Below are 57,671 nucleotides of genomic sequence, written 5' to 3' on the forward strand. Positions count from 1 at the left end.
GTTATCCAGCTCATCACGCAACGACAGCATCAAGCGCAGCATGTCGCGCGCCGTTGCCGGCACGGTCGCGCTCATCTCCTGGTCCTCCAGAATATCTGCCAGCATGGCAACATGCGACGGTCCCTTGGGCGCAACCCAGCCCTACTCTGCCAGATGCCCGCGAATGGCGTTGATCAGCTGGGTACGCTGCCTGACAACGAGATCGCGCGTGCGGAACACCATGGCGGCCGCCTGCTGCTGCTCGCTCTTGACCGCCACAAAGCGCATGTTCGGTCGCTGGGCGGCTTCGCAAATGGCTTCGGCATCCAGCGCATCGTTCTTGTGCCGCTTCACGAACGGCTTGACATAGGCCGGAGGAACAAGCCGCACCTCGTGGCCGATCTGCGCAAGCTCGCGGCCCCAGTGGTGCGCGCCTCCGCACGCCTCGAGCGCTACGACGCAGCGTGGCTGTTCTGCGAAAAAGTCGAGCAGCTTGGTCCTGCGGATCTTCTTGCTGAAGAGCACATTGCCGCGCTCATCAGCACCATGCGCGTGAAAAACATTCTTTGCGATATCAAGACCAATGGTAGTAAGTTGTGACACGGACGCCTCCTTTAGATGGTGTTCAACACCTCCATCATGGCACATAAATGCCGCCGGGGGGCGTCCACCCCATCACGACAGGACGTTTTATCATGGTCGGATGGGTGTGCATAAGCGCAATCGCCTTAACTGAGTCGATATCGGCTTTGTCTGTGTCTGAAAGCTTTTTGAATGTCGTGCCTGCCTTGTTCAGCAGCTTTTCCCAACCGACTTGGTTTACCCACCGTTCAAGCGTCGCGATTTCTACGCCACTCTTTTTATAATCGTGAAATTGATAATCGATCCCGCGGCCGTCGAGATATTTTCGCGCCTTTTTGACGGTATCACAATTGGGGATGCCAAAAAAAGTGATGGTCATTTGTAATGCTCCCGCCTGTCACCAAAATCGCGCACCCGTTTGCGCCAGCTTCTATAGCTTCCCGGTTTTAAATGTGTTCGCATAAGCGCCTTGATCTGGTCCGGCGATATCCCATGCTGCTTTTGGATATCCGAAAAACCGATATGATCGGAAAGCGCCATTTCGATAATCTCGCTCACCTGACTTTGTGTAAGGGTAGGCGGCTGTGGCATTAGACGGCCCAATGATAAATATTGTTACGTACGGCCCCGCATAGGCTGTTCTCACTGACTTGTGTTGTGATAGGTTCCATATGGCGATGTTGCCCTAATCTGTCGCCGGTGCAATATCGAAGTGCATGACGTCCTCGCGGATACCGAGCTTGGTATATAGCGCGACCGCCGGTTCATCACCATAATCTGCCTGTACATAGATAACCCAGCTTCCGCGCTGCCGGGCTATCTCCTGGAGACGCGAGATCAGCGCTGTCGCAACACCTGTTCGACGGTGAGTGTCCGCAACAGCCAAATCATAGATATAAATTTCCGAACGCGCCTGTTCGAACTTAGGGAGTTCATAGGCGACGAGGCCACCAACAACGTTTAAACCGTCACGCGCCACCATGATGATATTTGTCGGGCTTTCCAACTGCTCCTGTAGATAGGCATCCGTCGGAGGCGCAGATATATAATATTCGGGGTCTTCAAAAGCTTCCGCAAAGAGCGCGTTCAGAGCGCGCATGGAAGCAACATCTTCACGGCCGAGTTGTTCTATTCCCATTCGATCGTGCCGGGGGGCTTGGATGTATAGTCATAGACAACGCGGTTGATGCCCTTGACTTCGTTGATAATCCGTGTGGAAACGCGGCTCAGGAAGGCGCTGTCAAAAGGATAGATGTCGGCGGTCATGCCGTCGGTGCTGGTCACGGCGCGCAAGGCGCAGACATTGTCGTAAGTCCGACCGTCGCCCATGACGCCCACCGTACGGACGGGCAATAATACAGCAAAGGCCTGCCATATCGCATCATATAGACCGGCGTTGCGGATCTCTTCCAGATAGACCGCGTCCGCCTTGCGGAGGATATCGCACCGTTCCTTGGTCACTTCGCCCGGAATGCGGATCGCAAGACCGGGGCCGGGGAAGGGATGGCGGCCGACAAACTGGTCGTTAAGGCCAAGCTCGCGGCCAAGTTCGCGAACCTCGTCTTTGAACAATTCGCGCAGCGGTTCGACCAGCTTCATGTTCATGCGTGCCGGCAGTCCGCCGACATTATGGTGACTCTTGATAGTAACCGAAGGTCCGCCAGTGAACGAAACGCTCTCGATCACATCGGGATAGAGTGTTCCTTGTGCGAGGAAATCAGCACCGCCGATTTTGCCGGCTTCTTCTTCGAAGACATTGATGAACTCCGCCCCGATGAACTTTCGCTTCTGTTCGGGGTCGGTGACGCCCGCAAGCCCGACCATGAACCGTTCCTCTGCGTCAACGACTACCAGCGGGATATTATAATGGTCCCGGAACAGCGTTTCGACCTGCGTTCGTTCGTTCGTTCGAAGAAGGCCATGGTCAACAAAAACGCAGGTCAGCTGCTCACCAATGGCTTCGTGGATCAGGATCGCTGCAACCGACGAATCGACGCCGCCGGACAGGCCGCAAATGACGCGGCCGGATCCCACTTGCGCGCGGATCTCGGCAATCTTGGTAGCGCGGAATTCAGCCATCGTCCAATCACCGGCCAGCCCGCAGATGTGATGCACGAAATTGGAGATCAGCTTGGCGCCATCCGGTGTGTGCACCACCTCGGGATGGAACTGGATGCCGTAATAGCGCCGTGCTTCGTCCGCGATGAAGGCGTAAGGAGCGCCATCGCTGGTTGCGACGACTTCGAAACCGGGGGCAAGGCTTGTTACCTTGTCGCCATGGCTTATCCACACCTGATGCTTTTCGCCCTGTGCCCAAAGGCCGTCGAACAAGGCGCAGGATTTTTCAACCTCGATAAAGGCGCGGCCAAATTCGCCGCCTTCGCCGCCCGTCACCTGTCCGCCCAGCTGTGTCATCATGGTCTGCTGGCCATAGCAAATACCCAACATCGGAAGGCCGCTATCGAACACACATTGGGGTGCACGGGGTGAGCCGGCTTCGGTTGTGGAAGCAGGGCCGCCCGACAAGATGATGCCCTTGGGCTGCATCCGCTCAAAAGCCGCTTGCGCCGCGTTAAAGGGTGCGATTTCGCTGTATACCCCAGCCTCGCGCACGCGGCGGGCAATGAGCTGGGTCACTTGCGATCCGAAATCGATGATGAGGATGGAATCTGATGGCTGAATCGACATGACCAGCCGATAGGCATAACCGCCGCCGCTGTCCATATCGGCGCAGCGGCGGCGGCAAACTATTTGTGGGTCCTGACCCTAGTCGAGCAGGCTATCGCTCCGCGTTCTGGCCACAATGCGCTCGGGCTCGGGCGCCGGTGCTTGTTGATGCACCCAGTCGGCGACTTTCTTCCCGTGCCGCGTTACCGCGCCCATGTTGAAAAAGTGCATGCCGCCCAGCACGAGCACGGCCAGCCCGACATACCATCCCAGAAAACGCATCAGTTCGGGGGCGTCCTTGACCGTTCCCGCGCCGCTCAAGGCAAGTGCGATGAAACCGAAGTTCACGAGGTAGAAGCCGACGACCAGTAAATGGTTCACAGAAGTCGCCAACTCCGCATCATGCCCGAAGCATCGGATCAGATAGATTTTACCGTTGGTGCTCAGCGTCCATGCGACCCAGATCGTCATACTGATCGCGAGGATGAGGTAGAGGCTATACGCTAATAAGGTCATGACATGTTCCTTTCACTTTTGAAAATAACTTTCTTTTATTTCTGTAAAAATCGAAACTATGAGATATACGAAGGCTCAGGTGGCATGTGCTTTCTCCTGTTGGGATTAGTCCTTTGATCCGGGAATGAAGCGGGCGACTTTTGCGCCCAGCTTCATAAGTGAAATCAGCGTGGATTTTTTAAGGCCACGGACCTGTTCGTACCATCCGGTCAAGGTTGCGATGAATTCATGCATGTGTCCGATACGCTCGCGGACATGGGCGGGGAGGTCCTTGTTTGCCGCCATGCGGTCTTTTAGCTCGCCGAGCTTTGCGATGGTCGGATCAATCTCCCGCCTTTTGCGTTCGGCGGTGATGGCCATAAAGAGGTCCCATAATTCGGTCTCTGCGGTAAAATGGTCCCGCCGGTCGCCGGGAATATGGGTCCGGCGCACAATGCCATAGCCTTGCAACTCTTTGAGGGCCGTCGACACATTGGATCGAGCCAGGTCAAGCGCCTCGCAAATTGCCTCGGCATCCAGTGGCTGGTCGCTTAAATAGAGCAGGGCGTGAACCTGGGCAACGGAGCGGTTTGCGCCCCAGTGTGTTCCCATTTCACCCCAATGCAGGATGAACTCAAGAGCTTCCGGATATTTTTCAACGCCCATGGCGACTCGTCCTTTTCGTTATTTCTGTATTTACAGAAATTAGAATAATTGTCAACTCCGGGTTTTGCCTTTGCGGCACGTGCGCAGGTTGTCCTATACTAAGCTGGTGAAAAAGCCCGACTCTCGCCGACAGGAGATTATCCAGCGCCTCACGGACCATGTCCTTGCCGAAGGGCTGTGGGCATCAAGTTTGCGACCGTTGGCGAAGGCCGCCGGTACCAGCGACCGGATGCTGCTTTATTATTTTGCGGACAAGGCGGCAATCATCACGGCCGTATTGGAGGAAATCTCGGCGCGGTTGGTCATGAAATTGGGGGAACGTGCTGCGCCTGATCTTTTGCCGGTGGATGTACTACGCAAGAAATTTGCCGAAATCCTCTTTGTGGACGAGCTGTGGCCATATATGCGTATCTGGCTGGAGCTCGCCTCGCGTGCGGCGATGGGCGACCCGTACTTCCGCGCCGTTGGCGAACAGATCGGCAGGGGTTTTTATGAATGGGGCAAGGCCCAACTCCAGTCCGAAAGCGAAGAACAACGCGACGTGGACGCGGCGCGTTTGCTCGTCACGATTGAAGGCATGTTACTTCTGAAAAGCCTTGGACTGGACGACATCAACGCCAAAGCTGTGTGAAATCAGGCCGCGGCCCGTTTTTCTCCGAGCAAGATTACCTTTGCATCTCCATTCGCCTGATAGCTTGCAACCAGCAAATAGCTGCACAAATAAGGTGCGCCGCCTGCGAACACGCAGAAGCCGAGCGCGATGCCAGCCGGAGAGAAATGGTGCCGCCACATCATCCAAACCGCGCCAAGCGTCAGGAGAGAGAAAAAATCCAAATTGAACTGCCCGGGCCATTCCATCTTGGCAATATCGCCGAAGAAGATGGGCAATAAGCCCATGCCATGTTCAGACACGACCATGACAGTATAGACGCCAACAACGGCGACGATCGTCAAAAGCAACAGGCGAAACAGCGTCATCTTACAGCTTCCTTATTCATTAAAAAACCGAGCAGAAGCGCAATGCCCGCACCCCATAAGATAATAGCGGCGCAATTGGTCACCTGCGGCAGATGTCCGCCATATATCAAGGGAAACCACGCCACGACGATGCCGTCGATCAGCAGCGCGGTCGTTGTCGCAACGGCAATTCCCAACGCCATCTGGTTATCGCGCAGGGACACAAACCATTTGGTGACAAGAATGAAAGGGAAAGTCCCGGGAATAACCAAAGCATAGGTTATTGCGCGCATCCCACCTTCCAAAGCACCCCTTGGCGCGACAATGCGAAGGAGGACAGCGGCGAGAAACCAGAGCAACGTACCCGCGACGACCAGCAACAGGGTCTGTCGCGACGTCAATCCGATACGATTGGGCTGGCTATGAATCACAAGAGGCATCCTTCCATCGATGGGATGCCGTTTAACAAAATGTAGCGAGTGCTACAACAATTTTCTATGCGGCCAACTCGATCCAGGTTGGCGCGTGATCGCTCGCCTTTTCACGGCCACGATGGTCCTTGTCGACCCCGCATGCCGTCAGCCGGTCGGCAAGTATCGGGCTTAGCAACAGATGGTCGATCCGGAATCCGTGGTCGCGCTGCCACGCGCCGGCCTGAAAATCCCAAAAGGTCCAGACGCCACCTTGCGGATAGTGCGTTGCCAGCGCATCCGTCCAGCCTTCGGCCAACAACGTCCGATACGCCGCTATACTTTCGGGCTGGCGCAGGGCATCGTCCAGCATGGCAGAAGCGGACCAGACATCCTTGGGCGTTGGAATGACATTATAATCACCTGCAAGAACTGCCGGTATTTCCGACGCCATCAGTTCCGCTGCACGCTCGCGCAGGCGTTGCATCCATTTCAGTTTATAGTCGAACTTCGGGCCTGGTTGCGGATTACCGTTCGGTAAATAGATGCTGGCAACCCGAATACCAAAGACGTCGGCCTCAAGATAACGGGCATGCTCATCGTCTAGGTCGCCGGGCAATGTCCGCTGCGCTTCAACAGGCTGTGCGTTGCGGGCGAGGATGGCAACGCCGTTAAAGGATTTCTGTCCATGCCAGATAGCCCCGTAGCCAGCACGTTCAAATTCGGCGACAGGAAAGCCGTCATCTTGCGACTTCACCTCTTGCAAACAGGCTATGTCGGGTTTGGTTTCATCCAGCCACTCGAGCAAACGCGGTAGCCGGGCTTTGACACCGTTAATGTTATAAGTTGCGATACGCATAGCCCGTTTTAGCGCAGTTGGGTCAAGACGCCAGAGCACATCTGGGTTCAGATGAAATTTGTCGAAGTGAAAGCTGGGCTAAACCGAAAAGCGGGAACCGCAGCCGCAGCCAGCCTGCGCTTGGGGATTAGTCACCTGAAAAGACTTGCCGCCAAGGGATTCGACAAAGTCGATGGCAGAGCCGCGCACCAGATCCAAGCTGACGGGATCCACCACCAGCGATGCGCCTGAACCATCGGTGCGAATATCATCGGCCGCAACGCTTTCGGCCAGGCCGAAGCGATATTGAAATCCGGAACAGCCTCCGCCTTCGACCGACAAGCGCAATATCGGCGGCTTACCCAGTTTGACAGCAATCTCGGCAACCCGCCGGGCGGCGTTATCGGTCATGGATATGGTGGGATTTTCAGACATACACCCTATGTAGGCCGTGCTGCGGATAAAGAAAAGGGGCGGCAGAGTTTCCTTTGCCAGCCCCTAGATTACACCCTCTCCCAAAGGTGATGCGTTTAACCGGTAAGCTTACTCGTCTTCAGCTGGACCGCCTAAGGCTTTGCTATCAGCAGTTTTACCGGCAAGCAAGATATTTGATTCAGCGGTCAAAGGCGAAAGAAAGGCTGTCGGATTGATTGCCTCGCCTGCAATACGGACTTCATAATGCAAATGACTGCCTGTGGAGCGACCCGTGGAGCCCATATAACCCAGAATATCACCCTTGCGGACAGACTGTCCGGAAACCACGTTCATAGCGGATAGGTGCCCATAACGTGTTTGTACCGCGTTGCCGTGATTGATCTCAACATATTTACCATAACCACCCAGCCATTGCGCGCGGCCAACAAAGCCATCGGCTGTTGCGTAAATAGGCGTGCCAACCGGGCCGGGAATATCAATTCCCTTATGATTGCGGCTTGCGCCACGAGTCGGTGCATTGCGATATCCAAAGCCGCTCGAAAATTTCATAACTTCGACAGGATTAATCGACGGAACTGCGACCTGTACTTTGGTTGCGGCGGTGCCGACAATACGGCCCCAGCTATCATTAAGGGCGCGAAATTCCGGATCGGACGTACCCAATGCTGTTTGATTTGATTTCAAATCTTCAGGTTTGACACGAAAACTGTCGGAAGCAGCAGCGGAGTTGGCATATGCTGGGGTAATTGAAACGGCGGCAACCATTAAGGCAAGCGCAGAAACAAGCTTGATTATCAGTGATTGGCCACCGGCCAAAGCGCTGCATACCATAATGTTTACTTACCTTTTGTTGCGACCCGCGCCAAGCGCAGCCCCGAAGTTTTACAAAGGCAGTTTTTCTGCCCACCCCTTATGTGACCAACTGGTGACCGAGAGTTTCAGGCATTGCAACCTACGCGTAATAATCGCGGGACAGACCGGCGCTCAAACGCGCCGAGTCGTTGAACGGGGGCTTAACGGACCCATGAAAGTGACGGTTTACCAGCACTTTCCAGTAATCTTTTGGTAAGATTCTGTGCTCGGAACAACCCGCCTCAAACCATTTTGTTCCGGCAAAAACGTGAGAAATCTCGTCATTATAGATGCGATGAAGGATTTTTGCGGACGCCGAATCGCCTGCCGCCTCGAATCGGGCGATCGTTCCGGGCGTCACATCCAGTCCGCGCGCTTCCAATACCATCGGTACCACGGCAAGCCGTGCAAGCGCGTCGTGGCGCGTCTCGTAAGCGGATTCCCAAAGTCCATCATGCGCCGGATGCGCGCCGTAAAAGCTACCTAGTTGGCGTAGCCTGCGGTCGAGCACGACAAAGTGCATCGCTTCGTCTGCGCCGACTTTCATCCAGTCATCCGCAAATGCCGTGGGAAATTGGTGGCCGAAGCGTCCGACAAGATCAAAGGCCAGATCAATGGCCACAAATTCAATGTGGGCGAGGGCATGGAGCAGCGCGATGCGGTTGGCGAGCGTGCCTCCTTTGCGCCGCCTGGGCATCTGTCCGGGGGGCAAGAGTTCCGGATTTTCGGGGCGCGCGGGCGAATCGGGCATGGCCACACCAAAACTATGCGCTAACCGTCCCAACCTCCAGTTGCGAGCAGCTGCCCGGGCAGCCATCACCTTGGCATGGGGGGCAGCGGTCGACAGCACGGTTTGGCACGCGTGACCGAGCGTTTCGGGCACGGCCTTTGTCGTCACCCCAACGCCTTTGTGGCAGCCAGAACGTCCGCAGCATGATCCTTGACCTTAACCTTGCGCCAGACCTGTTTCACCTTGCCGTCTATTCCGACGAGATAGGTTGACCGATCAATGCCCATATAGCTTTTGCCGTACATCGACTTTTCAACCCATGCTCCCATCTGTTCGGTGGCGTCACTCGTTTCGTCGGAGAGCAGCGTGACTTTGAGGTCATATTTCCCGGCAAATTTGCCGAGCTTTGCCGGCTTGTCTTTCGACATGCCGTAAATCGGGCACCCAAGCGCAGCGAACTCTGGGGCCAGTGCGGTAAAATCCTTTGCTTCGTTGGTGCATCCCGGCGTGTCGGCCTTGGGATAGAAATACAGCACCATTGGTCCCTTGAGGGTCGCCAAGTTCAGGGCGCTCCCTTCACTGTCAAGCACCGTCACATCAGGCAAAGTTTCATTTACATCCGTCATTTTCGATATCCTCTAAAAATCCCGTAAGCCAAATAGGCGCTCCCATTGCGCCATTACAATCCCGCGATAATCCCTAATTGCGGCGCTTAACGCGTCCCAATTTGCGTAGCCGAGGCTTTTGGCGATCAGCACTTGTGCTGCGGGCGGCGGGGTATCGCAATCCGGCGCAATCAGCCTCACCATCACGAGCAAACGCCCCAACAGTGCATAAGCGTCCGCAAAATCATTCGGCAGATGCCCGCCGGTTACCAGCATTTGGATGGCAGTACCCAGTTGCGGGACCTGACCGGCGTGCTGCGTAAGTTGAAGGTCGTGAATGATAAACTCCATGTCGACCAGTCCACCGGGCAGCAACTTCATGTCCAGATCGCCTTTGGGCGTCTTGTGGGTCGCCATCTCTTTTCGCATGTCCGCGATTTCGGACTTGGTCTTATCCGCATCACGCGCCGTGTTCAGCACTTGGGCGATAATGGCCTGCACTTCGGCGCAAGCGGCATCAGAACCATAGAGAAGCCGGGCGCGGGTCAATGCCATATGCTCCCATGTCCATGCATTTTCATTCTGATATTGGCCAAAGCTCTTCACTGAAGAGCAGAGCAAGCCATCGGCACCCGACGGCCGGAGCCGCGTGTCCACTTCATAAAGTGCGCCGGATGCGGTCGGGACACTGAGCGATGCAATGACGCGTTGGGCGAGCCGGTTATAATATTGGGTCGCCCCCAAGGGCCGCGCGCCATCAGATTCAGCGAGATGATCGCCGGTAAAGAGCAGAATGAGATCAAGGTCGGACGCATGGGTCAAAGCCTCGCCGCCCAGCCTTCCTAGCGCCAGAACGACCAGTTCGCTGTCTGGTACTTTTCCATGGGCTTTTTCAAATTCGGTCACGGTTGCTTTTGTCAAAATTTGTAATGCCGCTTCGGCCAAATGGGCGTAGCTGCGCGCTATATCGAGCGCATCGTTGCGCCCTTCGATCAATTGAACGCCCAGCGCAAACCTTTTTTCACCCACATAATCGCGTACAATATCCAATGTCGATTGATAGTCGGCCTGACCAATCCGCATGTGCATCATGTCCAGAAGTTGCAGTACATCGCCCGGCAAATCCATGGCGCTGGTATCGATCAAGGCGTCCAGATAGCGGCTTTGTCGCCCCAGATCGTCGGCAAGCGTGGGGGCATAGCTCAAAATGTCAGCCACCAGTTGCATCAATCCGGGCCGCGCCTCCAGCAAGCGGAACACGTTGATCGCGCTGGGCATCGCCTCGATCATATTGTCAAAACGGGCAATCGCCCTGTCCGAATCGGGTGCATCGGCGATCGCTTTCAGCAAGGCCGGAAGTACGGCCTCAAACGCATCACGAGCCGACGGGCTGCGAATGGCGCGGATATTGCCGCTGCGCCAGCGGGCCATGCGCTGCATTACCGCCGCAGGATCGGTATAGCCCAAGTCGCTTAACTGCTCCTCAAGCGGCAGGCCGTCTTCTGCCATGCGCGGCCCGTCGCCGCCGCTTGCGTCAACCATCCGGTCATAGATGGCGGCCACCGATTCGGAGATGGGACGGATCGTCTCGATAAAGGCTTCGGCATTGGCCAGCCCGTGCAGCCGCGCGACTGCATCGGCGGTTTCGGGATTGTCGGGTATGCTGTGCGTTTGGCGATCGCTGTGCATTTGCAAGCGATGTTCGGCGGTCCGCAACTGCTCATAAGCCGCGCTCAATGTGCGCGCTTCTTCGGGCTTGATCCAGCCTGCAACAGCCAGCGCCGCCAAGGCTTCGCGAGTATCGGGATTGCGCAGGGCGACGTCGCGACCGCCGTGGATAAGCTGGTGTGCCTGGGCGAAAAATTCACATTCCCTTATGCCGCCATGGCCGCGCTTCAGATCATAGCCGAGGCCGATTTTCTGTCCCTTGGCATAATGGTCACGGATCTGCGCGGTCATCGCGGTGATGTTTTTGAGCTGCCCGAAATCGAGCGATTTGCGCCAGATGAACGGCTGAATGGCGTTCAGGAAATAATGGCCGAGCGCCCGGTCGCCGGCACATACGCGCGATCGTATGAAGGCGGCCTGCTCCCATGCCAGCGCGCTCGATTCATAATAGCTGATCGCCGCTTCGACCGGCAAGACGATGGGGCTGACCTCCGGCGAGGGACGCAGGCGCATGTCGACGCGAAAGACATAGCCATCGGCATCAAGCGCCGACAACAGCTCGATGATGCGCCGTCCGTAACGGACAGCCGCCTCGGCCACATCGTCGCGTTCTCGGTGGTGTAGGGTCTGCGGGTCGAAGAGGAAAATGGGATCGATGTCGGACGAATAGTTCAGCTCGCGTCCGCCATGCTTACCAAGGCCAATAACCGCAAAGCCCTGGTTAGGTGCGCCCGGAACTCGTTCTTCAATCGCGGTGGCAATGGCTTGGTCGAGCGCATGGTCGGCAAAATCCGAGAGTATCCGGGTGACGCGGGTCAGGTCCCACATGCCGGCGAGGTCGGCAAGTGCTGTGACCAATGCCACACCTTGCCGTTGGCGGCGCAATGCGGCGCCCATGCTGTCGCCCGTGCGGTTGAGCGCACTTTCCAGCGCGGCATCAAGGTCGCCAGTGCGGATCAATGCCATCAGATCGGGATTGCGGTCCATCAACCCGGCGAGGAACGGGCTGTTCGCCGATGCGCGGTCAATGGCGTTCGCGACCGCTGTCATTGCTTCAGATAGTCTCGGCGGAAATCGGCGGCAAAGGCCGCAAAGCGGTCTTCCGCAATCGCCGCGCGCATATCGGCCATCAGCATCTGGTAATAATGCAGATTATGCTGCGTCATCAGCATCGCGCCCAGAATCTCGCCGGAACGGATCAAGTGGTGCACATAGGCGCGCGTCCATGTGGCGCAGACGGGGCAGGTGCATCGATCGTCGATCGGGCCTTGGTCTTCGGCGAATTTGGCGTTGCGGATGTTGATCGGCCCTGAATGCGTGAACGCCTGACCATTGCGACCACTGCGCGTTGGCAGTACGCAATCAAACATGTCTATCCCTCGTTCTACCGCGCCGACCAGATCATCGGGTTTGCCAACACCCATCAAATAGCGCGGCCGGTCGGCTGGCAATTGATCAGCGGCATAGTCAAGGCAACCGAACATCGCCTCCTGCCCTTCGCCGACCGCGAGGCCGCCCACGGCATAGCCGTCAAAGCCGATATCGATGAGGGCGTCGGCAGACCGTTTGCGTAATTCTTCGTCTAACGACCCTTGCTGGATACCGAACAACGCCGCCTGTTCCGCATGCGCGCCGCCTGCGTCAAAGGCATCGCGGGACCGCTTGGCCCAACGCATCGACAATTCCATGGATTTAATCGCTTCGTCGCGGCTGACACCGTTGGCGGGGCATTCGTCAAAGGCCATAACGATGTCCGACCCCAGCAAGCGCTGGATTTCCATCGACCGTTCGGGCGACAGCATATGCTTCGACCCGTCGAGATAGCTGGAAAAAGAAACGCCTTCCTCGGTGATTTTGCGCAGGGCCGACAGGCTCATCACCTGATAGCCGCCGCTGTCGGTCAGGATCGGCCGGTCCCAGCCGGAAAATTTGTGCAGCCCGCCCAGACGCGCCACCCGCTCGGCCCCCGGGCGCAGCATCAGATGATAGGTGTTGCCCAGGATGATGTCGGCCCCCGTCGCGCGGACTTCGGCGGGACGCATGGCCTTGACGGTCGCGGCGGTGCCCACGGGCATAAAAGCAGGCGTGCGGATTTCGCCGCGCATCATCTGGATGGTTCCAGTGCGGGCCTTGCCGCTGGTGGCGGAAATCGAAAACTGGAATCGGCTTTTCATCGCCGTCGCTTTAGCAGGGTTGATTGCAGAGGGAAGGGCATCCGGGGTCGACGGCAAACCAACTTGTTTTGATTTAGGCCTTTTCGCGCCCGCATTGCTTCTCCATATAGGGGGCATGACTTATACCGATCCCCGTTCCTATCTCTATCAACCCGGTCTGCTTGACCCTGACGCCGCCCAACGCCTGACGCGGGGAGCATTGAAGGCCTGCGATGATGGGGAGCTCTATTTGCAATATAGCGCGACCGAAAGCTTCGGCTTTGACGATGGCCGCCTGAAAATGGCCGATTATTCGACGGGTTCGGGCTTCGGCCTGCGGGGTGTCTCGGGCGAGATGACAGGCTTCAGCCATGCCAATGATATGAGTGAGGCGGCCATTCGCCGCGCCGGCGAAACATTGAAGTTGTTGGACCCTGCAAAGGATCAGCCCGCCGCCCCGCCACGCAAGAATAACCGGCATCTGTACACGGACGGCAACCCGCTCGAACTCGTACCCTTTGCCCAGAAGGTCGCATTGTGCCAGAAAATCGATGCGGCGGCGCGCGCCCGCGACCCGCGTGTTGCGCAGGTGAGCGTCAGCCTTTCGGGTAGCTGGACCGTGGTGGAAATCGTGCGCGCCGATGGCTTTGTCGCAACCGATGTGCGGCCGCTGGTGCGGTTGAATGTCTCCATCGTGGCGCAGGACGGCGACCGGCGGGAAAGCGGTAATTACGGCTTTGGCGGCCGCTATCTTTACGACAAGCTGTTTGAGGACCATGAATGGGAACATGCGATTGATGAGGCTCTCGCCCAGGCATTGACCAATTTACGCTCGGTCGCGGCGCCCGCGGGTGAGATGACCGTTTTGCTCGGGCCAGGCTGGCCCGGCGTGTTGTTGCATGAGGCTGTAGGCCATGGTCTGGAAGGCGATTTCAACCGCAAAGGCTCCTCGGTCTTTTCCGGTAAGATCGGTCAACGCGTTGCCGCGCCCGGCGTGACGGTTGTCGATGACGGCACCATGCTGAACCGGCGTGGGTCGCTGTCGATTGATGACGAAGGTACACCGACGCAGGAAAATGTGTTGATCGAAGACGGAATATTGCGCGCTTATATGCAGGACCGGATGAACGCGCGTCTGATGGGTGTTGAGCCGACCGGCAATGGTCGCCGCGAAAGCTATGCCCATGCGCCGATGCCGCGCATGACCAACACATTTATGCGGGGCGGTAATGATGACCCTGCAGAACTTTTGAGCCGGGTCAAAAGCGGTATCTTCGCCAAAAGCTTCGGCGGCGGGCAGGTCGATATCGTGTCGGGCAAATTCGTCTTCAGTTGCACCGAAGCCTATCTGGTCAAGGACGGAAAGCTTGGCGATCCCATCAAAGGCGCAACACTGATCGGTGACGGTTTCACCGCGCTGAACAATGTCACCGGAATCGGCAATGATATGGCCCTCGACGAAGGTGTGGGCATCTGCGGCAAGGCTGGCCAAAGCGTGCCTGCCGGGGTCGGACAGCCTACGACTCTCGTAAGTGCCCTTACTGTAGGTGGAACCGCAGGGTAATATACTTGCGTCGTTCCTCGACATGCATATAGTCAGCACATAAATAGAATCGGGTCGCATGTAAGGCCGGAGGCGCTGCTCTCCGGAATCCCAGGGAGTGGAAACATGCGTTCATTATCGAGATTTGCGTCATTGGCGGCTATAACTGCCATGATCGTAACGGTCCCCGGTTCAGCTCAAAAAACGACTGGCCCCAAAGCGCAATACAGCATGGATGTGTCCACCATGTCCGGTATGGGCATGGGGGCGATGATGGGCGGCGGCCTGGGAAGCATGCTTGGCGGTGGAGGCGGTGACAATTACATGCTCGACCTTAGGCTCTCTTCGGCCACACCAGCACCGCAGCAACCTGAAAAGGGCGACCATTTTTTTCTTCCTGCTGCCAAAATGGGGAAATCTGTTCCTTTATTGGGCGATGCTCCGGGGAAGCCCGCAAAACCTGACCGGGACTATGACCCCCGCGCGATGGAAAAGCCCAAAGGGCGTTTGCTGATGTTCTGGGGATGTTTCACAAAGGCACCAAAGGGTCAGCCCTTCATCATCGATTTTGCGAAAATGCCGACCGCGCAAATGCCCGCTAATATGCCTGCGCAGATGCGTGGTTTTCAAGCCGCGGCCGCAGCGCGCGACGCGAATGCTGCGTGGTGGCCCAATGGCCAGAATGGCAAGCAGCCAAAGTCCGGGTCCTCGCTGCGCGGCGAACATCGGATTGCAAGCATGTTCACGCCGGAAATAAAGTTCGCGGTCATCAACGACTATATGGCGTCACTCAAAGTCAATACTTCCGAACAAATGGGCGCGATCTTTCTCAAATGGAACAGCGTCCCGACCGCGACTGGCTATGTCGCTTGGGCGATGGGCGGAATGGAACGCGCTGGGCAGGGTGGCGATCTGGTGATGTGGACCTCTGCCAACAGCCGGGACGGCAACGTAGGCATGGAGTGGCTCGCGCCCGCCGAAGTGCAGCGACAGATTGTCTCCAAGAATATCCTCCCCCCGACCCAAACGAACTGCTCCATTCCGGCAGAGGCAAAAGCTGCGGCCGGTGGCATGATGTTCGGCAGTATGAACGCCTTTGGACCCGAGGAAAATTTTTCCTTCCCGCCAAAACCAGCCGACCCCAAAGCGGTGTGGAATATCGACTGGACGGCAAAGGTCCGTTTCCGTGCCTTTTCGAGTTTCATGACTGGCATGGGAGCAATGGGCGGGGCCAGCGGTGATTCGGGCGAACCGGGACGCAAGCCCAAGTCGTGTAAAGGTCCTTTGGGAATCCCGATACCTGGCTCCTCCTGTTAGGTTGCACTCCGCCGGTTATTCGGTAAGAACCTCCGAATGGCCGACTTTACCGAAACCCTGACCGCGAAACATATGGAGATGATCGGCAAACAACCGATCTTCTTTACCGCAACCGCTGCCGACGATGGACGGATCAATCTGTCCCCCAAGGGCTATGACAGCTTCCGTGTGCTGTCACCTTCACGCGTCGCCTATCTGGATCTGGGTGGGTCGGGGAACGAGACGCACGCCCACCTGTTGGCAGATGGCCGGATTACAATCATGTTCTGCGATTTTGATCGTCCTGCACTTATACTGCGCATTTACGGCCGTGGCCGACCGGTCCTGCCACAGGATGGCGAATGGGAAGCGCTGGCGTCACATTTCACGATCTTGCCGGGAACAAGGCAGATCTTCGTAATCGATGTCGAAAGCGTTCAAAGCAGTTGCGGTTGGGGCGTGCCATTCATGACGCTCGAGCGCGAACGCGATACGTTGACCAAATACCACGCCCAGGCCGATGCCGACGCCTGGCTTTCGAAAACCAAGGGCCGGACGAAAAGCATCGACGGTTTGCCGACCCGCTCGACCGACCGCTATTTCGGACCGGCGAACTAGACCGGCGCATGTCCCTAGTCGAACTGGCCCGTTATCCCAACGGCATAGAGGCTGAAATCGCCCGTACCTTGCTTGAATCCCACGGGCTGCATGCGGTGACATTCGATTCCGGAATGAACATTGCCGACAGCGCTGCGTTCGCCATTCCTGTCCGGCTGATGGTGCTGGATGAAGACCGGGACGAGGCGGAGCAGATCCTGCGCGAGGTCGGCGGCGCATGAGTCATGCGATCAAGGTTGCGACCTATAATATCCGCAAGGCCGTCGGCCTCGACCAGCGCCGCGACCCTGCGCGCATTATAAGCGTCCTGAATGAAATCGATGCCGACATTATCACCTTGCAAGAGGTCGACCGCCGCTTCGGCGCGCGTGTCAGCGCTCTTCCGCTTGCTATGCTGGAGGCGGAAACGCCCTGGACACCGGTTCCCTTACACTTCCGGCCTGCGGCGATTGGCTGGCACGGAAACGCCATATTGGTGCGTAAAGGTATCGAAGTGCGGCGTGCAGAACCCATTGAAATGCCGACGCTCGAACCCCGTGGTGCGGTGATGGCGGAACTTTCGGTGGCGGGACATGCGTTGCGGGTGATCGGGGTGCATCTGGACCTGTCCGGGCTGTGGCGGCGCAAGCAAATCCGGGCTTTGCTTGCGGCGATTGATGCCTGCCCCCGGATTATGCCGACGGTTATGATGGGGGATTTCAACCAATGGTCGGACAGCGGCGCGCTCAGCGAACTCGCCTTTCACCATCATCGGCTCGTCCAGACACCGAAAAGTTTCCACACCGCGCGTCCGGTTGCGCGGCTTGACCGGATCATCGTCAGCCATGAAATCCGTGTCACGGGGGCCGATTGCCATATTTCACCCTTGGCGAAACAGGCGTCCGACCATCTGCCTATTTGGGCGGCAATCGCGATAGGTTGAGACTGCTTAATATTTAGGCAGACAAAAGACGCTGCTCAATATTTAAGCAAGTATTAACTTGTTCCCGATTTGATTCCATCGGACTCAGCACGCAAAACTAAGGGATTCCCGGACTCCGCGATTCTGGCACGGCGTTTGCATATTGCACTGCACAACCAACGGGGGTGTGCATGAAATATATTATTGCAGTGATAAAGCCACACAAGCTTGATCCGGTGCGCGAAGCGCTGACCGCGCTGGGTGTGTCGGGCATGACAGTGACCGAGGTGAAAGGCTTTGGCCGTCAAAAGGGCCAGACCGAAATCTACCGCGGCGCGGAATATGAAACCAACATGGTGCCAAAGGTTAAAATCGAGATTGCCTGCGCCAGCGATCAGGCGCCTGCGATTATCGAAGCTATCCAGCATGCCGCAGAAACCGGGGCTATCGGCGACGGAAAAATATTCGAGTTCGAGCTTGCCGGTGCGTTACGCATCCGCACAGGTGACACTAACGAAACCGCGCTCTGACGCGAAAATATTAAGCTAGGGGAACACAAAAATGTCCAAAACACTCAAATTCATAGGTGCGGCGGGGGCGACATTGTTCGCTGCTTTGCCTGCCTTTGCACAAGAGGCTGCCGAAGCGGTGGCCGAAGGTGCAACCGCGGCCGCGGCCGTTGTCACCGAAGGGCCAATCAAGGCCCCTACGGTTGAGCAAATGGCGACCATGGTCGACAAAGGCGACACCACATGGATGCTGATAAGCTCCGCGCTGGTCCTGCTGATGTCTATTCCGGCACTGGCACTTTTTTACGGCGGCTTGGTCCGCACCAAGAATATGCTGAGCCTGCTGATGCAGGTTTTCATGATCGTTTCAGTCGCAGCCCTTGTGTGGGTAACTTACGGATATAGTCTTGCCTTCACCAGCGGTGGGCCGTTTATCGGAGGCTTGTCCAAGGCGTTTCTCGCAGGTGTGAGCACGACGACCTATGCGGCGACGTTCAGCAACAATGTGTACATTCCGGAATATGCCTTCGTCATATTCCAGATGACCTTTGCCTGCATCACGCCCGCTTTGATCGTCGGCGCATTTGCCGAGCGGATCAAGTTCACGCCGTTGATGATCTTCACGGTTTTGTGGTTGACGTTCGCTTATTTCCCGATCGCGCACATGGTGTGGTATTGGGCCGGCCCAGACTTCCTCGTCGACGCACCGACTGACATGGGCTTCCTCTGGGGCAAAGCAGCGCTCGACTTTGCAGGGGGCACCGTTGTCCACATCAATGCGGGTATCGCTGGCCTCGTCGGCTGTCTGATCATTGGCAAGCGTGTGGGCTTTGGCAAAGAAGCCACCCCGCCGCACAGCCTGACCATGACAATGATCGGCGCGTCGCTTCTGTGGGTGGGCTGGTTCGGCTTCAACGCCGGTTCAAACCTTGAATCGAACGGTATTGCAGCGCTTGCCTTCATGAATACCTTTGTCGCCACCGCCGCAGCGGCTGTCGCCTGGTGCATCATCGAACAACTACACCACGGCAAGCCTTCGCTTCTCGGCGCGGTAACAGGTGCAGTTGCAGGTCTTGTTGCCATCACCCCAGCCAGCGGATTTGCGGCACCCATGACGTCGATACTGCTCGGCTTCGTCGCATCGGCTGTCTGCTATCTCTTCGTCGCGGTGGTGAAGAACAAGCTGAAATATGACGACACGCTCGACGTCTTCGGCGTACACGGAATTGGCGGCATCATCGGCGCCATCGGGACTGCTATCGTCGCTGATCCGGCGCTCGGCGGTCAGGGCTGGATCGACTACACCGTATTCCCGGCCGTTCCCGGTGAATATGTGATGGCTGACCAGCTCGTCTCACAATTGTGGGCTGTTGGCACCACGGTCGTGTGGACCGGCGTCGTATCGGCGGTTCTCTTCTACGGTCTCAAAATCACTCTGGGCCTTCGCCCGAGCGAAGAGTCCGAACGTGAAGGCCTGGACCTCACAGAACATGGTGAGCGCGCCTATAATTATTGAGTTTCCAAGCTTGGCGGCGGGGCGTTCTTTCCTCTCCTTTTACGCTCCGCCTCCTCCCGATGTTCCTCCCGCGAACATCCGACTAAAGGCCCGAACCAATAATGGTTCGGGCCATTTTTTGGTTGTTGCAAAAATGTTACTATTTATGGAAAATGACGCGCGCGAGATTAAAGAGTGTAACAAATTCCATTCAATCGGCGCATTAAAAAAATAGAACAGAGGTTGTTGTGCCATCTGTCACGCTAGGGAGTGAACCATGAATAATTTTACCTGCCGCAAAGCAGCCCGCGTTAGCGCGTCTGTAACAGCGCTGGCTGCGCTGATTGTTAGCAATACAGTGTTTGCACAAGACGCCGATAGCCCGGCTGATGAAAATATTATTATCGTGACCGCAACGAAGCGCGATGCAAATCTGCAAGACGTACCGTTTTCGATCAATGCACAGACCGCAGATGATATCCAAAAAACCGGAGCGACCACGCTCGAAGACCTCTCGCGTAATGTCGCAGGTCTCATTATCCAAAATCTGGGACCGGGGCAGAGCCAGGTTTCAATTCGTGGCGTTTCGGCGGGACAGATTGTCCGCGACCAGCCTGGAGTCAAAGAACAGGTTGGCGTTTATCTTGATGAATCTGTGATTTCACTTTCTTTGTTTACGCCAGACCTTGACCTTTTTGACCTCAACCGCGTCGAGACATTAAGGGGACCGCAAGGCACCCTATTTGGTTCAGGATCGGTTGGCGGCACGGTGCGCTACATTACCAATCAACCCAAATTAGGCACGACCGAAGGGGCCATTGAGGGCAATGTTAATCTTGTCGATGGGAATGATTTTGGCGGACACTTAAAAGGCGCGGTAAATGTTCCAATCGGCGACAAGGCGGCCTTCCGTGCGGTGGGATATTATACGCAATATGGCGGCTTTATCGATGCCAGACGTGAAGGTGGCGGCGTCGATCAAGATGTCAATGACGGCGAACGTTATGGTGGCCGAATTGCACTGACTCTTGAACCGAGTGACAATTTTTCGATTACACCGAGGGTCATATATCAAAAAATTTCAACCAACGGATTTAACCGTCAGGAAGTTTTCAATCTCTATGCAAACCCCTTTACCACAACACGACCTGCCGTAATCTTCAATGAGCGGGAACAGCATCTGTTGTTACGTGAAGGCTTTGAAGACGAAACACTTATCGCGGATAGTACAATCAAGATCGGCTTTGGTGGCGTCGATTTGACTTCGGTTAGCAGTTATACTGACCGCGATATTTTGGTCAGTCGCGACGCAAGTGCATTAACCGGCAGTGTTTCGGTCGACTTGGGCTTCCCTACCGCGGGTGTTTTGTTACCGTCAAATCTGCGTGATACGACAAAAGTCCAGTCCTTTACGCAAGAACTGAGATTGAGTTCGAATGGTGATGGGCCATTTCAATGGGTCTTGGGTGGATTTTATTCCAACACCGATCGTGACTATGCACAACGCTTGCCTACACCGGGATATGACGCGTTTACCGATGCGCGATTTGGTGCCGGCACGTCAGTCGCAGTTGCGAACGGCTTTCCGCTAAACTCTCCTTACAATGCCGACATCGTTTATGACATTGAACAAAAAGCCATATTCGGCGAAGCAAGCTACGCTTTTGGTGATAAATTCACATTGACGGCAGGCGGTCGTTATTATGATTTCTCCGAGGACCGGATATTCAAATCGGGTGGTCTGTTTTCAAATGGCGACAACCAACCGGCAAGCACAAAGTCAGACGGTTTCACACCGCGCCTGCTGGCAAGTTTCAAGGCAACAGATGGCATAACGATCAATGCTCAAGCGTCGAAGGGTTTCCGTCTCGGGGGAGTTAACGACCCGCTCAATATTCCACTTTGTTCCGGCGGTGCGGGCGGTGTTGACGCTTTAACATTTGGCAATCGGCCACGTTATGATGATGAAACGCTGTGGAATTATGAACTGGGCGTAAAAACACAAAGCCGGGGTATTACCTTTAATGCAGCTGCATTTTATACAGATATCAATAATTTGCAGGTGACGGCGGATGCCGGAAGCTGTTCGTCGCGGGTTGTGTTTAATGTACCCAAAGCGCATTCGCAGGGTCTGGAATTTGAATTAAGCGCTAGCCCCGCCGATGGCTTTGACGTCGGAATTTCGGGAAGCCTCGTTAGCGCCAAATTCGACTCTTCGGTAACCTCGACGGCGGGCGTCGTAATTGCGGGAATCCGCGATGGAAATCGTCTGCCAACGGTACCCAAGTTTCAGATTTCAGCAAATGCGAGCTATAATTTCCCGGTAAGCGCTTCGGCTGAAGCTTATATCGCGACTTCAATCCAGCATGTTGGAAACCGTATTACACAACCCAGTGACCAAGAAGATAACCCGCGTAGTTTTGTCTCCGGCCTTGCCTTCGCAGGGGCTCCGGGAACCAATACCACGACCCTTAACCTTGTTCTGCCGAGCTATGAACTGGTCAATTTAAGTGCGGGTGTCGATTTTGAAAATGGCTTGTCGATAATCGGATATGTCAACAATCTGTTCGATGAAAACGCCCTATTGTCATTCGACAGGGAACGCGGAGGTAGAGCGCGCCTCGGTTTTACGACGAACAGTCCGCGTACATTCGGGGTCACGGTGCGCAAAACATTCTAATGCGTGATTGAACGAAAAATATAAATGGCGGCTCACCTGGTGGGCCGCCTTTTTATTAGGTATGAAGTCGCGCTATCGATTAAAGATTACGCTACCTTGGAAGCGTTTCCAAGAATAAGCGGGTCGGCAGATTTGCCGACATCTACTGTTGTCCGGTTGATACTTGGCGCACCACCCGAAGATTTGTGCTTGAACTTGCCCTCAATCTGGCCACCAGGCGCAATCGTCAAATTCGTATATACCACGTCGCCCGTGATGCGGGCCTTGGCTTCGATGACCAGATCAATGGCTTCAATTGACCCTTCGACATGGCCGGATAATCTGGCGGACTCGGCAATAATTTTGCCCGAAATTACACTGCTTTCGCCTTGGACCAAATTGCCACAAGTGACATCACCCTGGATCCTGCCATCAATGTGCAAGTCCACGCGCGCGTTCAGATTTCCGACAATCTCAACGTCCGATGCAATGATTGAAAATGTGTGGCTAGAATTGGTACGCATACCGTCAACCTGCCTTTGGGTTTGCGATTGCGCGGCTTCCGGCGACGGTTTGGACTTCGAGAACATCGGGATTTGCCTCCAAAAACTTCCGTGGATTTATTGCTTGGTTGTTTAGGCGGACCTCAAAGTGCAAATGGCTTCCGGTCGACCGACCGGTGCTGCCCATGCGCCCTATTTGAAAGCCGCGGTCAATCTGCTGACCAATTGAAACATCCATTCGGGACAGATGCGCGTAACGCGTTACCAAACCATTAGCGTGCGTGATTTCGATGCAATTACCATAACCACCCTGCGAACCGGAAAAAGTCACTTTACCGTCGGCGGCTGCCAAAATTGGCGTGCCAGCCGGACCTTTGAAATCCAGCCCGTTATGCATAGCGGCCGCTCCGGTGAAAGGATCACTGCGATAGCCAAAGCCGCTGGACATGAGCATGACCGCAGCAGGAATAGTGGTAGGTATGGCCGCCAATGCGCGTTCCATCGCATCCATGCGTCCAAGCGATGCGGCCAATCTCGTAAATCTCGGGTCACGCACGTGACGCGACGATTTACCGAAAAAGGATTCAAACGGGCCACCTTGAGATGTACTTGCTTCACGGGCTAATATATTCGGGTTCAGGCCGAATTTCCGGATCGCCGCTTCGGCTTTTTGGGTGCGTGCCAGCGCCACTTTTGTCATCATTTCGGCAAAACGTATCTGTCGCGCTTCGATGCGCGCCAGACCAGCAGCTTCAGGAACAAGGGCACTTATCTTTTTAACCGTTTGGTCATCGGCGCTGTCTTCAGATGCTCGTCGTGTTTGCGTTGGCAAGTCCCCCAGATATTGGTCGCTCAGGCTTTCGAGCATCTTCTGCCGTTGCTCAAGGTCTTGCGTGACCTCATCAATCGAGCCGCGATAATTTGCCACACGTTCTTCGGCTGATTCTATTCTGGCTTCTTTTTGGTCAAGCGCCATGCGTTCGATAGAAACGCTCAATTGGCTAAATGCCATGCCTAGCGTTACGATCAGCCATAGGCCGACCACCGTTGCCGCTGACGCTGCAACACGCCGCTGCAACTGCGCGCTTATCTTTAAAAACCGGACTTGGCCATTGGCCCGCATGAAAAACTCGCGGTCAATAAACCATCCAGCGATCTGGCTTTTCCAGCCAGTTAATCTGGTCTGTAGTGACACGACCCACCCCATTTTTTTTATTTGTGAAGTGCCGGTAGCAGCTGGGCTCGGCTCAAGCGAATCGGCGAAGACAGAGTCGTGACGAATCGGGCGACTCACAAGGTGAGCCGTGTAAATCCCCATTATGAAAGCAATAAAAGACGACCGAAATAATTTGGCGACTCAGCCCAAAATATTTTTATCAATAAAAACATTGATTTAAGATCTGAACGATTCGCTAGACCGAAAAAGGCGCAAATTCACCTATGGCCCTTCCCCTTTTCCAGCCGCTTCTTTACGAGCTTTAGTTTATGACCGACACTGTTCGACATTGCGAAAATCTGATCGCAGACATGACGACAAAGGCCCGTTCTGCGGCAAGCATCTTGGCGCGTGCTACCGATGATCAAAAATCATTAGCTCTGAAATATGCCGCGCAGGCAGTGCGAAATGATATGGCTGGTATTTTGGCGGCCAACGCGCTGGACATGGAGGCCAGTGTCAAAGCTGGCCTCTCCGATGCATTACTTGACCGTCTGAAATTGGATGAAAAACGCATCACCGCAATGGCCGATGCGATGGATAAGGTCTCGACACTTGCCGATCCAGTCGGGGAAATCATTGATACCCACACGCAACCCAATGCTTTGGTAATGCAACGCGTCCGTATTCCGGTTGGCGTGCTGGGGATTATCTATGAAAGTCGCCCTAATGTCACCGCTGATGCCGCGTCGCTTGCGCTGCGCTCGGGCAATGCAGTTATTTTACGCGGCGGCAGTGAGGCTGTGCACAGCAATCGGGCCATCCATCACGCGATGGTGACCGGCATATCGCAAGCCGGTCTGCCTCCGGAATCTGTGCAGTCGGTCCCCACTCAGGACCGGATGGCGGTCGGTGCCATGCTGCGCGCACAAGGTGCCATTGATATGATTATACCGCGTGGCGGTAAATCTTTGGTCGCCCGCGTTCAAGATGAAGCCCGGGTACCCGTGCTGGCTCATTTGCATGGGCTTTGCCACACATATGTACATAACCTAGCCGATCCCGAAATGGCGAAAGCAATCATCGTCAATGCCAAGATGCGAAGAACAGGCATTTGCGGTGCAACCGAGACTTTGTTGATCGACCAGGACTATGCGGCACCAGCCGATCTAGTCGCCGCCTTGATTGACGCGGGATGTGAAGTGCGTGCCGACGACATGGTCATGGAACTCGACTCCCGAACCGTTTCTGCAAATGAAGAGGATTGGGATACTGAATATCTTGATTCGGTCATTTCAGTTCGGATGGTGGCCGGACTTGATGATGCTATGGACCATATTGCGCGTCACGGATCGCACCACACCGACGCCATCATCACACAGGACGATGCAGCCGCAGCGCGCTTTCTGACCGAAGTTGATAGCGCCATCGTCATGCACAACGCATCCACCCAATATGCCGATGGCGGTGAATTCGGGCTGGGCGCGGAGATAGGCATCGCCACCGGACGGTTGCACGCGCGCGGACCCGTCGCGCTTGAAGGTTTGACGACTTATAAATGGCTGGTTCGGGGCCAAGGGCAAACCCGCCCTTGAAAACCGTCGGTCTGATGGGGGGCTCGTTCAACCCCGCGCATGGCGGGCATCGGGCGATCAGTTTGTTTGCAATGCGCGCACTTCAGCTAGACGCATATTATTGGATGGTTTCTCCAGGTAACCCGTTAAAGTCCAAAAAGGATATGGCACCTCTGTCGGCCCGAATGGCATCGGCAAAGAACCAGGCCCGTCGCAGCCGGATAAAAGTGACGGCGATCGAGCGTGAATTGGGAACGATATACACCGTCGATACCTTGCGTAAACTGGTCGCGCGTTACCCCAAAACACAATTTATCTGGATCATGGGTACGGATAATCTGTTGCAATTTCATCACTGGCGGCACTGGAGAGCAATTGCGCGCTTGATGCCGATTGCAGTTATCGCAAGACCCGGCTATGATGCTCAAGCTGTTGCGGGTCCCGCGATGGCCTGGTTGAGGCGGTTTGTCCGGCGTCCGGACCAGCATCATCACTGGACAAGATGGAGTACGCCAGCGCTTGTCTTTTTGCGCTTTCGTCCAGATCCTCGTTCGGCAACCGCAATTCGCCGTGCCGACCCCCATTGGTATCAACGATATTCAGGAACTGGCGCACGCGATGGCGTTACCCATAAAATTGTTCTGTAAGGAGCACACTTGATAAATTCCGCTTCCGTCCCATCCGCCGTGAAGGCCAAAGGACCCGTATTGAGCCCTGAAAAGCTTCATGAACTCATTCTAAAATCGCTCGACGACGATCAGGCGCAGGACGTTGTCTCGATTCCGCTCGAAGGTAAAAGCAACATTGCCGACCATATGGTCGTGGCTTCAGGCCGCTCTTCACGGCAGGTGGCATCGATGGCGCAAAAACTGTCCGAGCGTATCAAACAGGCCGGTCGTCATGCCCGGATCGAAGGCTTACCTTCGGCGGATTGGGTGTTGATTGATGCGGAAGATGTGATTGTGCATCTGTTTCGGCCCGAAGTACGCAGCTTTTATAATCTGGAACGGATGTGGGCATTCGGCGACGCACCCGAAACTGCATCTGCCTGATCCCTGCGTTGACCCGAAATGGCCATGCGTCTGCATATTATTGCCCGTGGCAAGATTGGCCGGACGCCGGAATTTGACATTGTCGAACGCTATCTGAAGCGGATCAGCTGGCCGGTAAAGCATAGCGAACTTCCTGATCGTGGTGGTGAAATTCCATCGACCGACACCCCTTACAAAACAATCTTGCTTGACGAAAAAGGCGACCAGATCGGTTCTGTCGAATTGGCCCGCCTGTTGGAAAAATGGCAGGATGATGGTGTGCGAGAGACCCGCTTTCTGATTGGAGCAGCGGACGGCTTTGGCGATGCCGAACGTGCATCGGCCGATAAATTGATGGCCTTTGGCAAGGCAACTTGGCCACATTTGATGGCACGCGCGATGCTTGCCGAACAGTTGTTTCGCGCCACATCGATTATTGCCAATCATCCTTATCATCGGGAAGGATAGCCCGATGCGTTTCGGGTTATCATTGGCGATTTTGGCTTTTGTACCTCTGGGTTTTACAGCAACGCTTTTGGCCCAGACTTCGCAAAATGCTGCGTCGCAAATATCGGCGCTTAAAGATGCGAAAAAGCGGGCGCTGATCGCGGAAAGAAGGAGCGAACTGTTACGGCAAGAGGCGATCAACTCTGAAAACGCCGCCGACCGGCTGGTTGTAGAACGGGCTGTATTGTCCGCCGAAATCGCAAGCGCCGAAGCACAAATTGAAGCGGCCAACGCCCGTATAACTATAATAAGCCGGCGACAGCGGGCGCAGAGATCACGATTGGGGCAGGAAAGCGAGCCGATATTACGATTGAACGCAGCGCTGCAGCAAATGACCGGAAGACCCACAGCATTGATGATGGCGCAGCCCGGCCATCGTCAAGACTATGTGCATTTGCGTGCTGTAATGGCGACGGTGCAACCGCAAATTGTGCAGAAAACGAACGCGCTCCGGCAGCAAATCGCGGCACAAAATGAACTGCGTTCGCAGGAGCTTTTGGCATTAAAAACGCTCGACGATGCGCGCATCCGCCTAAAAAGCCGGCGAACCGCGCTTGCACGGCTCGAGGGCAATGCACGGGGCAAAGCGTCTGATCTGTCCGCCGGTGCCGCGATTGAATATGAAAGAGCTATCGCGCAGGGCGAACGCGCCCGCGATATTGTCGGCCGCATAGACATTCAACGGATCGGTAGCGCCAGGGCACAAGAGCTGGCGGCGCTTGCCGGACCGCCTTTGCGAAATGGTTCGAATCACACTATCCCAACCAGTAAAGCTGCCTATATCCTGCCCGCTAACGGAAAAGTCGTGTCAGGCTTTCTCGAGCTCAACACCACCGGCTATCGAGAGCGTGGTTTGCGGATCAATGTACCTGCCTCGGTACCCGTATTGGCACCGGCAGATGGTAAGATCACTTTTGCGGGTCCATATCGCAGCTACGGCAAAATCGTGATTATCGAGCATGGCAACGGATGGACCAGCCTGATTACAAATATGGATGCGGTGCAATTGGCCAAAGGACAATCGGTGCGACAGGGTAACGTGCTTGGCGTTGCGAATAAGGAAACCGGTGAAATCGGGGTTGAGTTGCGGAAAAATGGCCGGGTTATGGATATTGCGGCGATGCTTCGCTGATAATCCGTCCGACGCTTGTCGGGCCTAATTCCCCTTTTGTGGTAAACGCGCTTTCACCATAGGTTCATGCGCGATATACGAATCATCCTGATTTAAGGACTGGATTATCCGATGAAATTTCGTTTGTTGCCTTCTTCGCTCGCTATAGCATTGGCCTTCGCTGTTCCGGCTACGGTCTTATTGGCGCAGAGCACGGAGCAAAAATCTACCGCGCAAATTCAGGCGGACCAGATCCGTGAGTTGGAACAATTTCTGGCTGTCTATAAAAAGGTCAAATCAAGCTATGTCGATAAGATAGACGACAAGCAATTGATGGAAGGTGCCATTCAGGGAATGTTGGCGAGCCTTGATCCGCATAGCGGCTTTCTCAACAAATCTGACTTCAGCAATTTGCAAACGCAGATTGATGGCGAATATGGCGGGCTTGGCCTTTCCGTAACGCTAGAAGACAAGGCTGTTAAAGTGATAGCGCCCACAAAAGACACACCAGCCGACAAGGCAGGTATCAAATCCGGTGACTATATCACGCACCTGGACAGCAAGTTGATTTTCGGCGGTACTCTCGATGAAGCGGTCGAAGCGATGCGTGGTGAACCTGGCACATCAATCCGGTTGACAATCGTACGTCCCGGCCGCGATGCTCCTTTTGATGTAACTATTACAAGGGCATTGATCGATCTTAAGCCGGTTCGCTGGGAAGTAAAAGACCGCATCGGCCTTATCACGATAACCGGTTTTTCCGAAGAAACCGGCGCCGACGTTGTCGCGGCTGTTTCAAGCATCAAAAAATCGTTGGGCGGAAAGCCATTGGGATATATAGTGGATCTCAGATCCAATCCCGGCGGCATATTGGACGAAGCGGTTGCCGTTTCCGATGCCTTTTTGGCGAGCGGCGAAATTGTGTCCGAGCGTGGCCGTGACAAGCGGGATATTGAGCGCTGGTGGGCCGAACGCGCTGTACCCGGCGATGTGACCGGCGGTGCACCGATTATCGTTCTGGTTGATGCAGGCTCCGCATCCGCTTCGGAAATCGTGGCAGGCGCGCTTCAGGATCATCATCGTGGTTTGGTCATGGGTGAGCGCAGCTTTGGCAAGGGTTCGGTTCAAAACGTTCTTCCCCTGACCCGCGAAACCGGATTACGCCTGACCGTTGCCCGTTACCATTTGCCATCTGGCCGTTCGGTACAGGAAGGCGGAATAAAACCTGATATTCAGGTGCCACAGCTTTCCGACCCTGATTATAAAAAGCGGGTTGCCATTCGCGAGTCCGATTTGCGCCGCCATCTCATCAACGAAATGCAGGATGATGCAAAAGAGTTGGAAGAAGACATCGCCGATGACCCACGCTTTGCCCTGACGGCGGAGCAACTGAAAGCGAAAGGCATTGACGATTTTCAACTGCATTATGCGATGGAAACGCTGAACCGCTTGGGTGCAAAAACAATGAAGCTGGCCGAAAAGCCGGTAAAGGGTAAGGCGCAGAACTAATTCATGAACGGAAGAATCGGGTTCGCGCATTGGCTTGCTTTTCTATTGCCCGTCGGCTTGTTGGCGGGGGCCTATGGATCACAATATATCGGTGGTTTATATCCTTGCGAAATGTGCTGGTGGCAGCGCTACCCCCATTATGAGGCCGCGGTGCTGGCAACGATCGCTTTCTTTGTCAGTAACCCCGTTTATCGCAAAGCTTTGGTTGCACTTGCGGCGTTAGGTATATTGTCGAGCGGCTTGATAGGCGGATTTCACGCAGGGGTCGAATATGGCTGGTGGGAAGGATTGACGGCCTGCACCGCGACTATTTCCGGTAGCGGCGACGAATTGCTGAGGTCGATAATGAACGCGCCTTTGATCCGTTGCGACACAGCGCCCTGGACTTTATTCGGCGTTTCGCTTGCCGGATATAATTTCCTCTTGTCGACGGGCGGTGCAATCGCCATCTTAGTATCGATATGGCGCGCCAAAACATCTTAAAAACCGTAGAACAGCATTCCCACGCAATCGCCAGCATGATTCGCGTAAATCAGGCTGGCGAATATGGTGCCAAACGGATTTACGCGGGACAGCTCGCCATCATGGGGGATCGAACCCCCGCCGCGCGCAGCATCGCGCACATGGCAGAGCAGGAAGAACGCCATTTGTCTGCGTTTGACAGGATGATGGCAGAGCGCGGCGTCCGCCCCACCGTTTTTCATCCGATATGGGATATCGCAGGTTTCGCGCTAGGTGCAGTTACGGCGGCTATCGGGCCAGAAGCCGCAATGGCGTGCACTGTAGCTGTTGAAACTGAAATCGACCGTCATTATGCAGAGCAACTGGAAGAATTGGGCGACAGCGATCCAGAACTGTCAGCTATGGTTGCCGATTTTCAGGCCGATGAGCTGGAGCATAAGGCAACGGCTTTGGCCGAAGGCGCAGAACGCGCGCCAGCCTATCCTTTGATGAGCGCAATCATTCGCATGGGTTGCCGGACTGCAATCGCTGTATCGAAAAGGCTATGATCTTAATCGCCCGTTCAGCGGTGAAGTTTCAAGTTATGAGCCTATTAACCGGAGATTTTGCCGTGAGCAGCATTGCCAAGACTTTACTGATGGCCACCACGATGTTGATGGCCTCTGCATCAATAGCGCAAGAAACCGCCCCCAATCAGCCAAGTGAAGAAAAGATTAATCAGTTGATCGTCTACGGCGATGACGAATGCCCCAAAAGTGCCGGAGATGAAATTGTAGTTTGTGCGCGTATGAATGAAGCGGATCGATATCGTATACCGCCGTCTTTGCGGAGCGATCCGAATAGTCCCCAGAACCAGGCATGGTTGAATAGAGTTCAGGCTTATGAATATGTAGGGGCAAGCGGAACTTTAAGCTGTTCACCATCCGGCGCCGGCGGGTTTACCGGATGTGGCCTCAAGGAAATCGACCGAGCTTACGCAGAAAAGGCACAAGATCCGGGGATTACTTTCGGCCGCCTAATCGCCGCCGAACGGATTAAACGGCTTGCGGGTATCGATGCAGAAGCCGCCGCCGTTGAAGAACGCGTGAAAGAATTTGAAATAGGTCGCGCCGAGCGAGAAGCCCGTTTGCAAGCCGAGATGGACGCAAAGGAAGCCGCTGAACGCAACAGTGCCGACGCGCAACCTTTGCCGGAACCGAAATAAGCCAAAGCTTTTTGCAATCAGCTTTTCGATTTTTCCGTTATTATCCAATCTTTGACTTGCGCCTCCAGTATATCGAGTGGAACCGCGCCTTGGCCCAGTACGATGTCGTGAAAAGAGGCTAAATCAAATTTCGGACCCAGTTCTTTGGTCGCCAACGTCCTCAATTCGCGGATTTTCAGCTCGCCTATCTTATAAGCCAAGGCCTGGCCTGGCCAACTGATATAGCGGTTGACCTCAGCCTCAATATTGGCGGCGGACAGGGCGCTGTTATCCGTCATATAATCAATGGCTTGTTGCTTGCTCCACCCTTTGGCATGAATTCCGGTATCGACAACCAATCGGCAGGCGCGCCACATTTCGTAAGAAAGACGGCCCATGTCTTTTGCGGGCGTGTCGTACAGTCCGATCTCAAGACCAATACGCTCGGAATAAAGGCCCCAGCCTTCAACGAACGCCGTAAAAAAAGCGCCGTTCTTGCGAAATTCTGATAATGGCAATTCTTGTTGCAGCGCAATCTGATGGTGATGCCCCGGGACTGCCTCATGCATAGAAAGCGCGGGTATTTCCCAGAAGGGCCGCTGGTCCAGTTTGGATGTGTTCACATAATATGTGCCTGAAATACCGACTTCTGGCGAACCCGGATTATAATAAGCGGTGGTCGTTCCTTCCGCAGTTTCCGAGGGAATTTCGCGCAGTCCATAGGGCAGGCGAGGCAGCTTGCCGAACAGCGACGGCATTTTGCCGTCAATGAATTTGGCAATGCGCGCTGATTTTTCCATCAACTCCTCTGGTGATCGCGCATAATATTGCTGGTCAGTTCGCAAATGCCGGATAAACGCCTCGCGACTCTCAAACCCCGCTGTCGTAGCTACTTCAGCCATCTCGGCCCGAATACGTGCGACTTCGGTCAGGCCGATTTTATGGATTTCGTCAGCGGTTAAATTGGTAGTCGTTTCTTCGCGGATCCGAAAATTATAATATTCCGCCCCTTCCGGCTGCGCCGAAATGCCGGGCACCTTGGCACAAGAGGGCTTGTAGCTTTTAGTATACCATTCGAGCTGTTTTCGCAGGGCCGGATATATTTTGGTGGTTATTGTTTGCGCTGCTTCTTGTGCCAAACGTTCGAAATCTGCGTTGCTCAGCGTTTCCGGTTTTTGGCGGGTATACGGGGAAAAGTAACGCGCATTGCGCGGATCGGCTACAATCAGTCCGGTTATTGTAGCCTCAAATCCATTTAGTGTTTCACATGGTTGCGTATATTTGCCCGTAATTGAGGCATTAGCGACATCGATGTTCTGGTCGTTCAATTTTGAATATTTCATCAGCCGCGCATTATAGCTTTCGAAATCTGCTTTCGTTTTGAATGGCAAGTTATTCGCGATGCCAGCGAAGTTTTGATGCCAGCTAGAATAAGTCGTGAAATTGATGGCGCGTTGACCAAAGCGATTGCCTTCGATTGTGCCGTTCAAGCTTCGGGCTAATATGCCCGCCTCAACCTTGTTCGGTGCGTCGAGCTCTGCTGATGGAATGGAACGCAGCTTTTCCAGAAATGTGGCTGCCGTCGCTGCTCTCTTGTCGAGAGCGGCCAGGCTATAGTCACCAACTTCAGTTGCATAGCTGTCAACGCCCAGTGAACTTGCAAAAATTGGAGATTCCCGCAAGGCATCCGCCCAATAGGCGTCCACAAGTTTCTTGAGCTCCAAATTTGCATCCGCCGATGCTGGCGCTGAACAAGCCAGCGCTGCGGCGGAGACGAACAGAAACAGCTTGCACATCTTTGACGCCCCTTCCAAATATTCTGGTATGGAAGATAACGGGGGGAATGAATTTGGCTAGCGCGTTTCAGGATTATTTCGGTAAGCGCGGGACACGTTACGACAAGCCCCTTACACCGGATAAGTTGGAACTGGTTGCCGCCGCCCTGTCGGTTATTTTATTGTGTGTGGCGACAGTCGCTGTGGTGAAGGGTCAGTCGCAATGGGCTATTTTGCCTTGGCAGTTGTGGTTTCATCTTGGCACACTTGCTATCGCACTTGCGATCACGCCATTCATCCTTCTTCGAAAACGTGGGAATAGCACACATCGGCTGCTTGGATGGATTTGGGCGACTTGTACGTTCACTACCGCGCTGATAAGTTTTGACCTGAGGCTCATTAACAATGGTGGATTAAGTTTAATCCATATTCTGTCGGTTTTAACACTCATAGGGGTCCCGGTTTTGGTGCTGTCAGCGCGCCGTCATGACATTCGGCGCCATCGCAGTCAGGCGCGGAGTTTCGTTGTGGGCGCACTGTTGGTGGCCGGATTTTTCACATTTCCGTTCAATCGCTTGCTCGGAAGCTGGTTGTTCACGGGTTAGGTCAGGGCCCCAGAACAACATCTTAATCCGGTCCGGTTCTTTACTCGGCAGCCTCCAAAGCTTCATTGTCCGATAGCGGATGCGCTAAACGGGTTAGCATTTCCTTTGGACAGATCTGCCAGAATTCCCCACGCCGCCGATCCCAATCTTCGATGATGGAATTTGACCATGCACTGTCTGTTGTTTGCGCATGTGCCATGATGAGTGATTTTAACCGATCCTCCCAATAGGCACTTTCCAACCTTTGCCAGACGATGCTGTCAGGGTTCGCACTACTCTGGAACGTGTCATCCAAATCCAGAACAAAGGCCATGCCGCCGGTCATGCCCGCACCGAAGTTGCTACCGACTTTGCCCAGGATAACCGCAATGCCTCCGGTCATATATTCGAGGCCGTTGGAACCGCATCCTTCAACGACAACTTGCGCGCCGGAATTGCGGACGGCAAAGCGTTCGCCTGCCTGACCCGCCGCGAATAACTTGCCGGCTGTCGCACCATACAGGACAGTGTTGCCGATTATACTGTTATTCTGGCTGTCAAGCGGGCTGCTAACCGTTGGCCGGACGATAATGATGCCGCCTGACAAACCTTTGCCGACATAGTCATTGGCATCACCGAATACTTCCAGTGTGATGCCCTGACACAAAAATGCTCCGAGCGATTGTCCGGCTGACCCGCGCAAACGGACATGGACATGTCCATCGGCCAGATCTTTCATGCCATAAAGCCGCGTTATCTCCGAAGAGAAGCGTGTACCGACCGCGCGATGCGTATTGCGGACATTATAGGTCAGCTGCATCTTTTCCCGCCGTTCAAATACCGGCTTTGCATCCCGGATCATCTGGGCATCAAGGCTGTCCGGCACTTCATTGCGGAAGGTCGGAATGGAAAAGCGGCGCGCGCTGTCGGGTGCGTCGACTTTGGCGAGGATCGGGTTGAGATCAAGGTCGTCGAGATGCTCGGCACCACGGCTCACCTGCCGCAGCAATTCGGTGCGACCGATGACTTCATCCAGACTGCGGAAACCCAGCTTGGCGAGAATTTCGCGCACCTCTTCGGCGATGAAGGTCATCAGGTTTATGACCTTTTCCGGCGTACCGGTGAATTTCTTGCGCAGTTCTTCATCCTGAACGCAGACACCGACCGGGCAGGTGTTCGAATGGCATTGGCGAACCATGATGCACCCCATGGCGACAAGGCTGAGCGTCCCGATGCCATATTCTTCGGCACCCAATATCGCCGCAATAACGATGTCGCGTCCGGTCTTGAGGCCGCCATCGGTGCGCAGCTTTATGCGGTGGCGCAAACCGTTGAGCGTGAGCACCTGATTGGCTTCGGACAGGCCCATTTCCCATGGCGTGCCCGCATATTTGATGCTGGTCTGCGGTGACGCACCGGTTCCGCCGACATTGCCGGAAACCAGAATGACGTCCGCATGCGCCTTGGCAACACCGGCAGCAATCGTGCCGATCCCTGCCGCACTGACTAGCTTGACGCAGACACGCGCACGGGGGTTGATCTGTTTCAGATCGTAAATCAGCTGCGCCAGATCTTCGATCGAATAAATATCATGATGCGGCGGCGGCGAAATCAGCATTACGCCGGGCGTCGAATGGCGCAGCCGCGCAATCATCTCGGTAACCTTGAAACCGGGTAATTGCCCACCTTCACCGGGCTTGGCCCCTTGCGCGACCTTGATTTCAATTTCCTCACATGCGCCCAGATATTCGGCGGTTACGCCAAAGCGGCCTGATGCGATCTGCTTGATGACGCTGTTGGCATTGTCGCCATTTTCATAAGGTTTGAACCGTTTGCTATCTTCGCCGCCTTCGCCGGACACCGCTTTTGCGCCAATCCGGTTCATGGCGATGGCCAGGGTTTCATGCGCTTCGGGCGATAAGGCGCCTAAGGACATGCCCGGCGTTACAAAGCGCTTGCGGATTTCGGTGATCGCCTCGACTTCATCGATTGCCACGGGTTCTTTGGCGAAGTTGAATTCAAGCAAATCGCGCAAATAGATTGGCGGCAATTCCTTCACACCTTGGGCAAATTGCGTGTAGGTCGAATAGCTGTCATTGGCGACGGCGCTTTGCAGCAAATGCATGAGGCCAGCCGAATAGGCATGTTCTTCACCGCCATCGCGCTGCTTGTAGAAGCCGCCGACGGGAAGCCGTGCAACCGCGCTGTCGAAGGCATCCGCATGCCGGTCCCGCGCGTTGACGTAGAGCGAGTGATAGCCTTCGCCCGAGATCTTGTTTGGCATACCAGGGAAGAAATCATTCACAAGTGCGCGGCTGAGGCCGACTGCTTCGAAGTTATAGCCGCCACGGTAGCTTGAGATGACCGCAATGCCCATTTTGGACATGATCTTGAGCAAGCCTTCGTTGACCGCGGTACGGTAGTTGCCGACGGCTGTTTCGAGGCTGATGTCGCCCAGAAGCCCACGGGCATGACGGTCGCCAATCGCGGCTTCGGCCAAATAGGCATTAACCGTGGTAGCGCCCACGCCAACCAGTACGGCGAAATAATGGGTGTCCAGACATTCGGCGGACCGAACGTTGATGGACGAATAGCTGCGTAGGCCGCTGCGAACCAAGTGTGTGTGCACGGCAGCGGCGGCAAGGATCATGGCGATGGCGACACGGTCTGGACCAATATTGTCATCCGTCAGGAACAGTTCGGATTTGCCCATACGCACCGCTTCGACGGCTTCTTCACGAATGCGGGAAATGGCCGCACGCAAACCTTCCTGTCCCGCTGCTATATCATAAGTGCAGTCAATCTCGGCGGCGACAGGACCAAAAGCGGCCTTCAGACGGTGCCATTCGATCGCCGTCAGAACGGGGCTTTCCAAAACCAGAACATCGGCATTCTGGCTCTTTTCGTCCAATATGTTGGCAAGGTTCGAAAAGCGGGTTTTCAGACTCATCACATGCCGTTCGCGCAAGGAATCGATCGGCGGGTTGGTGACCTGACTGAAATTCTGGCGGAAGAATTGGCTGATCAGGCGCGGCTTGTCGCTGATCACCGCGAGCGGGGTATCGTCGCCCATCGAACCAATGGCTTCCTTGCCATCCTCGATCATCGGCGCGAGGATCATTTCGACGTCTTCGAGTGTCATGCCCGCTGCAATCTGGCGTTTGGTCAATTCGGCGCGGGTCCATGATGGCAGGGCATCGCCTTTCGCTTCAGGCAAATCGTCGATACGCTGGAAACCTTTGACGAGCGCGCCATAATCCTGCTCGGCCGAGATCCGGTCCTTCAGTTCACCGTCGCGGTACAGTTTGCCTTCATCCAGATTGACCGCAATCATTTGCCCCGGGCCAAGGCGACCCTTTTCCAATATGGTCGATTCGGGCAGCACAACCATTCCGGTTTCCGAACCGATCACGAGCAGATTGTCCGACGTCCGGCTATAGCGCAACGGGCGCAGCGCATTCCGGTCGACGCCCGCAACGGCCCAATGACCGTCGGTCATCGCGAGCGCGGCAGGGCCATCCCACGGCTCCATCACCGACGCCATATATTCGTACATCGCGCGGTGGGTGGCGGGGATATTGGGGTTGGACTGCCATGCTTCGGGTATCAGCATCAACTTGGCTGTCGGTGCTTCCTTGCCTGAGCGGACAAGCGTTTCAAACACCGCATCCAGGGCGGCGGTATCGGATGATCCAGCAGGAATAACCGGTTTGATGTCGTCCGATTGTGCGCCGAAGGCGATGGATGCCATCTTGATTTCGTGGCTCTTCATCCAGTTCTGGTTGCCGCGAATGGTGTTGATTTCACCATTGTGGGCAAGGCCGCGGAACGGCTGCGCCAGCCACCATTGGGGGAAAGTGTTGGTCGAATAGCGCTGGTGGAAAATCGCGACGCGGCTTTCGAAACGGTCGTCCTGAAGGTCGGGGTAAAAGACCGACAGACTTTCGGCAAGGAACAGACCCTTGTACACGATCGACCGGCACGACAGCGAACAGATATAGAAATCGCGGATCTGCGCGGCGATGATCTTCTTCTCGATACGGCGGCGGACGAGGTAAAGATTCTTTTCAAATTCGGTCGCGCTGGCTTCGTCCGGCAGTGGCCCTGCGATCATGATCTGCTCGATCTCCGGACGCGTTGCCTGCGCCTTGGTGCCGATGACCGACACATCGACAGGCACCTGCCGCCAGCCGTAGATGGTGTAACCGGCATCGATGATCTCGGCCTCGACAATGGTGCGGCAATTTTCCTGCGCACTCAAATCGGTACGTGGCAGGAAGACCATGCCGACGGCCAAGCGGTTGGGCATGGGCCGGTGGCCACTGTCCGAAATCGCATCGTCGAAAAAGCGTACAGGCAGATCGATATGGAGACCCGCGCCGTCGCCCGTCTTGCCATCCGCGTCTACCGCGCCGCGATGCCATACAGCCTTCAACGCCTCGATCCCCGCCGCGACCACGCGCCGTGATGGCTTGCCATCAGTCGCCGCGACCAAGCCTACACCACAGGCATCGCCTTCGGATTCAGGATGATACATGCCTTCGCGGGCTAGGCGTTCATGTTCGGGAGTAGGGAAATATTGGGTCATTTTACCTCTTTCTCTGCCCTACGCTCAAACAGCGCGGACATGGCTTCTGCCATTTCTTCATCTTCGCCGGGCGCGGTCTCATCCATCCATGTCAGGGCGATGGTCTGCGTTTCGTTGGCGATCTTTTTCATCCGGACCAACAACCCCGATTGCATCAGTTTCTCCATTTCTTTCAGATCGGCGTCGGTCATGGCGGCCATTGTGCCGGGAATCGTTCGCCTTATGTCGGTCAAAACAGACTCAGATGACGTTTTCCAATCGCCGGAAGATTTTAGCTCTTCGATTACCGCATTAGGCTGCAAATTGTCCATCGTCAGCGTGATCATCTTTTGCCCGGTTGGAGATGCGTAAAAGGCGATCAGGCGGTCAATTTCTTGTTCAGAAAAATTGCGAAAATAAAGGTCGCTCTGACGGGCATGAAGCTCTGGCAAGCGGATCCGGTAATATTTGTTGATGATCGGCATGGCAACGCGAGCTATTTCTCTCACGATGCCCGGATCATCGCGATCAAGTTCAACTAGCTCGGGATCGCTCGAGATTAGCTCCTGCATAAAGGCTGCCGTCTTGGCATCGGACGCGTCATCGCCGATAATGATCGCCTCGCTGTTCAAAATACCTGCTAGTTTCAAAGCTTTTGCCTTATGAACGTCGCTGGGGACGGCCTGCATGACTGTGGTATCGGCCAAGACAGCGTATGACGACGCCAAAGCCAAGCTCGCCGTTGCGAGGATTATTGTGAAGCGGATCATCATTCAGCCACCTCTGCCGATGCGGAATCTTCGGTTGTTTCGGATGGAGCGGGTGGGGGTGTCCAGCCTTCGGCGAGCATGCGCTTGCGGGCTGCGTCTATTGCTGTCTGCCTAGCCGCATAATAAGCATCAGAAGCGGTCGAAGACAGTTCGACCAATGCTTCGAAATTCGCCGACGCTACTTCCATCTTCGAGTCGGCCGCATCATATTTCGCTTCGAGTGCCTTCACCTTCTTGCGTTCAGTCTCGGTCCAAGCGCCTTCGGCATACCAAGGCTCATCGCCGGTTTCTTCGGCATAAGGGTCCTCGCCAGTCTCCTCGGCATCGAGTGCATCAGTGAATTCGGTGTCGGCCGCCTCAATTGCCAATTCACTATCCGACTTGGGCGGCGGTGGAAGATGCGCGGTTGCCGCTTCGACCTTTTTCATGATCGCCGGCATGGCTTCTACGATCTTGGGCATCATGCCCATCGAGGCATCCATCATTTCCTTGTCGGTAAAGGTTGCCATGAAATTGCCTGCAAAGGCTGCGCCGCTGGGCGTTGCGAAAAAGCTGTTCATGTCAGCCAATTCCTGGGCGCTATATTTGCGCGCGTAGATTTTGGCCAAGGCTTCGCGGACGGTGGGTTCAATGGCGCTCATCAAGGGGCCCATCTCGGAGAAGATCACCTTCGCCATGATGTCCATGCGCTCCTTAAAATTCGGATCCATCTCGGCCATGATTTCGGCCATTGTTTTACCTTTGGCCGCTTCCGCCGCCTCGCTGTCAGCTTCTACGCCTGCCATCCCCGCCATGGTGGCCGCATCGATCCCCATCATCTGGTCGATCATGCCTCCCGCCATCGTGTCTTCCATGATCTTTTGGTAGGTGCCCGGCGGGATAAGCTTGGCGACGGTTTGCTCGGCCAGTTTCAAGCGCACCGGGTCAACCGGTGCAGGCGCGGCGGTTGCTGCAGGTGTTTCGGCGGACGCAGAAAAAGTCAGCGCAAAAGAAGATGCGGTTAGCGAAAGGGCCAATAATGCGGATTTCATCATGATAACTCTCCCACAGGTCATGCCGCGACCTCTGCCGATGTGGAATCTTCGGTTGTGTCCGATGTTTCGGATGGAGCGGGTGGGGGCGTCCAGCCATCGGCGAGCATACGCTTGCGGGTTGCGTCTATTGCTGCCTGTATAGCTGCTTCGTGCACATCATAAGCGGTCGATAACAGTTCGTTCACTGCTTCGGCCTTGACGTACGCTGCATAATATTGCGCATTGAGTGCCTTCACTTTCGCTTCGAGTGCCTTCACCTTCTTGCGTTCAGTCTCGGCCCAAGCGCCTTCGGCATACCAAGGCTCCTCGCCAGTTTCCTCGGCATAGGGGTCGACTGTGGTCGCAATCGCGCGGTGGTCTTCCAGTGCTTTGACCTCGACGCTCAGTAGTCCGGCCAGTTGCTGCATTTCGGCTTCCGACAGGTCCTTCAACTCGCGCTGCGTGGGCAAGTCCTCGAATTTGGCCTCAAACGCGGCTTCATCGCCTCTCCCAAAGCTGGTCAACATTGCTGGCAGTGCCTTGAATGCGGCCTGCATGACCTCTGGATCGACCTGTAGCGCATAGATTTCGAGGGCGAACGCGCTGCCGGTTGGCGTGTCAAAAAAGCCATTGACCGTCGTCAGCTGGGGCGCGGTGAACTTACGCGCAACGGCACGCGACAGGCCTGTCCGCATGGCGGGCTGGATCGCGGTCACTGCTTCAGATATGATCGACTTTATAATATCGATAACCTGCTTGCCACGTTCCTTGTGGTTCGGATCAATAATCTGCGTGACTGCAGCCTTTTGTTCTTCTGATAGCGCTGCGACTGCTTCCTCGGACGCGCCTGTTGTGTTTGCAATCTCCTCGTCCGTTAATCCGGGAATAATGTCGGGTATAGGAGTCAGCATCTTCCCGAACATGTCGTTCATCATTCTGCTATAAGTACCGTCCGGCAGAAGTTTCGCCGCAGTTACTTTTGCCAGCTCCAGCCGCGCAGGGTCGGGTTCGAGTTGATCGCTCGTGTCGAACATCTTTGAAAATAGCGATATCACATCGTTAAACGCTTCTTTACCTGCCGGAACGGCAGAATCACTCGCCGAATCGGCAGAGGCCGGTGCGACTTCTTCGTTGCCAACCTCTTCAGGGCAAGCAAAAGCCGGAACGGCGGTCGACAAAAGAAGTGCGGCGATAATCGGTTTTTTCATGCTATGCTCCAAAAGGTTATGCTGCGATTTTTGCAGCTTTTTCCTTTTCTTGCAACCAGTTATGCATATGCTGTGTCACATCGCGCCCGTCGCGGATGGCCCAGACGACAAGGCTTGCGCCGCGCACGATGTCGCCGATGGCGAACACACCGTCGAGGTTGGTCATCTGCGTGGTGTGATCCACGCGAATGGTGCCCCAGCGGGTGACGTTCAGATCGGGAGCGCCAAACATCACCGGTAGATCCTCGGCTTCAAAGCCCAATGCGGTGATGACGAGATCGGCGTTCACGGTGAAATCGCCCGCCGGATCATTCTCCGGCGCCCGGCGGCCAGAGGCATCGGGTGCTGCTAGCCGCATCTTGGCCACATGAACGCGCTCGACCGCGCCATTGCCGTCAAAGCTTTTGGGGCCAGACAGCCAGACAAATTCAACGCCTTCTTCTTCGGCATTGGCAACTTCACGTTGGGACCCCGGCATATTTTCACGGTCGCGGCGATAGAGGCATTTTACCGACTTCGCGCCTTGACGGACGGCAGTACGCACGCAGTCCATCGCTGTGTCACCGCCGCCGATGACAACAACATCTTTGCCCTCGGCATTCAGCGCGCCGCTGTCAAACGCTTCGACGGTGTCGCCAAAACCTTTGCGATTGGAGGCGGTCAGATAGTCAAGGGCAGGGACAATGCCATCGAGGCCGACACCCGGCGTCTTGATATCACGCGCTTTGTAAACACCTGTCGCAATCAGGACGGCGTCATGCTTTGCGCGTAAATCATCAAGTGTGGCATCCCGACCCACTTCGAAATTGGCATGGAAGATGATGCCGCTGTCTTCAAGCCGCTTAATACGGCGCATGACAACATCCTTCTCCAGCTTGAAGCCGGGAATGCCGTAGGTCAGCAATCCGCCCATGCGGTCATAACGGTCGTAGACATGGACGGCATATCCTGCGACGCGCAGATATTCCGCCGTAGTGAGTCCGCCAGGTCCTCCGCCGATGATACCGACGGACTGGCCACGCGCGGTACCGACCTCGATAGGTTCGACCCAGCCCTGCTCCCAGGCGGTATCGGTGATGTATTTTTCGACCGAGCCGATTGTGACGGCGTCATGGCCCGAAAATTCGATAACGCAATTGCCTTCGCACAGGCGGTCCTGCGGACATATGCGACCGCAGATTTCAGGCATACTGCTGGTGAGGCTGGATAATTCATAAGCCTCGCGCAAACGACCTTCGGCGGTCAGGCGTAACCAGTCGGGGATATGATTGTGCAAGGGGCAGTGGACCGAGCAATAAGGCACGCCACATTGCGAACAGCGCGACGCCTGATCTGCGGCGTCATCAGGCGCATATCGCTTCGCAATCTCGGCAAAATCCTCGGCGCGCATTTCCGGCGCGCGCTTTTCAGGATAAGCCTGTGCCATCGATACGAATTTCAGCATGGGATCTTTTGCCATGACGCGCTCCTTTACATAGCGTCGCGCATAGACTGGTAAATGGCATGTGTCACGCCAAAACCATATAAATAGGTCAGCAAGACTGACTTAAACTTTCGTTTCTTTTTGCTAGTTTCAAGCCCTAGCAATTATATTACAATAAATTAATTCCGATTCGGACCTATCTTTGCGCCAGCCATATCAAGGCTGCTGTTCCCGCGATGATTCGATACCAGGCAAAAGGTCCAAAACCATAACGTGTCACAACAGCCAGAAATGCCTTGATGACAGCCCATGCAACTATGAACGAGACAAAGAAGCCGATACCGATCAGGCCCATATCGTCCATGCTCACCTGATCCCGATGTTTGAACAGCTGCAATATGGTCGCCCCTGTCAGCGTCGGCATGGCAAGGAAAAAGCTGAATTCAGCCGCTGTCTTGCGATCAATGCCGAGCGACATTGCGCCCAATATCGTCGCGCCCGAGCGGCTGACGCCCGGGACCATGGCAAGGCATTGCACTAGCCCGATCATAGCGGATTGCTTCACCGAAAGCGCGGCGACACCGCCGCTTTCTTCGGGCTTCGCGTATTTTTCGACAACCAGAATAGCAAAGCCCCCGATAATCAAAGCCCACGCCACGATAACGGCATTTTCAAGCATCACCTCGATAATATCGCCGAAGGCCAGCCCCAGAATAACGGCTGGAAAAAAAGCTAGAAGCAGGTTCCGGACAAACGCCACTGCGCCTGATTCCAGCGTGAACAACCCTTTCAGGACATCCATAAATGTGCGCCAGTACAATACGACAATGGCCAGTATAGCTCCGGGTTGGATGGCGATGTTGAAAATTGCCCAGCGTCCAGCGTCATAACCCAGCAGTTCGGTCGCTAGAATAAGATGCCCGGTCGATGACACGGGCAGGAACTCGGTCAAACCCTCGACGATGCCGAGGATGATCGCAACCAACCAGTCTGTCATGTCGCCGCGTTCGACGATTTTTCATTGTCGGACGACGTTCCGAACCGGCCATGCTTGCGATAGATGCTTAGCCAATCATGCGCCACAATATCCATAGGCGTAGGCACAATGCCATAAGCGGTCAGGCCATTTTCGCCGGTTACGACATTGTCGCTGCCCAGCATACGGAACTGGTCCATGGTGATGGGCGCGCCGGGCAGCCATCCCGTGGTTCGGGCAAGTGCCTCAGCGGCGACGTCGGGCACTTCTATAAAAGCCGGGTCACGACCAATCGCCTTGGCAATCCACCGGTTCAATTCAATCATCGAGAAGATTTGAGGTCCACCCAGTTCGTAAATTTTACCGTCTTGAGAAAACGTAGCCAGAGCAATTGCCTTTGCAACGTCCCCTACAAAAAGCGGTTGAAACCGCGTCGATGCGCCAATGACGGGTACCACCGGCAGCATTCGGATCAATCCGGCAAAACGGTTTAAGAACTGGTCTTCGCGTCCGAATATAATCGAAGGCCGCAAAATTACAGCCGAGGGACAAGCCGCGTGTACCGCGGCCTCGCCTGCCGCTTTGCTTCGCCCGTATTCCGCCGCACTCCCGGCGTCTGCGCCAATTGCGGACACGTGTACAAAGGTTTGTATACCGCGCTCCGCAGTGGCTTGTGCGATATTACGAGCGCCAACATTCTGTATCGCATCCATGTCGCCAAAGCTGCCGACAAGATTTATTACCGCATCCGCATCCGCAACGGCGCGATTTACACTTGCAGGCTTCCTCACATCAGCAGCGATAAGCTGCACTTGACCAAGGTTTCCGAGAGGCTTGATGTAAATGGCGTTAGACGGGTTGCGACATGCCACCCGGATACGGACACCATGCGCCAGCAATTCTTCTGCGACATAACGGCCCAAAAAGCCACTGCCTCCGAAAATGGTAACCAATTTGCCCTGCATAGATACTCCGTCACCAAGCGCGAACCGATGTGTGCGCTTTGCACCAGCGTTCCGATGCTTTCAAGGTTCATGTGCGAATCATCAACATGGATGGCCAAAAGTAAATTTGCCGCCCCTCCCAACAATAGCAGAAGGCGAACCGGCACTTGGAATGATCCTTTTATTATGAAGAAATAACAGGGTCATATGAAAGAGTAAGGCCGACTCCTCAGAACGATGTTGACAATCATAGTAGTGCTATCTATAGCAACTTCAGGTTGTGATGGCTCGATTGCAAAATCGACAGTTACAGAAAATTGAATATGGATTCGAATATGTCGGCAGGTCCCTCTTTTGGGTCTCCAGCTGTCGGCATAGATGATGGAGGCGCTAGCTCAAGCTCGGGTCGCAACTGAGCCGGCGCCATTAATCCATTGTCATCCGACGAGGGGGAAGGCTTTAGCTTGTTAGCTTTCCCCCTCCATCGGCGATCGAAGCCCATCATTCGCAAGGCAGCCTAAAATATGAATACATTATTGTGCTGACACGTATCTAGGGATGGGCCTTTATGTCTTATTATAGCGGAATAACCGGACGCAAAAGTCCTTCTTTTGCGAGCGACGTTAAAAATGAAAACGTCGACTTTGTTTATCAGCCAGTCATTTGCAAACGTACAAAAGAAATATTGTATCATGAGCAACTTTCCCGATTCCGGAACACGATGGGCCGCTTGCGTAGTACGCAAACGATAATTGCCTGGTTTGAGGTTACGGGAGAAATCCTCGATCTGGATATACGCAGTTTCGAAGCGGCTATCTCGGCGCTGTCGGAGCACGAAAATTTCAACATCGGCGTCAATATTTCGGGCGCAACCCTAAGTAACAAAGCGGCCTGCGATAAAATTGTCCAATATTTGATGGCTGCCCCTGATATTTGTCCCCGACTTTATGTCGAGGTTACAGAGACGCATTCGATTTCCAACATGCTCTTCGCAGCCGAATTTGCGGCAGCATTGGACGGCATGGGCGTTCAGATGGTAGTTGACGATTTTGGCGAGGGCAATTCAACCGCACTATATTTGTCGGTCCTGATTCCTGCAGTCGTCAAACTTCGCATGATCAGCGGGAAAATCCCGGACGCGGAACTTATAGAAAAAGCCGTCCTTGCGCGCACCTATGGCGCCGCGCTTGTTGTCGAGGGGGTGGAAACTGCCGAAGACATTCTCGCTTTCCCCAAAGCCCTCGTTGATTTCTATCAAGGCTATTTTTACGGCGAGCCTGCACCGCTTGAACATTGGCAAAAACAGGCGCGTCGTCCTGAATTGCGACTGGTCAGCACGGAAATTGGATTCAAATAGAACGAAGCAAAGCAGAGTTTGCGACATTGAATTTAGAGTTCTGGTTCCACCGAAGTGGCAAGGCTGTGCCTCATCACGAAAGCGGTTTCGGATAATCTGCCGTTACAATTTTTAACGGCAGAAAGCCTTCGGGAAGAACGCATCCTTCCCGAAATTGGTATCGCCTTTTAAGGAGGAATGGCTGCCTGTTGGCCGTCATTCCTCCATTTTTTATGTATTTGGTGTGTCTTGTCCACGGCAAGCGAATGGGTTGCATTGTGCAGCGCGACATTCTTCGTTTACGAAGCTATGGCGTCACTTTTGATTACCTCCGGCGGCTTTCATCAAGCTGGCAGCTTTCTCTTCGTCCACCACCTCGGCATATTTTGCCTGCAGATCAAACAGATTTGCCTCATGCGGTGCCGGGTGTCGGTCACCACAAGCTTCGCGGACGACAAAAGGCGTAAAGCCATGTTGCAATGCGTCGAGCGCGGTGGCCCGAACACAGCCCGACGTCGATAACCCTGTTATGACAAGCGTATCGATCGCCATGTCCTGTAATGTCCCGGCCAGACCAGTTCCGAAAAAGGCAGAGGCATATTGCTTGCTGATCACGATATCACCTTCCGCTGGTTGCAAAGAAGGTGGGAATGCCCCCAGCGGTGAACCTGCAACGAACACCTGCAAAGCCGGAATCTTCCGATAAAACAGCCCGCCATTGGTGCCACCGGGTTCGTACACAACATTTGTAAAAATCACCGGAATCTTGAGTTCGCGTGCCAGCGCGAGCAGCCGCTCATTGCTCGCCAATGCGCTCTCTACACCGGCATAGAGTGGCGATGTTGGTTCAAGATACGCCATCACAAAGTCGACAATCAGGACGGCGGGCCGCTTTCCAAAAGCCAGATGCCCATCAAAGGCGTTGGCATAATTGGCCGCGACGTCATCCATCAAATGGCATCCGCAGCCTTCAATGCAGCGATCTCGCCTTCGTCCAGTGCCAAAAGCCCTCCATAAATTTCCACGTTGTGCTGGCCCACTTCGGATGGTGCCGGGCTGCGGACATGGCTTGGCGTTCCGGACAGTTTCGGGAATGCGTTTTGCATTTTCAATGTACCCCACCGTTCGGTTTCAACTTCGATAATTGAATTTCTCGCTGCAAAATGTGGATCGGCAAGCATTTCCGGCGCGCGGTACATTTTGCCCGCGGGTATCGAATAGGCAATCATCAGCGCTTCCAGTTTTTCAACTGTCTGCGTCTTGGTCCATTCGTTGATGCGATTGTCGAGTTCAATCTGGTTCTTGCCGCGCGACACATGGTCCACGTACCGTGGGTCATTAGCAAGTTCAGGCTGGCCCATGGCTTCGGCCAAGCGCGCCCAAACGGCATCCTGATTGGCGCCGATCAGATATTCACCATCCTTGCATTGATAGACGTTGGACGGTGCAATCCCGGGCAGAAACGATCCGGACCGTTCGCGAATATAGCCCGACCAGTGATATTCCGGAACAACACTTTCCATGACCTGCAGCACAGATTCATATAGCGAGCTGTCAACAATCTGGCCTTTGCCGGTCGTTTCCCGGGCATGCAGTGCGGCAAGCGCGCCCATGCATCCATAGGTCGCAGCCAGTGTATCGCCGATAGATATGCCCATGCGGCTGGGTGCTCTGTCGGGGTCGCCCACGATGTAGCGCCATCCACCCATGGCTTCGCCAATGCCGCCAAATCCGGCCCGTTCCGAATAAGGGCCGGTTTGACCATAGCCGGACACCCGCACGATGATGAGCCGCGGGTTGATCGCCTGCAGAACATCGGGCCCCAACCCCCATTTTTCGATCGTGCCGGGCTTGAAATTCTCGATCAGAATATCAGCAGTCGCGGCGAGCCTGCGAACCAGTTCCTGTCCTTCGGGAACACGCAGGTTGGCCGAAACAGCTTTCTTGTTTCGTGAAACGACTTCCCACCAAAGCTTGTCGTCGCCGCGCCCCCAGTTCCGCATCGGGTCGCCCTGTCCGGGTGGTTCAACCTTGATAACCTCGGCGCCCATATCGCCGAGTAATTGTCCGCAAAAGGGGCCAGCAATCAACTGACCCAGTTCAATAACGCGAATATCCTTTAAAGCGCCGGTGTTTTCCACGTTACTCCGCTGCCTCCAAAGTTGCCCATTTCGGTTGAACAGGCGCGGGCAATCCGGTTTCGGCAACGCAGTCGGCACGTAACTGCTCGACTGCCGGGCCATAGTTAAACAGCTCCAACGCGGGGCGTTCTGCCCGCATTTTTGTCCGAAGTGCGGCCGTCGCGCTTTGATCGACCGCACCATCTGGTCCTGCGACCACGCCATATGCCTTGGCGCCATCGACGGTTACCAATCCTTGGGTGATTTCCTTGCCGACCAGTGCAGGCTCACGATCCAGAGGATCGCCCCAGCCGCCGCCGCCCCAGGTAATGAAGTGCAACTGGTCGCCTTCATTGACATGAATATCCTCGACCTTGTTGCCGATGATCTGGGCCGTGCCGTCGGCCTTTTCCAAAACCTTGCGCGCGCGTTTGCCGGGTTCTCCGCCATTCACGCCCCATGGGGGCACAAACCAGCGGTCGTCGTGAATCGAGATGGTGCCGCTGGCAAGGAAACGGTAAGTCATGTGGATACCATTGCCGCCCCGGTGAAGCCCCGCCCCGCCGCTGTCCGGCTCGGTTTCGTAACGCTCGATCAGCAACGGGAAGTAACGCTCCAGAAATTCATTCGGAACATTGGTAAAGCCCGGCCACAACGAATGACCATCGGGTCCATCCCCCATGGGTCGGCCTGGAATACCGCCAAAGCCGATCTGGAACAGCTGGAACCAGTCGCCGTTCTTGTCATTGCCCGAATAGAAGAGATGCGGCGAAGATGAAAAGCCCGCTGCGTTCAGAAATTCCGGTGTCTTCTGGCCCAAAAGGCCACCCAAAATGTCAAATATGCGTCCCAAAGCGTGCGTGCGTCCCGACAGTGCTGCCGGAAATTTCGGCTTGAGCAGGGAGCCGTCCGGAATTCGCACGTCAATCAGATCGTAGAAACCGTCGTTGAACAAAATTTGCGGGTCGAAAACCATGATCATGTAGATGCCGAAGAACATCTTGAACATATTCTCGTTCAGATAGAAATTGATCGAGGCTTGGCTTTGCGGGTCGGTTCCCGAAAAATCGAGAACGACTTTTTCGCCTTCGCGCCACATTGTGCATTTGATTTTATAGGGTCCCGATCCCATGCCATCGTCGCAGATATAATCTTCAAAACTCACCGGCGCTTCACCAATGGCCATTGCGATCAGGGATTTCATCGCCCGATGGTTGCGGGCAAGCAGTTCTTGCGTTGCTGAAATATAGACATCGTCTCCAAAACGTGCCGCCATCTCGATCACCCGGCGTGCGGCCACGCGGCAAGATGCGATCAGTGCATTGAGATCGGCCTGACACCAATCCGGCTTGCGCGTCTGGTGCATAACGAGCTTCATCAGGTCTTCGTTATATTCGCCCTTCTTCCAGATTTTCACAGGTGGAATGCGAACGCCTTCTTCAAAAATCGACCGTGCGTTAATCGGCATCGAACCGACTACTTTGCCGCCAATATCGGACTGATGTCCGAACATGGATGTATAGGCGATTAGTCGTCCGTCCTTGAATACCGGCAGCAACACAAGCCAGTCGTTGGAGTGGCTGACCGCCCCTGCACATGAATAGGGGTCAGACAGGAAGATCATGTCTCCGTCCTCGAGAGTGCCATCCCAATTGTCGAGAAAGCCGCCGATGAAGCTGCCAAATTGGCCGACGATCATCTTGCCAGTATGATCGGCAATTAGGGGAAAAGCGTCGCCCTGTTCGCGAATGCCGGGGGACATCGCAGTGCGGACCAGTGTGGCATCCATTTCGATGCGGGCGTTGCGTAGCGCATTTTCGATGATGTCGAGGGTGACCGGGTCAATGACCTTCTTTTCGAAGGGGATTTGGTTTGTCTGAATGATGGTGGCGGGCATGGGCTGTTTCTCCTCAAGCCAGATTGATCAGGATGTTGCCGACCTTGTCGACAATTGCGACGCAGCCAGTTTCGATTAAAGTCGTCGAGTCCATCTCGATAACGATGGCTGGCCCAGGGATGATGTCCCCTTGTTGCAGCTTGGACCGGTCATAGATAATCGCCGCTTGTTCCCTGCCATCCATCCAGAGCACATGGTCGCGCATCTTGGCAGCGGCTGGATTGCCATCGCCCGTTGGCAGTTCCGCTGCAGGCAGGTCTAGGGCCTGCCCCAGGGCGACGGCCCGCAGGTTCACGATCTCATGGGGCGTATCCATGTTAAACGTGAACAGCCGCAGATGCTCCTCGTCGAACCGGCGCAGGATGCCGTCAATGCCGTCGCGTTCCAATATTTCAGGGGTGATATTGAGGGGTACTTCAAATGCCTGTCCGGAATAGCGCACGTCGATTTCAAATTCGCTCGTGATATCCGTCTCGGCTATACCATCCGAACGCAGTTCAGCGCGGGTCTGGTCGGACATTTCCTTCAATATGGCGATAAGCTCCGCCGCATCGGTAGTCGTCGCAAGGCGCGAAAAGGAACGCGCAGTCTCGGTCCGCATCCGCGTTGTGGCATCGCCCAAGGCACATAGCACTCCGGGTGAGACCGGGGATATGGCGGGCCAGCTGCCCATCAATCGGGCCACCGCATTGACATGCAAGGGGCCTGCGCCGCCAAAACCCATCAGTGCAAAATGGCGCGGATCGTAGCCCTGCTGCACCGAAATCATGCGGAGCGCACCAAACATATTTTCGTTTACGATATCAATAATCCCGCGCGCGGCGGCCATCAGGTCAATGCCGAGCGCGTCGGCAATAGTCTGCACAGCCTTTTTGGCACCTTCGCGGTCCAGCTTGAAACTGCCACCCAGCAAATTTTCCGGCAGATAGCCAAGCACCACGTTGGCATCGGTTACGGTCGGCGCTTCGCCGCCTTTACCGTAAGCGACCGGTCCGGGAACGGCGCCCGCCGACTGCGGCCCTACGCGCAAGGCGCGGGTGAGTTCGGGGACATAAGCAATTGACCCGCCACCAGCGCCCACAGTTTTGACATCGAGCGACGATGCGCGAACGGCCAGATGCCCTACCTCGGTTGTTCGTACCCTGCGCGGTTCCAGATTTTCGATCAACGCCACATCGGTGGAAGTGCCGCCGACGTCCAGTGTCAGGATATTTTTGATGCCTGCGTTTTTCCCAACCCAAAGCGCCCCGGTAACGCCACCGGCCGGGCCGGACATCAGGATGTTGACCGGATGCTCTTGCGCCTTTTGGGCGGACATAAGTCCACCGTCGGACCGCAACAAAGAAAGCTTTCCGGAAAAGCCGGACACCTCAAGTTTATCGCGCAGGTTCGATACATATTTACTCACCACCGGCCTGACCGCGGCATTGGCAACCGTGGTCAATGTCCGCTCATATTCCTGCATTTCGGGAAGCACTTCGTGGCTCAGCGACAAGGGCACATCGGGAAGGATCTCCCGCGCCAGTTCGCCGACACGCGCCTCGTGCGCGCCGTTGGTGTAGGCGTTCATGAAGCTGACGGTGATGGCTTCGACGCCCTTGTCTTTCAACTGCATCAGCGCGGCGCGCGCACCAGCTTCATCCAGCGGGCGCACTTCTTCGCCTTGCGCATTCACGCGTCCACCTACGGTCACTGTATCTTCCAGCGCGGCAAGCGGTGTGGGCTTGGGCCAGATGATCCACGCGGCGAGGCCGCCGGGCACATAGGAACGGGCAATTTGCATGATGTCGCGATAACCTACGGTCACGATCAGGCCGACGCGTGCACCTTTGCCCTCCAACACCGCATTTGTGGCGACTGTTGTTCCATGCAGGAAATAGTCGATTTCAGCGGTCGCTACCTCGGCCTGTCCGCATATCGCGGTGACGCCATTCAAAATGCCTTCACTGCTGTCATGCGGCGTTGAAGGCGTTTTGTGGCGCCAAAAGGCTCCGGTGTCGGAATTGAACAGCAGCAGGTCCGTAAATGTCCCGCCTACATCAACTCCCAAACGATAACCCATGCTCTTCTCCCTTAAGCTGCTACAGGAAAGGAAGGCGATTGCGCCACCATTCCGGGCAGTTTTCTTCCCATTATTTCCGACAGCCAATGGCTGGTTTCGATCAACCGATCCAGATTCATACCCGTATCAATGCCGGCTCTTTCCAGCATATAGACGACATCTTCGCTCGGGACATTTCCGGCTGCTCCCGGTGCGAAGGGGCAACCGCCCAAACCTCCGACCGATGCGTCGATGATGCTGGCACCCGCAGTCACCGCCGCCCAGACATTTGCAAGGCCCGTGTTGCGCGTATTGTGAAAATGGACGCGGACCGGCAAAGGCGTAATGGCGTCGCGAACGCGGGCCACCAGTTCCGCCACATGGGCGGGGTTGCCGACGCCGATGGTGTCCGCAAGGGCAATTTCAACAGGACCGGCCTCCGCAAGCGATACCGCCATTTCGACAATTCTGTCTTGCGCGACTTCGCCTTCAAAAGGGCAACCGAAAGAGGCCGCAATCGTGCATTGGGCGGTGCGACCTTCGGCGTTCGCGAGGGCGATAATGGCTTTTGCCGCGGCGACCGATTCGTCGCTGGTTTGGCCCTGATTGGCCATCGCAAAGCGGTCCGTTGACACTGCGACCGCCCCCAGTTGATCGATCCGTCCAGTATCCAACGCACGTTCCGCACCCCGTAGGTTCATGACAAGGCCGATGAATGTCACGTCATCACGCAGGGGCAATATCGCGCACAATTCTTCAGCATCGGCCATTTGCGGGACACGCGTCGGGTTTACAAAACTGGTGACTTCGATGCGCCGCGCTCCAGCGGCAATCGCGCGGTTTATCAGCGCCAGCTTGTCCTGCGTGGACACAAGCAGCTTTTCATTTTGCAGACCATCGCGTGGCCCGACTTCGACAAATTCTATAGGCTTGATTAAGGTCATTACATCCAAACGATGCCATAATTGTATACAAAATCAAACAGGATTATGCAGCTTCGTCGGTCCGATTGATTTCCGTGTCGCTGGAATGCGCCGCGGCATAGGCGTGAAAGGCGCGGCGGATATGGCCGGTCATCACGGCGGCTGCCCATTCGCCATCCCGATGGTCAAAAGCGATTATCAATTCGTCATGTTCATAATGGGACCGCTTGAGATTTTCCATGTCATATTGCCGTGCTGTACGGAGAACGACAGGCTGTTCAGTCACTTGTGCGAGCATACCCGATAGGCGCTCGGACCCTGCAGCCTCCAGAACAATGGCGTGAAACTGCCGATTATGATCCAGAAATTTAGGGATGTCTGGCGCCGATACAGTGATTGCCTGGCGAATCGCGTCATTGTGTGAACGCAGCCGGGCCAATTGATCCCACGTAATCCGTGAGGCAGCGCGGCGGGCAGCATATGCTTCAAGCATGGCGCGTAACTGGAACGATTCTTCAAGATCATCCAGCGACCAGTCGGCGACGAAGCTGCGTTGTGATTCGTTGCGGCGGATAAACAGCTCGGCTTCCAAACGGCGCAATGCGTCGCGCACCGGGGTCCGCGACACGCCGCAGAGGTCGGCCAGAGCCTCCTCGCGAATTTGTTCGCCTGATGACAATTCACCCGACAAGATCATGTTGCGGATATGATTATATGCGCGATCCGATGCCCGTGACATAAGTGCAATGCTCCTCTTGACGAATGGTATTTGTATACAATAAGCTGTCGCCAAAGCAATAAAAGCGAAAACTAGGGAGTTTTGTTACATGCGTATCACCAAAAGTGCACTCCTCACGTCCATTGCGGTCGCCGCAATGTTGCCCAGCACGGCGTTCGCGCAAGATGCTGAAGACGGTGCCGAGTCAGAAGAAATCATCGTTACCGCCCGCCGACAGAATGAGCGGTTGGTTGATGTTCCGGCATCGGTTTCCGTCATCGACGCCGATTCGCTGGCAAAGACAGGAGCGGACAACGCCCAAGGTTTTGCCCAACTAACACCCGGCGTTACGATTGTGACGGGCACGGCTGAAGCAGGCGATACGCAGATCAACATTCGTGGCATCAACGGCGCACGCGATGCGGAAAGCTCTGTCGCGCTGGTTGTTGACGGCATATTGAAAACCAACACAGCACAGTTGAACCAGACGCAAGGAACGCTGCGCCAGATTGAAATACTGAAGGGGCCGCAAGGAGCAATCTATGGCCGCAATGCCGCCGCCGGGGCGATTATTATTTCGACGGTCAAGCCGGGCGATACTCTAGAAGGGGCTGTGAAATTCAGTTACGCCAATGAACAGACCATCGAAGGCACTGCATATATATCCGCGCCGATTGGCGATAATGCGGGCCTTGTGCTTTCGGGTAATTACCGGACCACTGACGGATTTTATCGTAATACGTTTCTGGACCGAAAAGTGGTGGACGATCAGGAAGTGTATTCAATCGATGGACGTTTTGTGGCCGATGTCGGCGACGCAACGAACATTGATGTAAAGGTGCGCTATTCAAAATTATCGGGTGCCTCGATCAACTTTAACTCGGTATTCCATATCGAAGCCTTTGGCGGTGCTTTTTTTGAAGACGTCGATGATCATGAATTGGGTTATTACAGTAATATCCGTCCGACCAATGACCAGCGGACCATCGATGTCTCCGCCAAGGTGGAGCATGATTTCGGTTCTACAAAATTGACCGCTTGGGCACTCTTTTCGGATGTAGACCAAAGCCTGACCGCTGACGGCACCTCGGCGGATTTTGCGCGTTATATCTCGCCAGCGCTGGGCGCACCAGCAAACGCAACCAATCTGGCCGTGCAAAACCAATGCTTTGCTACTACCGCCGCGCTAACCGGATTTCCTATCAATGCACCTGGAGCAATCGGTCTAGTGCCGGTGCCGTTCATCTTTGCCCCGGCAACCGGTTCGACTTTTGGAGCATATAGCCCGACCACTTGCGACGGCACGCAATTGCAAATCCGCAACCAGAAAGATTTTAGCGGCGAAATCCGGCTGGCATCCAATGGTGATGGACCGCTGGATTGGCAATTGGGTGTTTACGGTCTGCATATAGACCGTTCAGTGGGCGTCAGCCTGGGTGCAGACTTAGGCCAAGGCGTAAGCCGCAGTCTCTATAACGCACCGGGCACCAGCAACCCGACATCTCAGTTGTTTTCGGACAAATTCAAGACCGACGTTTATGCTGCGTTCGGATCAGCCGATTATGCTGTTTCGGACCAGTTCAAGGCAGGTGTGGCGCTGCGTTATGATATCGAGGACCGCAGCACATCAAACCTTGTGCCCAATGTTTTCGATCCGATTACGGGTGCAAAAATCAATCCCGGCCTGCCTGCGACCGGTGGCATCGCCGACAAGTCGGCAAGCTTTAAGCAATTGCAACCTAAAGTGACTTTAAGCTTCACCCCCAATAATTCGACCAATATCTACGCCAACTGGGGCATTGGCTTCAAATCAGGCGGCTTTAACAACACCGGATCGTCAGCGCTGGTAAATGCTAACTTCAATATCCCGGAAATCGCAGCAGGCGTGACGATTAACGACCAGTTTCGCAAGGAACGGTCGAGTGCGTTTGAAGCCGGTATCAAAGGTTCGTTGTTCGACAATCGCGTAACTTTTGACCTTGCAGGCTATTATACCCGCATCACCGACATGCAGTTTTTCGAATTCTTCGTGGGATCTTTCGGTCTGCTACGGGTTGTTTCCAACATAGATAAAGTCGACGTGAAAGGTGTGGAATTCAACACGTCGGTGAAGATCGTAAATGGTTGGAAAATGTTTGGATCGGTCAATGTAACCGACAGCGAAATCAAGGCCAACGCATCACGTCCTTACACGGTCGGGAACAAATCGCCGTATACCGCAGACTACACGATAAATCTGGGTAGCCAGATTGATACGCCGCTCAATGACAGTCTCGATCTGGTGATGCGTGCCGATTACCGCATCACAGGACCAACCTGGTTCCATACGGTACAGGACCAAACCCGCGCCACCATCTTCAGCCAGCTTTTACCGATATCGGCTCTGGCGCTTCCTGGCTTTGTCGGAAACGCCAACTACAGTGTCGCGAAGCGTAATGCGTTCGGCGTACTGAATTTGCGGTTCGGACTTGAAGGTGAAAACTGGAACCTGACCGCCTTTGCCGACAATATGCTGGATCGCAAGTATATCAACGAAGCCATTCCGGCCATCGAGTTTGGCGGATCGTTCATATCCCCCGGCGCGCGTCGCCTGATCGGGCTTGAAGCAGGTTATAAATTCTAGGCCTGCCTTTAGTAAGTGATCAACCTTCTGTGCTTCGCCATTCTGAAGATTATTCAGCTTGGCGAAGCAGAAGGGATTAGGGCCTGACCCTAAATCGCGTAGTTAGTTTTTTTGGCGCGCATCCCTTCGCGGTTTACTATCAACTCTGCCCGGGATGTGACGCTCAATTTGCGGAATATACTGTTGAGATGGATCTTGACGGTGCCTTCTGTAAGGTTGCATTGGTCAGCGATCTGACGGTTACGTAGGCCAAGACACACCAGATCAACAATTTCATGTTCTCTTTTGGTTAGCAACTCGTCTGACCGCATCATTCTTTTTGGCTTGTCCAAAGAATATTGCAAAGCAGGCTGTGTGATATTTGATTCAAACCAATAACCGCCTGATAAAACGGATGTGATGGCGTTGACCATGATATCTGGATCACCGTCTTTCAAAACAATGCCTTTAACCCCGGCTTGCATTGCTTCGATTGACTGTTCGGGATCGACGTGCGTGACGAGCAAGATCAGCGGGATATTGGACAAATGAAGGCGAAGATATTTTAACAATTTCGCCCCGAGTTCGCCATCCATTTTAGGATCGAGCAAAACAAGCGCGGGCGGAGAGGCCTCGATCTTGTCCGTTGCGTCGTCTGCAGTGATTGCTGTTTCGACGTCGAAACCATTCATTGACCCAATATATTGGGTAAGTCCCAAAAGATAAAAACCATGATCGACGATCAATAAGATATTCTGCATCGTCCGCTCTCAAAACAGGACGGCCGATCTGCATCGCGATCCGCGCATCCCTCCCCATTTACACCTTAATGCTTTAGCCTGAGCTAAGCTGTCAAGGAAAGGTTGCATTTGAAAATCTATGAACGTCGTAATGTCCGTCGAAGAATATATCCACTTTGAATAGACGTTACGGCCAAGGCCTATTTCTTGGCATCTCCAAGCCAGATGCCTAACTCTTCGACCGTCAAAAGCCTGTGGAATTCGACGCCCAAATTGGTCCCCACCTGCCATTGAACTGACGCGCGAACAACACAGATCGGGCTTAGCCGGACCAATATATTGCTGTGCATTTTGAATTTGCCATCGCTGAAAAACTTTGCGCCACGTTGTGAAAGGTCGATCAATTCGGCATCAAATGACTTGTCGTTATACCCAAGCTTGACTGCTTTGCTGACTTTGAAACGGGGCAATCGGGCACGACGACCATCTGTCTTCAGCGATGGTCTGGCCAATATGTGTTCGACAACGATTGGCTGGTCGAATTTCACACCAACGGTTTTGCCGTCAACCCAAACGACATTACCGTTCAGTTCCTGGTCGTCAAGTAAAGCAACCGAAACTGCCTGTCCTATCTCCAGGGGAAAGTCTGCATCGATTTTCATGCCGCCGGATGATACGTCACGGACCAGCCCCAAGCATTCTGCGTGTAACTTGACATTCTTTAGCCGCGCGACCCGCATCACTTTTATATTACGGCTATGTACGCGCCGGTCACCTTCGTTTGCCGCGTCGGGAACAGGCTCCGGATGCGGCACAGAATCATAAATCAAGGCAGGGTTTATTTCCATCTTGATGGCGCTTGTGCTTGAAAAATCTAACGTTGTGCATGACGAACAAGGTTAACGCGGCAATTGCAGCTTCGGTTTGGCGGCATTGTGCG

At 54.9% G+C, this 57,671-nt stretch carries 54 protein-coding genes and 1 pseudogene; 21 read left to right on the plus strand and 34 right to left on the minus strand.

The annotated features are described in order from the left end of the window. From ACEW72_RS01320 to ACEW72_RS01350, 7 genes and pseudogenes are all read right to left on the minus strand, one after another. A pseudogene (locus ACEW72_RS01320) lies at positions 1–582 on the minus strand (IS110 family transposase); the annotation flags it as partial. A 34-nt stretch (positions 583–616) separates the two neighbouring features. Continuing rightward, a complete protein-coding gene (locus tag ACEW72_RS01325; protein WP_373474576.1) occupies positions 617–940 on the minus strand; it encodes an arsenate reductase in 324 nt (107 codons plus the stop codon). Continuing rightward, positions 937–1,152, minus strand: a complete 216-nt coding sequence (locus tag ACEW72_RS01330; RefSeq protein ID WP_373474577.1) for a DUF2805 domain-containing protein — start codon at positions 1,150–1,152, stop codon at positions 937–939. Before ACEW72_RS01330 ends, ACEW72_RS01325 begins: the two co-directional genes overlap by 4 nt. A 94-nt stretch (positions 1,153–1,246) precedes the next feature. Beyond that, on the minus strand, positions 1,247–1,699 hold the full coding sequence (locus ACEW72_RS01335) for an AAC(3)-I family aminoglycoside N-acetyltransferase (protein ID WP_373474578.1): 453 nt from the start codon (positions 1,697–1,699) through the stop codon (positions 1,247–1,249). After that, positions 1,690–3,285: a glutamine-hydrolyzing GMP synthase gene (gene guaA, locus ACEW72_RS01340; RefSeq protein WP_373474579.1), complete on the minus strand. Its 1,596-nt coding sequence runs from the start codon at positions 3,283–3,285 to the stop codon at positions 1,690–1,692. Before guaA ends, ACEW72_RS01335 begins: the two co-directional genes overlap by 10 nt. Before the next feature lie 42 nt (positions 3,286–3,327). Continuing rightward, positions 3,328–3,744, minus strand: a complete 417-nt coding sequence (locus tag ACEW72_RS01345; RefSeq protein WP_373474580.1) for a hypothetical protein — start codon at positions 3,742–3,744, stop codon at positions 3,328–3,330. A 105-nt stretch (positions 3,745–3,849) separates the two neighbouring features. Then, positions 3,850–4,389: a GbsR/MarR family transcriptional regulator gene (locus ACEW72_RS01350; RefSeq protein ID WP_373474581.1), complete on the minus strand. Its 540-nt coding sequence runs from the start codon at positions 4,387–4,389 to the stop codon at positions 3,850–3,852. Positions 4,390–4,495: 106 nt separating this feature from the next. Here ACEW72_RS01350 and ACEW72_RS01355 point away from each other — a divergent pair, with 106 nt between their 5' ends. Next, positions 4,496–5,020 carry a hypothetical protein gene (locus ACEW72_RS01355; RefSeq protein WP_373474582.1) on the plus strand — a complete coding sequence of 175 codons (525 nt, stop codon included), beginning with the start codon at positions 4,496–4,498 and terminating at the stop codon, positions 5,018–5,020. Between the two features lie 2 nt (positions 5,021–5,022). On the opposite strand, the gene ACEW72_RS01360 is transcribed toward ACEW72_RS01355, so the two are convergent. From ACEW72_RS01360 to tgt, 9 genes are all read right to left on the minus strand, one after another. After that, positions 5,023–5,367, minus strand: a complete 345-nt coding sequence (locus ACEW72_RS01360) for a hypothetical protein (RefSeq protein WP_373474583.1) — start codon at positions 5,365–5,367, stop codon at positions 5,023–5,025. Further along, a complete protein-coding gene (locus tag ACEW72_RS01365) occupies positions 5,364–5,777 on the minus strand; it encodes a hypothetical protein (protein WP_373474584.1) in 414 nt (137 codons plus the stop codon). Before ACEW72_RS01365 ends, ACEW72_RS01360 begins: the two co-directional genes overlap by 4 nt. A 64-nt stretch (positions 5,778–5,841) precedes the next feature. Further along, positions 5,842–6,615: an exodeoxyribonuclease III gene (gene xth, locus ACEW72_RS01370; protein ID WP_373474585.1), complete on the minus strand. Its 774-nt coding sequence runs from the start codon at positions 6,613–6,615 to the stop codon at positions 5,842–5,844. 78 nt (positions 6,616–6,693) lie between these two features. Continuing rightward, positions 6,694–7,029, minus strand: coding sequence for a HesB/IscA family protein (locus ACEW72_RS01375; RefSeq protein ID WP_373474586.1), 336 nt, complete (start codon positions 7,027–7,029; stop codon positions 6,694–6,696). A 108-nt stretch (positions 7,030–7,137) separates the two neighbouring features. Then, a complete protein-coding gene (locus ACEW72_RS01380) occupies positions 7,138–7,860 on the minus strand; it encodes a M23 family metallopeptidase (RefSeq protein ID WP_373474587.1) in 723 nt (240 codons plus the stop codon). Positions 7,861–7,981: 121 nt separating this feature from the next. After that, positions 7,982–8,779 carry a ferritin-like domain-containing protein gene (locus tag ACEW72_RS01385; RefSeq protein ID WP_373474588.1) on the minus strand — a complete coding sequence of 266 codons (798 nt, stop codon included), beginning with the start codon at positions 8,777–8,779 and terminating at the stop codon, positions 7,982–7,984. Beyond that, positions 8,776–9,237, minus strand: coding sequence for a peroxiredoxin (locus tag ACEW72_RS01390; protein WP_373474589.1), 462 nt, complete (start codon positions 9,235–9,237; stop codon positions 8,776–8,778). Before ACEW72_RS01390 ends, ACEW72_RS01385 begins: the two co-directional genes overlap by 4 nt. 12 nt (positions 9,238–9,249) lie before the next feature. Then, positions 9,250–11,934 carry a bifunctional [glutamine synthetase] adenylyltransferase/[glutamine synthetase]-adenylyl-L-tyrosine phosphorylase gene (locus tag ACEW72_RS01395; RefSeq protein ID WP_373474590.1) on the minus strand — a complete coding sequence of 895 codons (2,685 nt, stop codon included), beginning with the start codon at positions 11,932–11,934 and terminating at the stop codon, positions 9,250–9,252. Beyond that, a complete protein-coding gene (tgt, locus tag ACEW72_RS01400) occupies positions 11,931–13,058 on the minus strand; it encodes a tRNA guanosine(34) transglycosylase Tgt (RefSeq protein WP_373474591.1) in 1,128 nt (375 codons plus the stop codon). The genes ACEW72_RS01395 and tgt overlap by 4 nt, the downstream gene beginning before the upstream one ends. A gap of 115 nt (positions 13,059–13,173) precedes the next feature. On the opposite strand from tgt, the gene tldD reads away from it, so the two are divergent. From tldD to ACEW72_RS01440, 8 genes are all read left to right on the plus strand, one after another. Further along, positions 13,174–14,601, plus strand: a complete 1,428-nt coding sequence (gene tldD, locus ACEW72_RS01405; RefSeq protein ID WP_373474592.1) for a metalloprotease TldD — start codon at positions 13,174–13,176, stop codon at positions 14,599–14,601. Positions 14,602–14,706: 105 nt separating this feature from the next. Next, on the plus strand, positions 14,707–15,897 hold the full coding sequence (locus ACEW72_RS01410; RefSeq protein ID WP_373474593.1) for a hypothetical protein: 1,191 nt from the start codon (positions 14,707–14,709) through the stop codon (positions 15,895–15,897). 36 nt (positions 15,898–15,933) lie between these two features. Continuing rightward, the gene (locus tag ACEW72_RS01415) at positions 15,934–16,494 is read left to right on the plus strand and encodes a pyridoxamine 5'-phosphate oxidase family protein (RefSeq protein ID WP_373474594.1); all 561 of its coding nucleotides are present in this window, start codon (positions 15,934–15,936) and stop codon (positions 16,492–16,494) included. Positions 16,495–16,502: 8 nt separating this feature from the next. Next, positions 16,503–16,715, plus strand: a complete 213-nt coding sequence (locus tag ACEW72_RS01420) for a DUF2007 domain-containing protein (protein WP_373474595.1) — start codon at positions 16,503–16,505, stop codon at positions 16,713–16,715. Further along, positions 16,712–17,416 carry an endonuclease/exonuclease/phosphatase family protein gene (locus ACEW72_RS01425; protein WP_373474596.1) on the plus strand — a complete coding sequence of 235 codons (705 nt, stop codon included), beginning with the start codon at positions 16,712–16,714 and terminating at the stop codon, positions 17,414–17,416. Before ACEW72_RS01420 ends, ACEW72_RS01425 begins: the two co-directional genes overlap by 4 nt. 170 nt (positions 17,417–17,586) lie before the next feature. Then, positions 17,587–17,925 carry a P-II family nitrogen regulator gene (locus ACEW72_RS01430; RefSeq protein ID WP_373474597.1) on the plus strand — a complete coding sequence of 113 codons (339 nt, stop codon included), beginning with the start codon at positions 17,587–17,589 and terminating at the stop codon, positions 17,923–17,925. 31 nt (positions 17,926–17,956) lie between these two features. Further along, the gene (locus ACEW72_RS01435) at positions 17,957–19,420 is read left to right on the plus strand and encodes an ammonium transporter (protein ID WP_373474598.1); all 1,464 of its coding nucleotides are present in this window, start codon (positions 17,957–17,959) and stop codon (positions 19,418–19,420) included. Between the two features lie 256 nt (positions 19,421–19,676). Further along, the gene (locus tag ACEW72_RS01440) at positions 19,677–22,079 is read left to right on the plus strand and encodes a TonB-dependent receptor (RefSeq protein WP_373474599.1); all 2,403 of its coding nucleotides are present in this window, start codon (positions 19,677–19,679) and stop codon (positions 22,077–22,079) included. A gap of 86 nt (positions 22,080–22,165) precedes the next feature. On the opposite strand, the gene ACEW72_RS01445 is transcribed toward ACEW72_RS01440, so the two are convergent. Beyond that, a complete protein-coding gene (locus ACEW72_RS01445) occupies positions 22,166–22,582 on the minus strand; it encodes a polymer-forming cytoskeletal protein (protein WP_373474600.1) in 417 nt (138 codons plus the stop codon). 4 nt (positions 22,583–22,586) lie between these two features. Beyond that, positions 22,587–23,756 carry a M23 family metallopeptidase gene (locus ACEW72_RS01450; RefSeq protein ID WP_373474601.1) on the minus strand — a complete coding sequence of 390 codons (1,170 nt, stop codon included), beginning with the start codon at positions 23,754–23,756 and terminating at the stop codon, positions 22,587–22,589. 290 nt (positions 23,757–24,046) lie between these two features. On the opposite strand from ACEW72_RS01450, the gene ACEW72_RS01455 reads away from it, so the two are divergent. The 9 genes from ACEW72_RS01455 (at position 24,047) to ACEW72_RS01495 (ending at position 31,115) form a co-directional block, all read left to right on the plus strand. After that, positions 24,047–25,312 carry a glutamate-5-semialdehyde dehydrogenase gene (locus tag ACEW72_RS01455; protein WP_373474602.1) on the plus strand — a complete coding sequence of 422 codons (1,266 nt, stop codon included), beginning with the start codon at positions 24,047–24,049 and terminating at the stop codon, positions 25,310–25,312. After that, positions 25,276–25,938, plus strand: a complete 663-nt coding sequence (locus tag ACEW72_RS01460; protein WP_373474603.1) for a nicotinate-nucleotide adenylyltransferase — start codon at positions 25,276–25,278, stop codon at positions 25,936–25,938. Before ACEW72_RS01455 ends, ACEW72_RS01460 begins: the two co-directional genes overlap by 37 nt. Before the next feature lie 39 nt (positions 25,939–25,977). Then, positions 25,978–26,343, plus strand: coding sequence for a ribosome silencing factor (rsfS, locus tag ACEW72_RS01465; protein ID WP_373474633.1), 366 nt, complete (start codon positions 25,978–25,980; stop codon positions 26,341–26,343). Between the two features lie 24 nt (positions 26,344–26,367). Further along, a complete protein-coding gene (locus ACEW72_RS01470) occupies positions 26,368–26,790 on the plus strand; it encodes a 23S rRNA (pseudouridine(1915)-N(3))-methyltransferase RlmH (protein ID WP_373474604.1) in 423 nt (140 codons plus the stop codon). A 4-nt stretch (positions 26,791–26,794) separates the two neighbouring features. Continuing rightward, positions 26,795–27,961, plus strand: a complete 1,167-nt coding sequence (locus ACEW72_RS01475; protein ID WP_373474605.1) for a murein hydrolase activator EnvC — start codon at positions 26,795–26,797, stop codon at positions 27,959–27,961. Positions 27,962–28,072: 111 nt separating this feature from the next. Next, positions 28,073–29,449 (plus strand): S41 family peptidase, encoded by a 1,377-nt coding sequence (locus ACEW72_RS01480; protein WP_373474606.1) that lies wholly within the window; start codon positions 28,073–28,075, stop codon positions 29,447–29,449. A gap of 3 nt (positions 29,450–29,452) precedes the next feature. Next, complete coding sequence (locus ACEW72_RS01485; protein ID WP_373474607.1) at positions 29,453–29,932, plus strand: disulfide bond formation protein B; 480 nt, start codon at positions 29,453–29,455, stop codon at positions 29,930–29,932. Then, positions 29,911–30,459: a demethoxyubiquinone hydroxylase family protein gene (locus ACEW72_RS01490; RefSeq protein ID WP_373474608.1), complete on the plus strand. Its 549-nt coding sequence runs from the start codon at positions 29,911–29,913 to the stop codon at positions 30,457–30,459. The genes ACEW72_RS01485 and ACEW72_RS01490 overlap by 22 nt, the downstream gene beginning before the upstream one ends. A 20-nt stretch (positions 30,460–30,479) precedes the next feature. Continuing rightward, positions 30,480–31,115 (plus strand): hypothetical protein, encoded by a 636-nt coding sequence (locus ACEW72_RS01495; RefSeq protein ID WP_373474609.1) that lies wholly within the window; start codon positions 30,480–30,482, stop codon positions 31,113–31,115. Positions 31,116–31,132: 17 nt separating this feature from the next. Here the strand turns inward: ACEW72_RS01495 and ACEW72_RS01500 are convergent, their stop codons facing one another. Further along, positions 31,133–32,890, minus strand: coding sequence for a DUF885 family protein (locus tag ACEW72_RS01500; RefSeq protein WP_373474610.1), 1,758 nt, complete (start codon positions 32,888–32,890; stop codon positions 31,133–31,135). A 47-nt stretch (positions 32,891–32,937) separates the two neighbouring features. Here ACEW72_RS01500 and ACEW72_RS01505 point away from each other — a divergent pair, with 47 nt between their 5' ends. Next, complete coding sequence (locus ACEW72_RS01505; protein WP_373474611.1) at positions 32,938–33,474, plus strand: DUF2306 domain-containing protein; 537 nt, start codon at positions 32,938–32,940, stop codon at positions 33,472–33,474. A 40-nt stretch (positions 33,475–33,514) separates the two neighbouring features. Here the strand turns inward: ACEW72_RS01505 and gltB are convergent, their stop codons facing one another. From gltB to ACEW72_RS01540, 7 genes are all read right to left on the minus strand, one after another. Then, positions 33,515–38,041 (minus strand): glutamate synthase large subunit, encoded by a 4,527-nt coding sequence (gene gltB, locus ACEW72_RS01510; protein ID WP_373474612.1) that lies wholly within the window; start codon positions 38,039–38,041, stop codon positions 33,515–33,517. After that, positions 38,038–38,793 carry a DUF2059 domain-containing protein gene (locus ACEW72_RS01515; RefSeq protein WP_373474613.1) on the minus strand — a complete coding sequence of 252 codons (756 nt, stop codon included), beginning with the start codon at positions 38,791–38,793 and terminating at the stop codon, positions 38,038–38,040. The genes gltB and ACEW72_RS01515 overlap by 4 nt, the downstream gene beginning before the upstream one ends. Next, positions 38,790–39,824, minus strand: coding sequence for a DUF2059 domain-containing protein (locus ACEW72_RS01520; protein WP_373474614.1), 1,035 nt, complete (start codon positions 39,822–39,824; stop codon positions 38,790–38,792). Before ACEW72_RS01520 ends, ACEW72_RS01515 begins: the two co-directional genes overlap by 4 nt. 17 nt (positions 39,825–39,841) lie before the next feature. Further along, positions 39,842–41,011 (minus strand): hypothetical protein, encoded by a 1,170-nt coding sequence (locus ACEW72_RS01525; RefSeq protein ID WP_373474615.1) that lies wholly within the window; start codon positions 41,009–41,011, stop codon positions 39,842–39,844. A gap of 16 nt (positions 41,012–41,027) precedes the next feature. After that, positions 41,028–42,470, minus strand: coding sequence for an NAD(P)-dependent oxidoreductase (locus ACEW72_RS01530; protein WP_373474616.1), 1,443 nt, complete (start codon positions 42,468–42,470; stop codon positions 41,028–41,030). Positions 42,471–42,630: 160 nt separating this feature from the next. Beyond that, positions 42,631–43,431 (minus strand): undecaprenyl-diphosphate phosphatase, encoded by an 801-nt coding sequence (locus tag ACEW72_RS01535; RefSeq protein WP_373474617.1) that lies wholly within the window; start codon positions 43,429–43,431, stop codon positions 42,631–42,633. Further along, complete coding sequence (locus ACEW72_RS01540; protein ID WP_373474618.1) at positions 43,428–44,375, minus strand: complex I NDUFA9 subunit family protein; 948 nt, start codon at positions 44,373–44,375, stop codon at positions 43,428–43,430. The genes ACEW72_RS01535 and ACEW72_RS01540 overlap by 4 nt, the downstream gene beginning before the upstream one ends. A 547-nt stretch (positions 44,376–44,922) precedes the next feature. Between ACEW72_RS01540 and ACEW72_RS01545 the strand changes: the two genes are divergently transcribed. Further along, positions 44,923–45,711 (plus strand): EAL domain-containing protein, encoded by a 789-nt coding sequence (locus ACEW72_RS01545; protein WP_373474619.1) that lies wholly within the window; start codon positions 44,923–44,925, stop codon positions 45,709–45,711. A 294-nt stretch (positions 45,712–46,005) separates the two neighbouring features. Here the strand turns inward: ACEW72_RS01545 and ACEW72_RS01550 are convergent, their stop codons facing one another. Genes ACEW72_RS01550 through ACEW72_RS01575 form a run of 6 tightly spaced genes read right to left on the minus strand, consistent with a single transcriptional unit; the run spans position 46,006 to position 53,410 of the window. Next, a complete protein-coding gene (locus ACEW72_RS01550; RefSeq protein WP_373474620.1) occupies positions 46,006–46,641 on the minus strand; it encodes an isochorismatase family protein in 636 nt (211 codons plus the stop codon). Continuing rightward, positions 46,641–47,831 (minus strand): CaiB/BaiF CoA transferase family protein, encoded by a 1,191-nt coding sequence (locus ACEW72_RS01555; RefSeq protein WP_373474621.1) that lies wholly within the window; start codon positions 47,829–47,831, stop codon positions 46,641–46,643. Before ACEW72_RS01555 ends, ACEW72_RS01550 begins: the two co-directional genes overlap by 1 nt. A 1-nt stretch (position 47,832) precedes the next feature. Next, a complete protein-coding gene (locus tag ACEW72_RS01560; RefSeq protein WP_373474622.1) occupies positions 47,833–49,707 on the minus strand; it encodes a hydantoinase B/oxoprolinase family protein in 1,875 nt (624 codons plus the stop codon). A 13-nt stretch (positions 49,708–49,720) separates the two neighbouring features. Further along, on the minus strand, positions 49,721–51,769 hold the full coding sequence (locus tag ACEW72_RS01565; RefSeq protein WP_373474623.1) for a hydantoinase/oxoprolinase family protein: 2,049 nt from the start codon (positions 51,767–51,769) through the stop codon (positions 49,721–49,723). Positions 51,770–51,780: 11 nt separating this feature from the next. Further along, entirely contained in the window at positions 51,781–52,692 is a 912-nt protein-coding gene (locus ACEW72_RS01570) for a hydroxymethylglutaryl-CoA lyase (RefSeq protein WP_373474624.1), read from the minus strand. A 43-nt stretch (positions 52,693–52,735) separates the two neighbouring features. Further along, positions 52,736–53,410, minus strand: coding sequence for a GntR family transcriptional regulator (locus ACEW72_RS01575; protein ID WP_373474625.1), 675 nt, complete (start codon positions 53,408–53,410; stop codon positions 52,736–52,738). An 88-nt stretch (positions 53,411–53,498) separates the two neighbouring features. Here ACEW72_RS01575 and ACEW72_RS01580 point away from each other — a divergent pair, with 88 nt between their 5' ends. Continuing rightward, a complete protein-coding gene (locus ACEW72_RS01580) occupies positions 53,499–56,012 on the plus strand; it encodes a TonB-dependent receptor (protein WP_373474626.1) in 2,514 nt (837 codons plus the stop codon). Between the two features lie 89 nt (positions 56,013–56,101). Here the strand turns inward: ACEW72_RS01580 and ACEW72_RS01585 are convergent, their stop codons facing one another. Continuing rightward, positions 56,102–56,752 carry a LuxR C-terminal-related transcriptional regulator gene (locus ACEW72_RS01585; RefSeq protein WP_373474627.1) on the minus strand — a complete coding sequence of 217 codons (651 nt, stop codon included), beginning with the start codon at positions 56,750–56,752 and terminating at the stop codon, positions 56,102–56,104. 179 nt (positions 56,753–56,931) lie between these two features. Then, on the minus strand, positions 56,932–57,579 hold the full coding sequence (locus ACEW72_RS01590) for a PilZ domain-containing protein (protein WP_373474628.1): 648 nt from the start codon (positions 57,577–57,579) through the stop codon (positions 56,932–56,934). Between the last annotated feature and the right edge of the window lie 92 nt (positions 57,580–57,671).

The organism is Sphingorhabdus sp., assembly GCF_041737645.1.
Taxonomy (GTDB): domain Bacteria; phylum Pseudomonadota; class Alphaproteobacteria; order Sphingomonadales; family Sphingomonadaceae; genus Sphingorhabdus_B.

What these genes read in the sequence shown, in the direction of transcription:
- ACEW72_RS01545 (WP_373474619.1), top strand. Translation starts at nt 44,923, where the DNA reads ATGTCTTATTATAGCGGAATAACCGGACGCAAAAGTCCTTCTTTTGCG.
- ACEW72_RS01505 (WP_373474611.1), top strand. Translation starts at nt 32,938, where the DNA reads ATGAATTTGGCTAGCGCGTTTCAGGATTATTTCGGTAAGCGCGGGACA.
- ACEW72_RS01535 (WP_373474617.1), bottom strand. Translation starts at nt 43,431, where the DNA reads ATGACAGACTGGTTGGTTGCGATCATCCTCGGCATCGTCGAGGGTTTG.
- ACEW72_RS01515 (WP_373474613.1), bottom strand. Translation starts at nt 38,793, where the DNA reads ATGATGATCCGCTTCACAATAATCCTCGCAACGGCGAGCTTGGCTTTG.
- ACEW72_RS01445 (WP_373474600.1), bottom strand. Translation starts at nt 22,582, where the DNA reads ATGCGTACCAATTCTAGCCACACATTTTCAATCATTGCATCGGACGTT.
- ACEW72_RS01475 (WP_373474605.1), top strand. Translation starts at nt 26,795, where the DNA reads ATGCGTTTCGGGTTATCATTGGCGATTTTGGCTTTTGTACCTCTGGGT.
- ACEW72_RS01435 (WP_373474598.1), top strand. Translation starts at nt 17,957, where the DNA reads ATGTCCAAAACACTCAAATTCATAGGTGCGGCGGGGGCGACATTGTTC.
- ACEW72_RS01350 (WP_373474581.1), bottom strand. Translation starts at nt 4,389, where the DNA reads ATGGGCGTTGAAAAATATCCGGAAGCTCTTGAGTTCATCCTGCATTGG.
- ACEW72_RS01335 (WP_373474578.1), bottom strand. Translation starts at nt 1,699, where the DNA reads ATGGGAATAGAACAACTCGGCCGTGAAGATGTTGCTTCCATGCGCGCT.
- tldD (WP_373474592.1), top strand. Translation starts at nt 13,174, where the DNA reads ATGACTTATACCGATCCCCGTTCCTATCTCTATCAACCCGGTCTGCTT.
- ACEW72_RS01490 (WP_373474608.1), top strand. Translation starts at nt 29,911, where the DNA reads ATGGCGCGCCAAAACATCTTAAAAACCGTAGAACAGCATTCCCACGCA.
- ACEW72_RS01565 (WP_373474623.1), bottom strand. Translation starts at nt 51,769, where the DNA reads ATGGGTTATCGTTTGGGAGTTGATGTAGGCGGGACATTTACGGACCTG.
- ACEW72_RS01575 (WP_373474625.1), bottom strand. Translation starts at nt 53,410, where the DNA reads ATGTCACGGGCATCGGATCGCGCATATAATCATATCCGCAACATGATC.
- ACEW72_RS01480 (WP_373474606.1), top strand. Translation starts at nt 28,073, where the DNA reads ATGAAATTTCGTTTGTTGCCTTCTTCGCTCGCTATAGCATTGGCCTTC.
- ACEW72_RS01470 (WP_373474604.1), top strand. Translation starts at nt 26,368, where the DNA reads ATGCGTCTGCATATTATTGCCCGTGGCAAGATTGGCCGGACGCCGGAA.
- ACEW72_RS01395 (WP_373474590.1), bottom strand. Translation starts at nt 11,934, where the DNA reads ATGACAGCGGTCGCGAACGCCATTGACCGCGCATCGGCGAACAGCCCG.
- ACEW72_RS01430 (WP_373474597.1), top strand. Translation starts at nt 17,587, where the DNA reads ATGAAATATATTATTGCAGTGATAAAGCCACACAAGCTTGATCCGGTG.
- ACEW72_RS01500 (WP_373474610.1), bottom strand. Translation starts at nt 32,890, where the DNA reads ATGTGCAAGCTGTTTCTGTTCGTCTCCGCCGCAGCGCTGGCTTGTTCA.
- ACEW72_RS01460 (WP_373474603.1), top strand. Translation starts at nt 25,276, where the DNA reads ATGGCTGGTTCGGGGCCAAGGGCAAACCCGCCCTTGAAAACCGTCGGT.
- ACEW72_RS01540 (WP_373474618.1), bottom strand. Translation starts at nt 44,375, where the DNA reads ATGCAGGGCAAATTGGTTACCATTTTCGGAGGCAGTGGCTTTTTGGGC.
- ACEW72_RS01455 (WP_373474602.1), top strand. Translation starts at nt 24,047, where the DNA reads ATGACCGACACTGTTCGACATTGCGAAAATCTGATCGCAGACATGACG.
- ACEW72_RS01330 (WP_373474577.1), bottom strand. Translation starts at nt 1,152, where the DNA reads ATGCCACAGCCGCCTACCCTTACACAAAGTCAGGTGAGCGAGATTATC.
- ACEW72_RS01380 (WP_373474587.1), bottom strand. Translation starts at nt 7,860, where the DNA reads ATGGTATGCAGCGCTTTGGCCGGTGGCCAATCACTGATAATCAAGCTT.
- ACEW72_RS01345 (WP_373474580.1), bottom strand. Translation starts at nt 3,744, where the DNA reads ATGACCTTATTAGCGTATAGCCTCTACCTCATCCTCGCGATCAGTATG.
- ACEW72_RS01525 (WP_373474615.1), bottom strand. Translation starts at nt 41,011, where the DNA reads ATGAAAAAACCGATTATCGCCGCACTTCTTTTGTCGACCGCCGTTCCG.
- ACEW72_RS01440 (WP_373474599.1), top strand. Translation starts at nt 19,677, where the DNA reads ATGAATAATTTTACCTGCCGCAAAGCAGCCCGCGTTAGCGCGTCTGTA.
- ACEW72_RS01585 (WP_373474627.1), bottom strand. Translation starts at nt 56,752, where the DNA reads ATGCAGAATATCTTATTGATCGTCGATCATGGTTTTTATCTTTTGGGA.
- ACEW72_RS01590 (WP_373474628.1), bottom strand. Translation starts at nt 57,579, where the DNA reads ATGGAAATAAACCCTGCCTTGATTTATGATTCTGTGCCGCATCCGGAG.
- ACEW72_RS01560 (WP_373474622.1), bottom strand. Translation starts at nt 49,707, where the DNA reads ATGCCCGCCACCATCATTCAGACAAACCAAATCCCCTTCGAAAAGAAG.
- ACEW72_RS01375 (WP_373474586.1), bottom strand. Translation starts at nt 7,029, where the DNA reads ATGTCTGAAAATCCCACCATATCCATGACCGATAACGCCGCCCGGCGG.
- ACEW72_RS01360 (WP_373474583.1), bottom strand. Translation starts at nt 5,367, where the DNA reads ATGACGCTGTTTCGCCTGTTGCTTTTGACGATCGTCGCCGTTGTTGGC.
- tgt (WP_373474591.1), bottom strand. Translation starts at nt 13,058, where the DNA reads ATGAAAAGCCGATTCCAGTTTTCGATTTCCGCCACCAGCGGCAAGGCC.
- xth (WP_373474585.1), bottom strand. Translation starts at nt 6,615, where the DNA reads ATGCGTATCGCAACTTATAACATTAACGGTGTCAAAGCCCGGCTACCG.
- ACEW72_RS01425 (WP_373474596.1), top strand. Translation starts at nt 16,712, where the DNA reads ATGAGTCATGCGATCAAGGTTGCGACCTATAATATCCGCAAGGCCGTC.
- ACEW72_RS01485 (WP_373474607.1), top strand. Translation starts at nt 29,453, where the DNA reads ATGAACGGAAGAATCGGGTTCGCGCATTGGCTTGCTTTTCTATTGCCC.
- ACEW72_RS01325 (WP_373474576.1), bottom strand. Translation starts at nt 940, where the DNA reads ATGACCATCACTTTTTTTGGCATCCCCAATTGTGATACCGTCAAAAAG.
- gltB (WP_373474612.1), bottom strand. Translation starts at nt 38,041, where the DNA reads ATGACCCAATATTTCCCTACTCCCGAACATGAACGCCTAGCCCGCGAA.
- ACEW72_RS01410 (WP_373474593.1), top strand. Translation starts at nt 14,707, where the DNA reads ATGCGTTCATTATCGAGATTTGCGTCATTGGCGGCTATAACTGCCATG.
- guaA (WP_373474579.1), bottom strand. Translation starts at nt 3,285, where the DNA reads ATGGACAGCGGCGGCGGTTATGCCTATCGGCTGGTCATGTCGATTCAG.
- ACEW72_RS01420 (WP_373474595.1), top strand. Translation starts at nt 16,503, where the DNA reads ATGTCCCTAGTCGAACTGGCCCGTTATCCCAACGGCATAGAGGCTGAA.
- ACEW72_RS01580 (WP_373474626.1), top strand. Translation starts at nt 53,499, where the DNA reads ATGCGTATCACCAAAAGTGCACTCCTCACGTCCATTGCGGTCGCCGCA.
- ACEW72_RS01520 (WP_373474614.1), bottom strand. Translation starts at nt 39,824, where the DNA reads ATGATGAAATCCGCATTATTGGCCCTTTCGCTAACCGCATCTTCTTTT.
- ACEW72_RS01570 (WP_373474624.1), bottom strand. Translation starts at nt 52,692, where the DNA reads ATGACCTTAATCAAGCCTATAGAATTTGTCGAAGTCGGGCCACGCGAT.
- ACEW72_RS01415 (WP_373474594.1), top strand. Translation starts at nt 15,934, where the DNA reads ATGGCCGACTTTACCGAAACCCTGACCGCGAAACATATGGAGATGATC.
- ACEW72_RS01550 (WP_373474620.1), bottom strand. Translation starts at nt 46,641, where the DNA reads ATGGATGACGTCGCGGCCAATTATGCCAACGCCTTTGATGGGCATCTG.
- ACEW72_RS01390 (WP_373474589.1), bottom strand. Translation starts at nt 9,237, where the DNA reads ATGACGGATGTAAATGAAACTTTGCCTGATGTGACGGTGCTTGACAGT.
- ACEW72_RS01530 (WP_373474616.1), bottom strand. Translation starts at nt 42,470, where the DNA reads ATGGCAAAAGATCCCATGCTGAAATTCGTATCGATGGCACAGGCTTAT.